Genomic DNA, 54,825 nt, shown 5'->3' with positions numbered 1-54,825 from the left:
TAGTTGAGGGGCGCAAGCCCCAAGGCTAACTATGTATTCTCATTATATCAAAAGGTGGCAGAAGATGAAAGATAAAACTTATCAATTTTTGTTTTGGTCTATTATTGCCCTAACTATCTTAGCTATTATTATTACAATAGCTATCTGGTGAAAATGTTACGAGGAGTAAATCAATGAAGCAACTAAAAGTAAGTGTCAAACCAAAATTTGAGCCTGCAGATGGGCAAGCTCTACGCTCGGCAGGTTACAGTGTCAAAATCAATGATTGGGAGCTTGGTAGAGGAGTTACTGATTTTACATTGGAAATGCCAGCTGGTAAGAAACCAAAAGCCACCATTACCTTTAATCCAGATATTGTGGATATTGAGGTAACAGCGGCTAGTATTCAGACTTTAGTCTCTGAAAGCGAGGTATAACCCCGCATAATCATTTTGAATATTGGCGGTTATTTGACCGGATGAAATAAGTTTCTTAGCAGTATCTTTAAAATCATCTTCGTCAAAATCGTCAGCTCGAAAATCATGGGAGTTTCCAGCCGGGATGGTCGGCTCCAGTTTGTAAGCCTCAATCATCTTCTGAGCTAATTCTTGCTTGTAAGCCATAGTTTGTCTCCTTTCTCCTGTTGACAAGCGATTTTTATAAGTAGTCAAGAGGTCTTATGTAATCGTTATCATAACTATATTATAGTCAAATTTTATAGAAAAATCTATATTTTAGGAAAAAATCGGTCTTAAGCCCTATAAAACACAAGATATAGTATGGAGGTGCAAGATGTGGGATAAAATTCAAGTATTACTTGATGAGCGTGGCTGGTCAGTGGCTGAGCTTGCTAGACGGTCAGGTGTCAATTATACGATGTTAGCAGAACTGAAATCTGGTAAAAAGCGGGATATGTTGCTGGGGAACTGGAGTAAACTTGCTGACGCATTAGACGTCAGCCTAGACGAATTTATAAGGAGGTGAGGTCGTGTGCAAATCTATTTGTTACAAGCTAGAAAAGAAGCTGGCTTAACACAAGCTGAACTAGCGAACTTGCTAGGCATTTCTACTACTAGCTATGGTGATAAAGAGCGAGGTATCAAAGAGTTTACTCAAGATGAAATGTTCTTTTTGAGTAAATTCTTTAACAAAAACCTCCAAGAAATTTTTTTACCAAGAAAGTCACCAAAACGGGAACAATATTAAATAATTTGAAAGGAAAACAATATGCCAAAATATGGACGTCCTAGCACAGGACGAAAAGGAAACAATTGAAAATTGATGAATAGGAGCACAACATGAAAAGACTAAAAAAACTTCTTCTAAAAAACATTTTTACAGACAATCTAGACGGTTATGATGTGGCACTTGCCATTATCGGTGGTGTCATTGGGGTTGTCGGTGGTACGTTGATTTTCATGTTATTTTTTCAGTAAATAATACTCAATCATCAATGTAACAGTTGTACCGATGATTGACACAGCAAGAGGTACCCAGAAGCTAGTGAACCATTCTTGGCGGATAAAGGTTTTATATTGGCGGAGATAAATTAAGCCGTCATTAGTAATTCTAAAAATGCTTGATAATCTCCCTTGATAAGGTTGAGCTTCTGTAATTCTAGCATGGCAACGTTATCTTTCTCAAATAGCTTAGGATGATCGCCATGAATGATGTAATCTTGGTTATTTCTAACTTTCATCATAGCCTGTAATAGCCTTCTGGCTTGTTTTGAAACGATTTCCATAAGTTATACCTCTTTGCTTAATTTAACCCTATTATAGCAAAAAAGCCACTGAAAAATCAGTGATTTACCAAAATACTTAACTAAATTATACCACAAAAGGAGGCTGCTATGGGGAAGTTTTTAGAAAGTTTGTCTGAATGGATAAAGCAGACTGTAAAAGCAGCTATTAAGGAATTGCTGGATTTAGAGCGTGCTAAGGAGGGCAACGGTTTAATGAATATCAAGGAAACTTGTGAGTTTCTAGGGATTTCAACTAGTTGCTTTGAGGAGCACTATCGCTATAAAGCAGGCTTTCCAAAGGAGTTACCAGCCAAACGCTGGTCACGCTACGCCATTATTAAATGGCTCAAAAAACAATACTAATAACGACTTCTGGACAAGGTCGCATAGGAGTATGGTATGGATGAACTAACTACTGTACAACAACTACTGATCAGCAATTAGCAACGCAAATATTACCAGCTAAGTGACGTCTTAATCACTAGTCTGGTCGGTCTAACGGTTGCTGACACGCTTGCTATTCTGGCTATAGCTAGAAAGCAACGAGCATTAAATTTTAGATGGGAGGGGCGTGAATGACAGAAATGGATATGAATTTTATCTTTCAGGGATAACAACGATAATTACACAAAACTTAATAATGCCTATGCCCAAGATGAAACTTTGAGTAATGGAGCTGTTGGTTTGCTGACTAACTAATATAAATAACAATATAGTGCTGACGCACACCAACTAATAACAATCTTGAGCCTTACGGCACAAACTCATAATAAGGACTAATAATTAACAAACTAGTACTTATAGAATAATAAAGAGGGATAACAGAGTTATCCACAGTTTAGGAGGGAGATATGTCAGATTTAACATTTCCAGAGTTGCAACAAAAAATGCAGCTTGAAAAAGAGACAAAGAAAGGTGTTAAGTATCCTTTTCGTACAGCAGAGGATATTTACAACAAATTCAAAAAGCTAGATAGCGGTTGGAGTATTTCTTTTCCAGAGGATGATGTACTGGTTATCAAGGATAAGATTTATTACAAGGCAAAGGCTGTTGCTAAAAGAGAAAGTGATGGCTCTATTCAGACGGGTATTGGCTGGGCTCGAGAAGAAGATGTACCTGTTTTCAACACTCAAAAAGGAGCGGTGAAACAGATGCAAGATCCGCAATGGACAGGGGCTGTTTGCTCTTATGCTCGAAAATACGCTTTGCAGGGGTTATTTGCTATTGGTGGTGAGGATGTTGATGAGCATCCAGTAGATGAAAATCAAGCAGCAACGCCAAATAACCAGCAGCAGTCACAAGCGACTAATCAACAAGCCCAACAAAATCAAGTACAGCTTATCAGCAATGAGCAGTATAATCAGATTTTGAACGGCATCAAGCAGCTGGCTAACTTGGCGGGTAGACCGTTTGATGAGATTATCAATAATGTGGCTCAACATTATGGTATTCAAGATTTCCATCAAGTGCCTGTTGAGCATTTTCAAACGGTGATGAGCTATTTACAAGCCTCAATGGCTAAAGCTCAAGGCATGAATGATTTTAATAACTTATAGGAGTAAGACATGACAAAAGACGTAACAAACAGCACTTTGACAGAAATCAAAGTAGATTTTACACCAGCGACAATCAAGGTTGATTATGATGCTGTTGAAAAACAACTGAATGAGGTTGTATCTCGATATAAAGATTATGAGGTGACCGCTGAAACTTACAAGGCAGACTATGATGAGCGGACACGGCTAAATAAGCTAAAACAAGCTCTTGAGCAACGCCGCAAAGAAATCAATGCTGTCATCAGTGAGCCTTACAAAGAGTTTAAAAAGTGGTATGACCAGACTGTTAAACCGCTTGATGAGGTTATCAATCATATCACAGAGGGGCTGAATGCTATTGATGAACATGAGCGCTTGATGCGTGTGGATTTCATTCGTGCCACTTTTGAGGAAAAATGTGCCGTGGCTAGTCTTGAAAAATCCACTTTTGAGGACAAATACGATGAGTACAGTCTCAAGAAATACTTTAAAGCTGGCAAGATGGAGCTGAAAAAGGCGATACTTGAGGAAATGGATGCGCTGGTATTAGCTGAATTTGATGCTCTGGAGCAATACAAGGCTAACAAGCAGGCTATCTATGACCAAGCACAAGACTATGACCTGTTACCAGACGGCTATATCAGACATATAGAGGATGGTAAGAGCCTTGTGGATGTCTTGCAGCTTATGAAGTCAGACCGTGATCAAAAAGAGCTGCTCAAACAGCAACAAGAGGCACGAGAAAAAGCGGAGGCGGAGCGCCAAGCAGAGATTGAGCGCATGGCTCAAGAGGAAGCTAATGCAACTATCAAAGCATACAACGCCGAGACAGGCGAAATAATCGAAAATGAGCCACTTGAAAGTGATGAGGGTATAAATGTACCACCACAACCCGAAACGAGCCCAGAAGTGCCCAAATTTGAGCCTAGCGAGCCAGTGAGCTATGACTTACGTCTGACCTTTCCACTTGGCAACCCACAAGCAAAACTATTTAAAGAATGGCTAGAGGCTAACGGGGTCACTTTTGAAACGCTCTTACAAGGTAAAACAATGGCAGAACTCACAGGAGGTACAGCAAATGTCTTTTAATGAACTGATTGAAAATGTCAAGGCTTGGTCAGTGGCTAGAGAGCTTGACACAGCTAGCCCGATAAAACAAACCCAGAAACTTAACGAGGAATGGGGCGAGCTTAACGCTGGTAAAGCAAAAGCTGATCAAGACAAGCTCAAGGACAGCGTGGGTGATGTCTTGGTGGTGCTGACTATCATGGCTCAACAAATGCAATTTGATAAGATTGAGCGCTTGATTAACCCAGAGCTGACAGGTTTTGGTCACTATACCAAAAATGATGTATCAACAGATTTGCTGCTACTCTATGGCACTAAAGAAATTGGCTTGATTGCTAGTAAGTGGCTTGAGCTGATTTACAATCCAGGCGTTATCAATACTAGGACACAAATTCAATTTCATATCCGCAACCTAACAGGTATCTTGCACAAGCTGGCTATCAACGAGGGTACAGACATTGAGACGTGCTTTGAGCTGGCATGGAATGAAATCAAGAGCCGTCAAGGCAAAATGGTCAACGGTGTCTTTGTGAAACAGGAGGATTTGGAAGATGTCGGGAGATAAAAAATACTATGTATCGGCTGAACTTAATAATCTTGATATCGGTCTTACTGTTGAGGCACCCAATGAATATATGGCAGTTATTTATGGGCTTGAAGTTTTAACTGATGATTATGGCTTAGAGCGGTGTGACATAACTATTACAGATATTGAGGAGAAGCGATATGATTAACAATGTTGTTTTAGTTGGTCGTTTGACTCGTGATCCAGAGTTACGCTATACGCCACAAAATAAAGCTGTAGCGACATTCACTTTAGCAGTCAACCGCAACTTTAAAAATCAAAACGGTGAGCGTGAGGCAGATTTTATCAACTGTATTTTATGGCATCAGCCAGCTGAAAATCTTGCAAACTGGTCGCAAAAAGGGACGTTGATTGGTGTAACTGGTCGCATTCAGACTAGAAACTATGAAAATCAGCAAGGTCAGCGTGTCTATGTGACAGAGGTTATTGCAAACAATTTTCAAATTCTGGAAAGTCGCAACAGTCAACAGGGTGGTCAGCCTCAAAATCAAGGAAATTATGGTAATCAAGGTAATTTCCAAAACGGAAACAATCAAGGTTATCAATCACAGTATGACAATCAGCAACAAGCTCCAAACTTTGGTAGAGAGCCACAGCAAGGGTCATTTTTCCACGGACAAACCACGAACCCTGTGGATATTTCAGATGATGATCTTCCATTTTAGAACAGGAGCGACTAGATGAAAAAAGTCAAAGTAGATTTACAATGTCCCTTTTGTGGATTTTGCAAGATTTTAAAAACAGCGCCGCACAGAAAAGGTATCAAGTGCCCAGCATGCCGCCAAGTTATCTTTTTAAGATGGGCGACTGGTGTTGAGGGTTACGTTGATAAGTATGGTTATTATTTCCATGCTCATGAGCCTTTTGCACTAAACAAAATCAATCAAGAGTTTGAAGAGGCTTTTGAGGATGAGGACGATTTTAAACCAAGAGGGTTTACCATCAGACAAAGGCTAAAGGAGTGATAGAGTGCGTAAAATGATTGTCTGGGCGCTGTTTGATAGCGGTAATGGTTCGTACACCAAGGCTATCAACACGCTCAATAGTTCGGGGGGAGCGAAGATTGAGGTCTATCCCATAGGGCTTGACATTGAAAACAAGAACAATCACTTTATACCGCTCAATCTTGCTGATTACTCACGGATTTTTGGCGATAATAAGCTATTTGATACGCTTGACAAGCTACCACATCCAGACCTTGTAATAGCTAGTCCACCTTGTGAAAGTTGGTCTAATGCTAGTGCAATGGCAGATGGTAATGCTTGTTGGAAACAGGAAGATTTATCAGATAGCTTGTTTCAGCCACAGACACCGCCTAGTATGTTTACGATTAGGTCAAATAAGGACTATGAGTTAGCTTATCACAATTATCAGTATGACAGGCAATTTATGAAGCGTGTCAATGGTGAGCTTTGTGCTTTCAACACAATAGAAATCGTCAAGCGCTATCAGCCAAGCTATTGGATAATTGAAAATCCAGCATCTGGGAGGTTGTGGAAGTATATAGAGCAGATTATCGGTTTTCACTTGCCGCACAAGAACCCCACGCGATACAACAACTATGATTACCCCTTACAAAAACCTACTAAGTTTGCTAGTAACATCTTTCTCAATCTCAACAATGAGATTAAGCCAGCAGAAGTCGAGTGGGGGCGTTTCTCTAAGTTGTATAACGAGCGGTCAAATATCCCACAAAAGTTATTGTTAGATATTTTCCAGACCGTGCTGAAACAATTTGAAAAGGATATACAAGATGACAACACTTAACATTATTTTATTACTACTAGTTTGTCTTGCCGTTACATGGGCGGGCATCATTACAGTATGTGCTATCAATCAAGTCAAGAAAGCAAAAGCGAAGGTAGCATATTATCAAAGGCGTGATACTCAATACAGGATTGCTCAACACGTCATTGAAAACGACTGGTTTAAAAATGGCGGGGAGGTGTTTAGATGATGGATTTACAAGTTTTTGCTAATGCAGAGTTTGGAGAAATTAGAACGCTTGAAATTGATGGTCAGCCTTGGTTCGTTGGTAGAGATGTGGCGGAGGTGTTGGGGTATTCAAACACAAGCAAAGCATTAAAGGATCATGTTGACGACGAGGATAAGGGAGTAACGAAACGTTATACCCTTGGCGGAAAGCAAAATCTAACAATTATCAACGAGTCAGGTCTCTACTCTCTCATCCTGTCTAGTAAGTTGCCACAAGCCAAAGCATTTAAACACTGGGTGACTAATGACGTTTTACCAGCTATCAGAAATCATGGCAGCTATGTTGTGCCAAGCAACATGTCATTGACAACAGAGGACGCTTTTATTCAGCTCTTTCAAACGCAAAAAGAGATAAAGCAAGAACAGCAAGCTATGAAAAATGACTTAGTTTACTTAAAAGATGAGCAGCCTGTTAATCCCAACATCAACCATGACCTCACCAAAGAGCGCAATAAAACGATTATACGCTGTATGGGTGGTTATGATGCGCCTGCTTATCAAGATGACAAGTTACGCCGCAAAGTCTTTAGTCAAGCTATGCGAGAGTTTAAAGACTTATTCAAAGTGCCACGCTATGACTTACTCAAAAAGAAAGATGTAGAGCGTGCTTATGAATACTGGGGAAAATGGCAACCATCAACCAATCTAAGAATTGAGATTGAAAACGCCAATAACCAGACAACGCTTGAGCTGAACTGATGAGGTGGTTTATGAAATGTGAACTATACAATGACCACTTTGAGAATGCAAAGCGGTATAACATCCCCAGAGCACAGCTGATTATTGCTGACATCCCTTATAATCTCGGTAACAACGCCTATGCGAGTGACCCTCGCTGGTACAAAGACGGCGACAATAAAAATGGTGAGAGTAAGCTCGCGGGTAAGTCGTTCTTTGATACGGACAATGACTTTAAAATCAATAATTTCTTTGATTTCTGTAGTCGCTTGCTCAAGAAAGAACCTAAAGCCAAAGGACAAGCGCCAGCGATGATAGTTTTTCACGCTTGGCAGCAGCGGGACATGGTGATTGAATGTGGAAAAAGGCACGGATTTAACAACGCTTATCCGCTATATTTCACAAAGAAATCAAGCCCGCAAGTTTTAAAAGCTAACATGAAAATTGTGGGAGCGGTTGAGGAGGCGACGGTCTTATATCGTGATAAGTTGCCAAAATTCAACAACGGTGGGGCTATGGTGCTCAATCACGCACCTTGGGAAAAAGATAGCTCTTACCCCACAATCCACCCCACACAAAAACCGATACCAGTTTTAAAACGGCTGATTGAAATTTTTACGGATGAGGGTGATGTTGTGATTGATCCAGTGGCAGGCTCTGGCTCAACGTTAAGAGCAGCTATTGAGATGAACAGAAATGCCTATGGCTTTGAAATTAAAAAGGACTTTTATCGTAAAGCGCAAGACCAGATGTTATCAACATTTCAAGTCAGTTTATTTTAAAAACAATGACTATCAAACAACAATATACGATTTTTTGGAGGACAAACATAATGACTAAAGGAAATAAACCAGTACCAGCAGTATTTGTAAAACAGAACTTAGAAGAGTTTACCATCGAGTTACACCACATGGCAAAGAATGAGATGCGCAAAAGTCTGATGAACAAAGATAAAGAAACTTTTGAGTTGGCAAATGTTATTCATAATGTTTCTCATGGCTTGATTGACATCTTAAAAGGAAAAACAGCAGAAGAGGCGCTTGAGCGTATCTTTGAAGATGAAGAGGCTGACGCTGTTGTTGGTGCAATCGCTTTAAACCTTAAAACAGGCGATTTCCAGGGTATCGAGAACATCGAAAAACCAGAACTGAAAAAGCAGCTTGCCTCTGCTTTGAACCAACTCACTAAAAAACTGGAGGATGAGTAGATGGGGTGGCTTGTGCAGATACAGAAATACTCTGAAAAAGGTCTATTGACCTATGAAAGCTACAAATTTGAGACCAAAGAAGAAGCGGAACGCTTTAGAAAAACCTTGCAAGTGCATTCTGAACTTTTGCATATCAATAAGTGAGGTGGTGACATGACTGATAAAAAGTTAGTCGGCTTAGTGCTGTCAGTCCTAGCTTTATCCCTATCAACATTCAACTTGGGGATGCTAGTATCAAAGCAGTATTATAAGCCGCAGGTTGTCGCTTTGCAAAAGCAAGTAAAGCACCTCAAAGCCAACAAGTCCACCATCATCTATCAGACTGATAATGTAGGTGGCTCTCTAGTCGGCAAAGTGACCGGTAAACAGGTCATTGATGGCTATTACACAGTGACCGCCGGCGCTTACGGAAAGTTTCTGGTCACAAAAGAACAGTATGACAGCATCAACGTTGGCGATGATGTACCAGAGTATTTGAAAGGTGGAGTTAATAGATGACAGAGAGTGCAAAATTAACCAAAGAAGATATTAGAAACATGAACCTTAAAGAGTTTAGTAGTTTGTCTAAAGCTGTTAATACAAGTCTTACAGGTATGGTTATGTCTATTACAGTTCTTGCTCTTCAAGATCCGCAATATAGCAAGGAAGAAGTAGAGAATTTTCGTAATTTAATTTCTGTATATGTTGATTTCTTGGAGGAAGAATATATTGATAGTAAATTTTGAGGAGGTAACTGAAAATGAATAAGCGTCAAAAGAAAAAGCACCTTTTAAAGGGCTTGAGCCGTGAAGAACGATATGAGCGGACACATTGCCCCGTGTGTAAGGGCAATATGGGCTTATTCGACAGTTATTTCAACAGCTATGGATTTTGCTGCGATACTTGCGGGTACGAGTATTACGGCATTTCAAGACCTTAGGAAAGGGGCAAACTAAAAAAGCCGTGATTACTCACGACAATGTTAAAGCATATCTTTCATATTATTATAACATGAAAGGGTAATCATGAGCAAAGCGTACGATATTTTAAACGAACTCAAAATGCTGACGCCGTATATTCAAAGTTTGGAAGATGAGCGTGAGCAGTTGAGAGCGTCACTCTTGACCAGTCCAAAAATCAGCGATATGAAAGTCGCAGGCGGTATTAAGCGCAACGTTGATGATTCATACATTAGTATGCTTGGCATTGATGAGGAACTTGAAGCAGCGCTCAAACGTAAACGAGAGCTGACTGGATTACTTAAGCAATTACCGCATGAAGAAGGGTTGGTCTTGAGAATGGCGTTTATTAACAGGTACAGTGAATATGAAATCCGAGACCGATTGCGTATTGGTCGCAATAGGTACTATCAACTGAAAAAAGGTGGTATCAAAATGCTAGACGAGATTTTACTAGGTGGTACAAATTAACACTAATTAACACTAATTAACACTAATCAACACATTGCAAAGTGTTATTATAGTATCATCAAAAAAAATGAAAGTAAGGCACATGGGCGTCTTACTTTTTTGTGTCAGAGGAGGTGGTCTAGTGAGTGGCTAAATTAACCCCAAAGCAAGAGTTGTTTGTCCAAGGGATAATCGCTGGACTATCTCAACGGCAAGCATACAGGAAAGCCTACAAAGCTGATAAGATGAAAGATGAGACTGTTGATAGCAATGCTTCACGTTTACTTCAAAACAGCAAGGTTTTAGCAAGGTATCGTGAGTTGCTCAAACAGTTCTCAAACATGTCTCTCTGGTCACGAGAGCAGGCTTTCAATGAGTATGAGTGGCTGAAAAACAAGGCAAAACAAGCGATTGAAAACGAAGGTGTTAAGCAGGCAAATGCTAACGCCTTTTTAGCTGCTGTGGATGGTATGAACAACATGGCGTTTAAAGAGCTTGAACTTGAGGATAAGAAGCTGGTGCGTGAGATTGAACTCTTACAGGCTAAGTTGGACGCTATCAAGGGTTCTAAACCAGATACAAGACTTATGGAAGCATTGCTCAATGCAGTGGAAGGAGATGACAAATAGCTATGAATATTGTTTTTTCAAGCAAACAGAAGGACATCATCAGACGTCCTTTTAATTATGAGCTGGAGGTCAATGAAGGCACTCCCCGAAGTGGAAAAACAACGGCTGGTCATTTTCGTTATACTAGGTACTTGATTGAGTCTGAGGACGAAAATCATCTGGTGTCAGCTTACAACCAAGAACAGGCTTATCGTCTTTTTATCGATGGTGATGGGACAGGTCTCATGCACATCTTTGATGGCAACTGTCAGATTAGGCATGATGAGCATGGCGATCATTTGCTGATTGAGACACCTAAAGGGACTAAGCGTGTTTACTACAAGGGTGGTGGCAAGGTCAATAGTGTCGGTGCTATCACAGGGATGTCGCTGGGTTCGGTTGTCTTTTGTGAGATCAATCTGCTCCACATGGATTTTATCCAAGAGTGCTTTAGACGGACATGGGCGGCAAAGCTACGTTATCACTTAGCAGACCTCAATCCGCCAGCGCCTCAACATCCAGTCATCAAAGAAGTCTTTGACGTGCAAAACACCCGCTGGACACATTGGACCATGGATGACAATCCTATCTTGACGGAAAAGCGTAAGCGTGACATCATCACGAGCTTAAAGAAGAACCCTTATCTCTACAAGCGTGATGTGCTGGGGCAGCGTGTCATGCCACAGGGGGTCATCTACGGCTTGTTTGATATGGAGCGCAACATCAAGGACAGTCTCCTTGGTGAGCCTATCGAGATGTATTTTACAGCGGATGGTGGGCAGTCAGACGCAACATCTATGAGCTGTAATATCGTCACAAGGATACGAGAGAATGGCAAGGTGACCTTCAGGCTCAATCGAGTGGCGCATTATTACCACAGTGGAGCAGAGACTGGGCAAATCAAAGCCATGTCAACCTACGCTCCTGAACTTAAGCAGTTCATGGACTGGTGCACCAAAAAGTATCAGCTGCGCTATACCGATGTCTGGGTCGACCCTGCCTGTAAATCGCTGCGTGAGGAATTGCATAAGATTGGTATCATGACCAGAAAAGCCATGAACAACGCTCATGATGTTAACAGCAAGTCCAAGGGTATCGAGGTGGGGATTGAGCGTGGGCAGAATATCATCTCTGACGGGCGCTTTGTTCTTGTCAATCACAGCGAAGAGGAGTATGACCACTATCATTTCTTGAAAGAAATTGGTCTCTATAGTCGTGATGATAAGGGCAAGCCCATAGATAAGGATAACCACGCTATGGATGAGTTTCGCTACAGTGTCAATGTCTTTGTGACTAGGTACATCAACTTTATTTAGGAGCTAGAGATGGGAGTTATCCAAACGATTAAGAATTTCTTTACAAGGAGTAAGTACGTCATGACTGCACAGCATTTATCGGTGATTACAGACCACCCTAAAATCGCTATCACGTCTGAAGAATATCACCGCATTTTGGAGAACCTGCGCTATTATCAGAGCAAATGGGATGATATTAAGTATCTGAACACGGAGGGCGAGACCAAGAAGCGCAAACGCAATCATTTGCCGATTGGGCGAACAGCTGCGAAAAAGATTGCTAGTCTGGTTTTTAACGAACAGGCTGAAATCAAGGTTGATGATGAGAAAGCTGACGCTATTATCCAAGAGCAGTTGCAAAACGACCGCTTCATCAAGAATTTTGAGCGCTACCTTGAGAGTTGTTTAGCTCTGGGTGGGCTTGCTATGCGTCCTTACGTTGACGGTGATAAAGTTCGTGTAGCTTTCATTCAAGCGCCAGTCTTTTTCCCTCTGCAGTCCAACACTCAGGACGTGTCTAGTGCGGCTATTGTGACTAAGACAGTCAAAAGCGAGGGCAACAAGAACAAATACTACACCCTCATCGAGTTTCACGAGTGGGACAAGGATGATAAGTACATCGTGACAAACGAGCTCTACAAGTCTAGTAGTCAGAATGTGGTGGGTGACAGAGTACCACTTGCTGAACTCTACGAGGACTTGGAAGAAGTGGCGGAGCTGACAGACATGAGTCGTCCTCTCTTCACCTATCTCAAGACCCCAGGCATGAACAACAAGGACATCAATAGCCCTTTAGGACTGTCTATCTTTGACAATGCGACGTCTACCATTGACTTTATCAATACAACTTATGACGAGTTTATGTGGGAGGTCAAGATGGGGCAGAGACGTGTTGCGGTGCCTGATAGCATGATACGGATGAGTGTGCAGGGCGAGGGTGGTGACGTCAAGTTCATCAAGCGCTTTGAGTCTGAGCAGAATGTCTATCAAATGCTTGGCGGTGAGGACAGCCATGTCACTATCACAGACCTAACAACCCCTATCCGCTCTGATGACTACATCACGGCTATCAATAAAGGGCTAAGTCTTTTTGAAATGCAGATTGGTGTGTCTGCTGGCATGTTTACCTTTGACGGTAAGAGCATGAAGACAGCGACCGAGATTGTCTCTGAAAACAGCGACACTTATCAAATGCGTAACAGCATTGTTAGTTTAGTCGAACAGTCACTAAAAGAGCTGGTTGTTTCTATGTGCGAGCTTGGTAAAGCCTACGGTCTCTACAAGGGCAATATTCCAGACATGAGTACTATTAGCATTAACCTTGATGATGGGGTCTTTACAGACCGAAACGCAGAGCTGGACTACTGGGTCAAGGTGGTAACGGCCGGTTTTGCGCCTGACGTGATGGCAATTGAAAAGGTGCTCAATGTGACACCAGAGGAAGCCAAAGAAATCAAGGCTCAAATCAGTGGTGATGTGCTTGACAGTAGCAACGATGAGCGTAGCGATGATGACGTAGAAGTGTATGGAGAGTAGCTAGATGGCTGATGACAAGAAGAAACCAATCAAGCTCAACGATGAGCAGCTTATGCTTGATGCTAGCCAAGTGGCAGACATCTATCATCAGCTGACGCTTGACTTATTTGACCAAGTCGTAGACCGCTTGAAAGAACGTGGCTCTGCTAGTCTTGACGATAACCCCTACATCTGGCAACTGGAGAAGATGAACGAAATGGGCTTGCTCAATGACGCTAATCTCAAGCTCATTGCGGAGCGTTCTGGGATAGCTGAAGAGCAGCTCAGATATGTCATCCAAAACGAGGGCTATAAGGTCTACACAGACACTAAGCAACAGCTTCTAGAAGCGACTAAAGGCGGAGAGTTTGTTCATAACTCCCTCATTCAGACCAATCTTGCTGCTTATGTCAATCAGACTATGGGAGATATAAATAACCTCATCAACACCACTCTGCCTAAGAGTGTGTTAGGAGCTTATCAGTCCATCATCGAGGAAGCTACAGCAAAGGTGATAACGGGGCTAGCAACGTCAGACAAGGCTATTTCTGATACGGTCATGAAATGGGCTAAAAAAGGCTTTTATGGCTTTACAGATAGCCAAGGCAAGCACTGGCGAGCAGATACCTACGCTAGGCAGGTCATCAAGTCCACGGCTTGGCGTGTCTATCGTGAGGTCAGAATGTCTGCAGCTGAAGAACTTGGTATAGATACCTTTTACTACTCTAAGAAAGCGACAGCTCGTGAGATGTGTGCGCCATTGCAGCATAGGATAGTCACTACAGGCGTTGCTAGGACGGAGCACGGCGAGCGTATTTATGCGCTATCTGATTACGGATACGGCACAGCTGGAGGTTGTCTAGGTATCAACTGCACGCATGAAGTCACGCCTTTTGTCGTTGGTGCAAACTATAAGCCTGATTTACCCGATGAACTAAAAAACTTAACACCTGAGCAGGCTATCGAAAATGCCAACGTACAGGCTAAGCAAAGAGCTCTAGAGCGGTCTATCAGACAGTCCAAGGAGTTTTTACATGTAGCTGAAAAACTGGGTGACACGGAGCTTATCGACAAGTACAAGCACAAGGTCAGAATACAGCAGGGCGCTATGCGAGACTACCTCAAACAGCACCCGTTTCTCCACCGTGATTATGCGAGGGAGAAGTATTATACCGACCCTTATAATCAAGCTAAGAAAGAGGTTGAGCTTAGGGTACGTCAGGAAAAAGTGACCAAGGAATATGAGCGAGCCAAGGAACTTTTAGGGGAAAAAGCACCAAAATCATTGTCAGAATTTAAGAAAATGGGATATAATAACACTAGAGGGTACAGGCAAGTATTGCTCAAGTCTGACTTGCAGGAACAAATCAACAACGGCGAGCTATCTTTGGTTATCAATCAGGACAAGCAAAATAGACACGCCAAGAACCACAAGGCCTATGCTGATTATGTCTCAAGCAATAAGAGCAAAAATAAGCCGATACCTGGTTATATCACAGTAGACAATGATACTGTCCAGAAGATTATCAATGACAATTACCTGGACGGTACCATAGTCAAGCGTCAGAAAGGGCAGTATAGCTCTATTATCAAGATTGACACTAAGAGTGGTGTTGCATATAGTCGCTCAGACCTAGCTGGAGCTTATCCAACAGAGACAGATGAGTTTACTATTCACATTTCCAAAGCTACTACTCACCTAGTGCCAAAAATGCCAAGCGACAACAAAGAGGGAGGTACTCAATGAAATTATGGGAATATGTAAATAAAACAGTCCGCCTAGTATTAGTTGATGGCACCTCTGTCATTGGAAAGGTGCTTGATTGGTATGATGGAGTTGATTTAGATGGTGATGATGAAATCGTCATAGAAGACTACTCATATCCAGAAAGTAGTATTAAGCAAATTGAAGTTATCAGCACTTAGTATAGACTAGGTGCTTTTCTTAATTCAAAAATCATCAAAATTTATATTAAGCATTCGAGTTATCGAGTGCTTTTTCTTTGCCCTGGATATGGCGTAAAAGTGTCTGTATTTCAGTCCCTCGTGACGTAAAACAAAGGAGTTAAGGCATGAGTCTTAAACGTGAGATGTTGGTTGACGCTGGTATCACAGATAATACTGTGCTGGATAATATCATGCAAGCGTACGGTGCAGGTATTGAAAATGCTAAGTCACAGGCTAAGTCTGAGCTACAGGCAGAAAACAACAGCTTAAAAGAACAGCTTGAGCAACAAACACAGACTATCAAGGACTTGCAGGACAAGGAGGGGGTCAGTGCTGAACTGAAGCAGCAGCTAGAGGACATCAAGACCCAATTTGACACCTACAAGACAGATAGTGAGTCTAAGCTTGCTCAAGTGCAAAAAACAAACGCTGTGGCGCTTGCTTTGAAAGATGTAGGGGCGCACAACTCAGAGGACTTGATGAAGTTTATCGACCTAGACAAGATTGAGCTAGGCGAAGATGGCAAGCCCATGCTTGACGAGACCATCAATAGTCTCAAGGAGTCTAGTCCTTACTTATTCCAATCGCAAGATGAGCCGCAGCCCAACCCTAAAATTTCTGTAGGAGGTAACCCAGCCGCTGATAGCGGAGATAACCTCAGTGCAGAAGATAAAGCCTTATTTGCAGGCTTTGATAGTGTGTAATTCAAAATAAAGAAAAGAGGTAACTCACATGGTCGTAAACTATGCAGCTAAATTTGATACTAAAGTAGATGAGCGCTTTACCAAAGAAGCCCTCTCAACTGGTATTATTAACCAATACTTTGACTTTACTGGCGTTGATACAGTAAAAGTGTACTCTGTGCCAACGACAGGCATGAATGACTACCAACTTAGTGGTCAAAATCGCTATGGTACTGCAGAAGAGCTGGGTAACACCGTTCAAACAATGGTGCTAAAAAAGGACCGTTCTTTCACATTCACTATTGATAAACGCTCTCAACAAGATACAAATGGTGTCATGGAAGCTGGTAAAGCTCTTGCTCGCCAATTGTCTGAGGTCGTTATTCCTGAAATTGATACTTACCGTTTCGCTACGGTGGTGGCAGGCGCAGCTCCTGAACACATCAAGACTGAAGCGATCACAAAAGAAAATGCTTATGAAGCTATCTTGGATGGTCAAGTAGCTTTGACAGACGCTCTTGTTCCTGTCGCTGGTCGTGTACTGCATGTATCGCCTACTTTTTACAAGCTCATTAAACTTGACCCAACATTTGTCAAAAATTCTGACCTTGGTCAAGACATCACTATCAATGGTCAAGTGGGTATGATTGACGGTTTGCCAGTGGTGCTAACGCCGTCATCACGTTTGCCAAAAGGTGTAGAGTTCTTGATTGCTCATCCAGCAGCTACCACATCACCTGTTAAACTCGAGGACTACAAAGTGCACGATAACCCACCAGGTATTAACGGTCAACTCGTTGAAGGTCGTATTCGCTACGATGCTTTTGTTCTTGACAATAAGAAAAAAGCTATCTATGTGCATAAGTCTGCTTAGGAGGTAAACAATGCCTAGAAAAAAATCTGAAGAAGTGGTAGAGTCCGTCGCTGTTCGGAACTCTGTCACGCTTTCTAAAAATGGGGTGACATTTGAATTGTCTAACCCCATCATGATTTCGGCTTTTAAAAATCAAGGCTATGAAGTGGAGGAGTAGGCAATGGCAAAATACAGAGCAAGGTCAAATGTTGTCTTTATTATTGACGGTAAAGAAACAGCATTTGACGAAAATGTTGAGTACGATATGGAAGTTAAGATGGCTGATAAACTGAACGCCAAAGGGAAAGTGACGCACCCTGAACTCAGCCCTTTCCTTGTTCGTACTGACAAAGATGAAAAGAAAACCAAGGCGGATGAATAACACCGCCTTTTTGATTGGAGGTGGTTGTTATCGTCTATTTAACCAAAGATGAGTTTTTAGACTTGGGCTTTGATGAGGTTGAGGATTTTGACAAACTGGAAAAACGAGCTGAGATTGCCATCAATCTCTTTTTAAATGGTTTTTACGACTTTGTAGACTTTGAGAAAGAGATTGAGCACAGAAAGAAAGCTGTAAAGCTAGCGACTGCTTTTCAAGTGGCTTATCTGGATGTTAGTGGCATCATGACAGCGGACGATAAACAGTCGCTGTCTAGTGTGTCTCTAGGGCGAACGTCTGTCAGCTATCAAAACAGCGCTCACAGCGATTTGGAGAGTGCTCGGTATAATCTATCGCTGGACGCCCTAAACGCTCTTAGAAGCGCTGGATTTGGCTACAAGGGGGTCAGCTATGATAGATAAGCGAACACTCATCGACACAGTGACTATCCAAAAGCCATCAGACCAGAAAGACAGCTGGGGTAAGGTCGTTTTAGCAGACAAAATCACACTTAGCCCTGTCCGCTTTGACAGGCAGTTCAGTGTCCAAGGTACGCAAAATAACCGTAAGGAATCGAAACCTAGTGTCTTGTTTGTCTATCCCAAATACTGCCCTGTGGTACTAGATGATAGTTTTGAGAATGCCATTGTCAACGATGGCAAACGTGACTACAAAGTGACCTCTATCATTCCTGTCAGTTACCCACACAAGCAGAAAATCTTTTGTTATGAAGTGGAGTGTGTCTAATGGGAACGACTGTATCGGTTAAAATTGACCTCAAAGGAATTGAGAAAAAAGTCAGTCCGCAAGCTTTTGCAAAAGGACAGCTTGCTATTGCTAGTCAAATGAAGATGGATATGCAGCCTTTTATTCCACGAAAAAGCGGAGAGTTGAGCGGTAGCGGTCAGGTCAGTCGTGATGGCGTCAAGTATCCTGGTCCCTATGCTAGAGCACAGTTTTACGGCTCTAGCTATAATAAAAAGCGGAGCTTTGTCTTTAAGAAGTACACCACGCCTGGAACTGGCAAGCGGTGGGATTTGAAGGCCAGCGCTAAACACTTGAAAGACTGGGAGCGGGTCGGTCTAAAAGCTATGGGAGTAAAATAATGAAAAACATTGACTTTATAGAGCGTCTTAGAGATAAGATAAATGCTCTTGACTTAGCCATTGAAGCAAGACTAGATTATCTTGATGAAAAAGAAGGATTAGTGATTTATGCTCTTCCTGGGGGAAAAGTTGAGGACGAGGACTTAGCTGGTACTCAAACAGTCAGCTTGCCTTATGAGATAGCTATTAAATCACAAGACCAAGCCTTAAATAATGTCATCTTATGGCAAATCAACGCAGCACTATCCAGCTTTGACTTAAACCTTGATAGCTCCAATGGTTCATACACTTTTTTGAATTTGACGGTGGAGGCACCATCGCTAAATGACTTGGATGAACAGGGTTTCTATGTCTATCTGCTTGATGTGACTGCACGTTTAGAAATTGAAAGGAAATAACATATGTCTAAAAAGAAAAATGCACTACGCAAACACTACATTGCACCATATGATCCAGAACATCCAGATACTGTGCCAGAAGAAAGTGCTTATCTTTGGCTTGCTAAAGGTCTGAAAGAATCTGCGCCAGAAATTGATGAAGATACAGATGACGCTGCTTACTTTGATGGAGATGGTACATCTGAAGAAATCGTCGTTAGTAAACGCCGCGGGCGCTCTTTTGAAGGTCATCGAGACTACAGTGACGCAGCTCAAAATTATGTGGCTGATTTGGAAGATGCAATCGGTGATGAACTGCTCTGCTGGTACAAGGAAGTTCAAGCTGATGGCAAACAACTTAAAGAAGGTCCAGCTCGTCTCTCTGAAATTGAAATCGGTGATGGTGAGGCGTCTGAATTTGAAAGTATCAAATTTAAGATTACTTGGATTAAAAAACCAACGAAAAAAGCAGTTGTATCTGCAACCTAATAAGCAAGCTGGCTAAATGCCAGCTTTTATTTTTGTAAAGAAGAGGTATGAAAATATGGTAGTCATTAAAAAACGTAGCAATATTATTCCGATTGATTTTGGAGAGTTTCAACTTGAGTACAATGTCAATGATAAAGGTGTTAATAACCTTGAAAAGTACACAGAGAACCTCAAAAAAGAATGGGACAATATCCAAAAATTACCAGATAAAGAAGCACAAAAAGCGGGTTATGACCTTGTCAAGAAAAATTGGGTTGATTTGTTTGGTGAAGAAGCATTTGCAAAAGTTTATGCCTTGGCCGGTGATGACAGTGTCATTACTCTTGATTATCTCATGCAGACGTTGATTGGTATCCCTAAAGAATATGAGTCCCGCAACTCTGCAGATGTTATTAAGAAATATTTGGAAGATTAGCCTATGTTAGATTTATCAAGGAAATTAGTTGATGAGCTAGTCCTTGATGATGTGACCTATCCTCTTAATTTGTCTTTTAACAAAGTGCTGCGTATGTTTGACATGTGGGAGGATGATGAGGTGCCAGATTATGTCAAACCTCATTTTGCTTTGAGGATATTGACGGGTGAAAAGTTTGAACAATTGACAGCTCAAGAGGCTATGGATGTGTTTGAACAAGTCTTTGATGAGCATATTCAGATTAAGAAAGCGATTGAAGAAGTGCCTGAGTATGATTTGGCAGGTAATGTCATGAAACCTGTTAAAGCTGGGACTAGCACTAAAAAGAAGCGTGTTTATAGTCTCAAATATGACGGCGAGTACATCTATGCGTCTTTTATGCAGGCTTATAAGATAGATTTATTTGAGCAGCAAAATAAACTGCACTGGAAGAAGTTCAATGCTTTGTTAGCAGGTTTACCAGAAGGGACTAAGCTTATCGAGGTCATCAAAATTCGCTCTTATGAGCCACAAAAAGGGGATACGCAGCGCCACATTGATGAAATGAAGGAACTGCAAGAAGAGTACCGCTTGCCAGATGATTAGAAGGAGGTGGAGAAATGGCAGATGGTTCTGTTACCATCAAAGTTGATTTAGATGGTTCTGACGCTCAATCAGGTGTCAGTAGATTAAAGCATTCGTTAAATGGACTAGAAGGAGCAGGCTCAAAGGTTGGGTCTGTTTTTAAGTCTGTCCTTGGAGCCAACTTGATTTCTTCAGCTCTGACGACTGGCGTTAGTACAGTTACAAATGGCGTACGTGACATGATGAGCGAGCTGAATAGCTCGCAAAAGGCTTGGAAAACCTTTGAGGGCAACTTACAAGCTTTCGGTCGGTCTGCCGATGAAATCAATGCGGCAAAGACGGAGATGCAGGATTTTGCGACTAAGACTATTTACTCTGCCTCTGATATGGCGAGTACTTACTCACAGTTGGATGCTGTGGGTACTAAAAATGTGGGTAGTCTTGTCAAAGCCTTTGGTGGTCTTGCTGCTTCTGCTGAAAATCCAGCACAGGCGATGAAATCTCTATCAACCCAAGCAACACAAATGGCAAGTAAGCCAAAAATCGCTTGGATGGACTTTAAAATCATGATGGAACAAGCACCAGCTGGTATGGCGGCAGTTGCTAAAGAAATGGGCATGTCAACGGCTGAGTTGGTGTCAGCGGTACAGGATGGTAAGGTCAACACCGAAGATTTTTTCGATGCTATGAACCGTGCAGGGAACTCTGACGCTTTTCAAAAGATGGCGACAGAGTTTAAGACGGTTGACCAAGCTATTGATGGTGCTAAGGAAAGTCTATCTAATAGCTTGATGCCTGCCTTTGAACAGCTCAATAAATTTGGCATCAAAGCGGTTGTAGCGATTAGTGATGCTTTGGAAAAGATTAACTTTGACAAGTTGGCGTCTAATCTAGGCGATTTTCTAGGCAAGATAGATGTTGCAAAAGGAATTGAAAACATCCAACAAGCCTTCAAAACGGTCTTTAATCCACTGTTGTTAGTGAAATTTCAGTCTGCTCTAGATAGTGTTAAGGGAGCTATTGGCTCTATCGGTGATGCTCTACAATCGGCAGGTGGTAGTACAGCTATCTTTTTGACAATTTCTAATGTGATAGGAGCAGTTTTAAATACTATTTCTGCAGGTAATCAGATTTTCCAAAAATTCTTGACTTCATTCACGCAGACAGGAGCAGTTAAGGCGTTGAAAGCAGCTTTTGATAGCTTAGTTTACGCTTATACCAACGTCATCAACAGTATCACGCAGTCATCTGCTTGGTCTATGCTCGGGACAGTCATTGGAACGGTTGTAACATGGATTTCTAAGGCAGTTACTGCCTTTGGGAACTTTGTAGCTAGTCTGCCATCTGGCGTTATTTCCACACTGACCACTGGCTTAGTTGGTTTAGTAGCAGGCTTTAAGGCTTTCAATTTCTTGAAGTCGTTTAACCCGTTTAGTCTTTTCAAAAAGAATGCAACGAGTGGTGTCAGTGGTGCTAGCTCAGCTGTTAAGTCAGCAGGTAGTGGCATGGTCTCTATTGTTAAAAGTTTGGGGAAAAGCGTTGCAACTGCTGCTAAGGGCATAGGTTCAGGTCTTGCCTCCGCTTTTCGTGGTATTGGTCAAGGTCTCGCTATGGTCAATCCTGTTACAATTGCAGCTTTAGCGGCTCCTATTTTGGCACTTGGAGCAGCCTTCGCACTTATGGGCATGCAAGGACAAGGCATAGCCACAATTCTGCAAGGTGTAGGTAGTGTAGTAATCAGTGTTGGTACAGCTATCGGAACTATCTTGAACATGGCTATACAAGGTTTAGCCAACGCTTTGGTAATTGTGGCACCAGTTTTACCTATAATAGCGCAGTCTTTTGCTATGCTGTCGCCCTTAGTGATGGCAGCTGGTGTGGCTATTAGCATGATTATCAGCTCCTTTAGTAGTTTAGCACCTGTTATCACAGCGCTGGGTACAGCACTAAGTCAAGTTATTACAGCTATTAGCTCGGGTGTGGCTCAGATTGTAACGGCGGTGACGCCGATTATCCAAATTATCGCCAATGCTTTTGTGGCGGTTGTGCCTGTCGTGGCAGGGGCTATTGTGCAAATTGTGCAAGCCCTAGCGCCTTTCATTCCAGCGGTGACACAGATGGTGCAGGCGACAGCTCCAGTCTTGACTGGTATCGTGGACGCCTTTAACAATCTCATCAGTCAAATTTCGCCGATTATTGACAGTATCTCTAATCTCTTCAAGACGCTTGGTGAGCAGATAAGCTCTATTCTAGATAGTGCTCGTGGTGTGATTGAAAGCTTTGGAGGCGCTATTCGCAATGTCCTTGATGGTGTGGCTGGTATCTTTGATAGTATCGGAAATGCTGCTAAAAATGCAGGTCAAGGGGTTAAGCTCATGGCGCAAGGGGTGAAAATCCTTGTGGATTTAAACTTAGGTGACTTGATTGGAACATTAGCAGCAGTCGCAGGTGGTCTTGGTGCTATTGCTGCTTCTGGTATCGTTAGTGCGGGACCTGGTTTACAGCAGGCTGGTCAAGGTCTACGTCTGATAGCGCAGTCTGCCCAGCAGGCTAGTCTAGCTATGATGACCTTGCCAACGGCTCTCACGGTGTTTAGTGCATCGCTTACCACTATACCAGCTCAGCTTTCAACTATCACAAATAGCTTCACAACTTTTGGCGCTTCACTAGCCTTGGCATTTGCTACCATCCCAGCCACGCTTACCACAGTGACAGCTAGCTTCATGGTCTTTTCAAGCTCTGTGACAAGCTCGCTGGCAGGCTTTAGCATGCTGACGTCTGTGTCTGGTGTCTTTCAAGCTAGTCTAGGCGTTATCTCTGGCTCGCTTGGTGTGGCTACGGCAAGCATGTCTGCTTTTGGTGGTGAGGTCAGAGTTGTTGTGTCTAGCATGTCCTCTCTGGGAGCTAGTGCCAGTGCAGCCGCTAGCGCAATGGCTGGCATGAGCGCTGGTATCAGTGGCTCTCTGTCAGCTGTGGTTACGACAGTAACCTCTGCAGGGAATAGGATGGTGACGGTCATGCAAGCCAGCATGAACCGCATTGTGACTGTGGTGCGTAATGGTATGACAAACGCTTCTAGTGCTGTTCGAAATGGTGCTAGTCAGATGGTGTCAGCTCTACGCTCTGCTGGGGCACAAATGGTTACAACGGCGCAATCTATGGTTAATCAAACAGTCAGTGCTGTTCGTAACGGACGCAGTGCTATGCAGTCCGCTGGTCAGTACATGGCGCAAGGTCTCGCTGTCGGTATGCGCTCTGCTCTTAGTGAGGTCACTCGAGCAGCTAATGAGCTTGTCGCTCAAGCAGAAAAAGCAGCCAAAGCAAAAGCTAAAATCAACTCGCCATCTCATCTGTTTCGTGATGAGGTCGGCTTTTGGATTGGTGCTGGTATCGCTAAAGGTATTGATAACAGATCCAAAGAGGTCAATGCTAGTCTTGATTTCATTCGTGAGCAGGTCAATGGCTTTAATTTACGCATCAATGACGTTTTGGGTGCTTCAACGGCGCAACTCTCTAGCCAAATCAAGCTAGAAGCTGTCCGCACCAAAATCCCACAAGCTGCTCAAAACAAAACGCAAAACACCTTTAACGCTCAAAATATCGGCTTATTACAGGACATGCTGGATAAGTTTGACAGACTGCAAGAGGCGGTAGAAGCTGGTCAAGTCATTATGATGGATACTGGAGCGCTAGTAGGCGCAACGTCCGCTGATATGGATGTGGCGTTAGGACAACGTTTAGACATGGAAAGGAGACGCTCATTGTGATAACACCAATCAAAGAGTACATCGAGTTTGGTCACTTTAACACAAAAGACTATGGGCTTTATCTGGAGAGTCGTAATGCGCCAACACCTGAAGAAAAAGAGATTATTGAGGACATCCCTTTATTACAGGGCGTCCTTGACTTCTCTATGATTTTGGGTGAGCGGATTTTTAAGACACGAGAGATTGAGTATGAGTTCAAGCTACCAAACACTGCTTACGAAGAGAGGAAAGTGGTGGAGCGCCGTATTAAGCAGTTACTCATGTCGTTTGGTGAGCAGAAGCTCTATGATACGCATGATAATGGCTATTTTTGGCTAGGAAAGTGCAAGTCTGTCTCTGTCAAACACGATCCGGGCAAGCGCAACTTTATCGCCACTATCATATTCACAGTCTATCCTTTCATGTTTACCTTGAGTAATTACTTTGATGATGTGTGGGATAGTTTTGACTTTGACGACGGTATCGCAGGTTTTACCAAGTACACTATCAACGGCTCAAAGGAGCTGACTCTTATCAATACCAGTGACAACACTGTAGCCCCAGAAGTTGCAGTGTCTAGTGCTATGACGCTGGAACTTGATGGGTCTAGCTATGACTTCTTAAAAGGCACAGCGACACACTTTGTCATGGGACTAAAGCCTGGTATCAATAAAATCAAAGTGACCGGTAACGGCACTGTGTCTATTCGATGGAATGCGGAGGTGATGGGATGAGAACTGTTAGAGCAGGTTATCGTGTGCGCTATTGGGATAGCGTTGATGACAGGACGCCCAAAATATTACATGAGCCCTTGACAAGTAAATCCGATAAGCTGTCCAGTGGTAAAATCAGTCATGCGCAAAATGCAGCGGATACTTTTACCTTTAAAATCTCCACGCAAAACAGCTATTATCAAAAGTTGCAAGTCATTGTTGGCATTATCGAGGTGGAGAATATCTTTGATGGCTCTATTGAGTTTAGAGGACGTATCTTAGAGATTTCGGGCGAGATGTCAAGCGCTGGACTCTTTTATCAAGAGGTGACTTGTGAGAGCGATTTGGGCTATTTAAACGATATGACTCTTGCTTTCGAGAAAAGGGTTAATAATGGACCAGGGGAGTATCTCAGGCACATCATCTCTTTTCATAATAGCCGTGTTCCGCAACACAAAAAGTTTCACATTGGTACTGTGACGATGAACAAGGAGGATGGGTCAGACGCTCCTTACCTCTATACAACCTATGAGAGCACATGGGAGGCTATTAAGAACCGCTTGATTGATAAGTATGGTGGTTATATTGTGCTAAGACAGACCGAACGTGGGAATTATATTGACTATCTTAAAGAAGTCGGTGAGCACAAGACCTCACCTATCCAACTTGGTAAAAACATTAAGTCCGCTACTCGGAACATTTCCCTAGCAGATATGATGACCCAAATTGTGCCAATTGGAGGTGACTTAGATACGCAGCAGGAGGAAGAAAGCTCGTCCACAGACATTATTAGACCGCAGGTCAACATTGGTCCAGTTAATGGTGGGGCAATGAGCTTGTCAGACAATGACTTGATAGCTCAATTTGGCATTATTCGCAAGGTCGTTGTTTGGTCGGGTATCACAGACCCTGCTATCTTAAAATCTCGTGGCGAGCAGTACCTCAAAACGCAAAAAGTAGCGCTAGCCAACTGGAAAGTATCAGTGGTTGATAGGTCTTTGATTGACAAACGCTACGAAAAGTTTGAACTCAATAATTACCACCCCATCATCAATGCGCCACTGTCTGGTATCGAAGAGTTGCAGATTATCGAAAAAGAGATTGATATTCTCAATCCTCAAAGTGTCGAGCTGACCATAGGCGCTGACAAGCTTACTATGTCTAGCTTTAACTTGCAACAGCAAGCTGCTAAAAAGTCGATGGAAGCCCTCTTACAGAATCAGTTGGCTGAGCGTAAACAAGCAGAACAAAAGCTGGCAGAAGCGCAAAAAGAGCTGGGAAAGCAAATGGTAGAGGTCAGCAAAGCAACGACAAGGACTGCTTTAGAGGCTAGTCTGAGCCAAACTAAAACCTTGCTGTCTGCTGAAGAACAAAACCATCAGACGCTTACATCAGAACTGGAACGCTATCAGTCGATGGAGGGGAATTATGAGTCTAGCATTGCTCTCTTGCAAGTACAGCTAACGACATCACAGACACGCATTGATAATTACAAGGTGGTCATCAATGAGATCAATACTAAATTAGGTAAATTGGAGGGGAACAATTGACAAAATACGATTTTAAAGATTTAAAGGCACTTGTAGGAGAAGAAGCCCAAAATAATGATAATTATTATCGTGACCCTAACCATGTAACGACTATTGAAGATGAGATTGCAAACGGAAAACGTGATTCATTGTCGACAAAGTTGGCTCAATGGGTACGCCAAAAGAAATATGGTATTGATGTGCGGGAAGCAATAGCACGATTCATTGAATGGATTTCTGTACAAGTAACAGGCATGAAAGTTGAATACGAAAGTATTGTCGAGAGTCAAAAGAATTTCGTTAATCGGTATGAGGCACAGATTGCAGGTAATACGGATTTGAATGAAATTATTGATGCTCGGGGAAATTTTAATTTACTAGGAGAACGTATGAATGCAATTGATTTTACTAATAATCGGAAGATTGAAGCCTATGTAAAGGATAATAGTACTGAAGTTGGAGGAATATTTCCAGACTACGCAGAGAGTGCTCTTAAAGGCTTAGCTGGAGATTTAAGGTCATCTACGGTAAATATTGGTTTTATTACCGATAATCACCATCAACTAACAAGTTACGCTCCAAATTCGTTAAGACATTATAGCTATATCGCTAAATTGTCACGTTTGGGTAAATTAGATGCTATTGTAGCTGGAGGCGATAATATCAATGGTTACTATGATAGAAATCAGATTTTAATAGAAATGCGACAAGTCACAAGCACACTTTTTAATCGTGCTGCAGCTCAAACTGATGTTTTCTTCGCAATGGGGAATCATGATACTGGAATTGGTCAAAATGGGAAAAATAAACCAGGTACAGCTTTATCAGTAGCTGAAGTTAAGAATTTTTATCAAACGAGTTCTCTCATCTATGACGAGGTTCGCCAAGGAGACAGCCTTTATTGTTACAAAGATTATGCTAAACAAAAGCTGCGTATGATTATTCTTGATTCTTTTGACTTGCCAGAAACTTTGAATAATGATGGTACTTACAAGTATAATTTTTTGGAACAATCTGGTTTTAGTGGGAAACAGTTGAAATGGCTAGCTGAGGAAGCTTTAATCCTGCCAGATAATTCTTGGCATGTCATTATTTTTACGCATGCTTGTATCTCGGGTGGTTTAGACACTATCATGCAGTATAATACAGCAGAACTACTGAAAATTTTAAATTCATTCCAAAAAGGTGAGATGCTGACGTTGAGTGCTAGCAATAATGAACTACCAGTTAGTTTATCCGTTGATTACTCTAGTCAAGGACCTGGTGTTATTGTAGGTGTTGTCAGCGGACATCATCATAACGATAATATTATTGATTTTGCTGGTTTTAAGAATATCGAAACAGCAGCAAGTCTCTGTCATGGTATTGGACGGACTAAAGATACTAGCAGTGAGGACGCTTGGGATGTATTTATGATTGATACAACTCGAAGAAGTGTATCTATTCGTCGGTTTGGCTATGGGAGCAATCGTCAGTTTACATATTAGAAAAGGAGAAATTTATGGCAAATGTACTAAAAGGAACAAAATTAGCAGAAGCTGTTTCTAAGACAATCGGTCAAATCAACGAACATGTAGGATCTAACGGCACAGGAATTCACCTACCCGCCACAACAGAGCGTGATGGCTTTTTATCCTCGACAGATAAGAAGCATCTAGATTGGAAAGGACGATATGCTAAAACGGTTGAGAATGGTACTGACATTTTGGGTTTAGATATGGGAGTTTATGTTGGCCGTAGTCTTGTCAATGCGCCATCTTCTGTTGATGGTAGTTTAGTATTAGTGAAAATAACAGGGGCAGGAGGGGGTCAATTTAAACAAATTGAGTTCACATGGCTATCTGCTAACAAAACCTATATACGCACCATTTATTCAACTATTGACACAGGGTGGAAAGAAGGAGGTTGGCAAAATATTAACCTCAATGCAGGTTGGTCCGGAACGGCTAGAGCACGAGTTGTTAATACTGGTGTCTTAAATTTGGTTGAGGTCAATCTTGATATTTCAAAATCAGGTACAGTCACAGGAGAATTCGGAACTTTGCCAGAAGGCTGTCTCAATACGTCTGGTAAACAAATGATTTTTCAAGTGGCTGGATTTAGAGGGAATTCACTATACACCCCCTTAGCTTGTCGTGTGGATACAGCACACAAATTAACCCTATTTTCACAAGGAAATACAGAGGCCTATGCCAAAGCTACAGGAAATTTTATGTTTTTTAATTAAGAAAGTGAGGAAAAGATGGAACATATTCCAACAACAATTGACATAATGCGTTTCTTTTACATTTACCAGTCTGACATTTGGATTTGGGTGGCGATTGGGATGGTTTTTTTGGATATTGCCACAGGTCTGATTAAGGCGTGGGTCACTAAGGTTATCAACTCAAGTATAGGTATCAAAGGTTTAGGCAAGCACTTTACAGTGATTTTGTTCAGCATTTTTGTTTATCCAATTATGGTGTACCTGACCTTTGAAGAGGCAGCGTGGGCAATGCTGGCACTGATTGCGGTGACTTATGCTATCTCTATCATCGAGAACTGTGTTGTACTAGGAATGCCAATTCCTAAATTTGTCGTGAAACGTTTGGAAAAGGTGAAAGAAACTATTGATCCAGAAGAATAGGAGAAAGATATATGAATATTGACACACTTATTAACTGGTTTGTTGCTCGTCGTGGCAAACTCACTTACTCTATGTACGGTAGTCGTAACGGTAACGATGGCACGGCGGATTGTTCTGGCTCAATCTCGCAAGCTCTCAAAGAAGCTGGCATCCCTATCCAAGGCTTGCCGTCCACAGTGACACTTGGCAGTCAATTGGCTAAGAACGGCTTTTATCGTGTATCTGCCAATCAGGACTGGGACGCTAAGCGTGGCGACATTGTCCTCATGAGCTGGGGCGCTGATATGTCAACATCTGGCGGTGCTGGCGGTCACGTTGGCGTGATGATGAACGGCGAGGACTTTATCAGTGTGGACTACTCCACTGGCGGACAAGCTGGAACGGCTGTCTCTACGCACAAGTGGAACAACTACTACGCAAGAAATACCCCTCGCTATATCGAGGTATGGCGCTATAATGGTGCAGTGACAAATGCGAGTGCGCCACAGCCTGCGGTGCGCAAGCCAGACGGAAAAGCCTACTACCTCGCAAATGAAGTGAAGTTCATCCACGGTATCCACCAAATCAAGTGTGATTATCTTGCGCCGATTGGCTTTGATTGGCTTGAGAACGGTATCCCCGTGGCGATGGTTAACTGGGTAGACGAGAATGGCAATAACGTCAAGGACGGTGCTGATAAGGATTTCAAGGCTGGTATGTATTTCAGTTTTGAAATTGACGAGAACAACATCCGAGATACTGGAGAGGGTGGCTACTACGGCGGTTACTACTGGCGTAAGTTTGAGTTTGGACAATATGGTCCAGTATGGCTCAGCGCTTGGGATAAAGACGATTTAGTCAACTACTATAAGCCTTAATGTGGTATAATAAAATTTGGTACACAACGTAAGCTACGCCAAAAATAAACAGAATCGAGGAACCTCCTTTTGCCCACCTATCGTCAGTGGCTAAAGACGAAGTAGCGAACGCAGTAAAGCCCCTTTGGTTGAGACCAGAGGGGCTTTTTGTGTGTCTTTGGAGAAGTTTAAATAGTGAAATAGTGAAATAGCTAAATAGCGAAATAGGTAATTGACAAAAAAACAAAAATATAATACACTTATTTTAGTGTTAACAGAAAATCTGTTCAAAACAGACCATCTGTTAGAAACAAGTGCATATAAGTTGGTAATATAATTTTAAAAATAGCACAGGTGACAGATGTGACACTGTGTTTTTTTGTGTAAGTTAGGGAGGAAAGACTAATGACAATGAGAGAGTTTGCAGACCACATACTGGCTAGAGCGCAAGAAACAAAACATCCCGTCACTAATTTATCCTTGCAAAAAATTATGTACTTTGTTTTACGCAACTCATCACAGATATTGACTCGAGACGAGCAAGAAGAGATATATTCTGAACCATTTTTAGTATGGCGGTATGGTCCAGTAGTTGAATCGGAATATAATCGCTTCAATATCTTTGGGTCCTCTGAGATAGTAGGGGAGTATCAAGCTAATCAACGTTATGAAAAACTAAATCCTTTAATAGATAAATTTCTAGATGTTGCACCATTTAGAATGGTTAGCGCAAGCCATACTCACCACTTTTGGAAAAATAACCAAGAAGCTATTGTCTATGGCCGTAGCGATATAAGTTATCCACTTGATGAGGTATTAAGAGATGGAACAACAAACTGATTATTTAGGGGCTTTTTTACAAATTCTTGATAAGGAAAGCAATAATAGTTATAGTTCTGCAAGCCAGTCTAATATTGTAGATGAACTAGATTCTGTAACTCCTCCTGCTGACACTGTTGATTCTGCAGAGTTAGAAGATGATATAAAAGCTTTACTAGATAAAATTCCGACAACTGATACAGTGATTATTGATTATCAGTTTGTAGCAAGAAAAGTTTATACTAGTCAGTATGCTGAATTTACAAGTTTTTTCCAAAAAGTAAAAATTGTATTACAAGACTTGGAAGAAAATTACGATGAAAAGCCTGTTGTCACACTAAAAAAGATGTTAAACCAAGCAGAGTTATCTCAAGTTCAAAAAAGTGAGCTTTATAATTCTTTGCAGAGTGAATTACATAACACTTATATGTCGTTAGAACAAGAAAATCAACGATTAACGCGAGAGATCAATGCGTCTTATGAAAGGTTAGCAGGCTTACAAAATGAACTGAACGAAAATATACCTGAAAAAATCAATAATATGTACGGAGAAATTATTGGTATTCTTGGGGTGTTCTCAGCTTTTGTTTTTGTTATGTTTGGAGGCTTCTCTAGTTTATCAGAGATTTTAGATAATTTAGGTGCTAAAGAAGTGTCTTTAGGTAGGACTTTAATGATAGCTAGTATCCTTATTGGTTTCATTTTTACCATCGTATATGCTTTGTTGTTGTGGACTTCAAAAGTATCTGGAAAATCTATAGTGGACAAAAGTTGTGATTGTCTTGGGCGTTGCAATAATATTTTTCATATCTACGGAAGACATCGATTTTATTTGAGTGTTGTTTTGTTTAGTTTGTTGTGCTCAGCGGTATTAGCGATTCTTATACAGCATTATAATTGGTAAAAGTTTGTTGCCTTGTGACAACATAGAATAGGGTTTAATTGAATCAACATGACATAAATGTCATGTTGGTATTTTTTGTTTTGTGATAGACTAGTGTTGAAAGGTGGTAAATATGAATAATACATTATACAATTTTATTGAAGCGATTGCACTTGGACAATTGGACTATCAAGGAACAGCGAAAGTCGTTCGCAAAGACGGCAAAATTTATGACTTTGTCCTTGACGGCGAAGAGATACAACCACACGAAACTGTGAGCGTTGAAAAGCTAGAAAGTGTGATAGCGGAGATTACTAGCTACTAAATTAAAAATTTAGATATATCGGTAAAACCAAAAAAGACCTTGTCCATAGGTCGTAGTTTTGTCGTGGATGAACTTTTCTAAAGATTGATATAACAATGTTTGGAAAATTCTGTTATAATAGAAAAAAACGATTGGAGATAACCTTATGACAGCACAGAAAATGTCGGCACAAGAGATTATTGCCTTTATTGCAAATAGTCCGAAAAAAACACCAGTCAAGGTGACTTTTGAGGGGGAATTGGCTGGTAGCGTTCCAGAGAGCGTGACCAAGCTTGGCAATGTCCTCTTTGGAGATTGGAAAGATGTTGAGCTTTTGCTGGCTAACTTGACGGAAAATAAAGACTACGTCGTTGAGCAGGATGGGCGCAACTCTGCTGTTCCTCTGCTTGATACACGCAACATCAACGCTAGAATCGAGCCAGGTGCGATTATCCGTGACCAAGTCACTATCGAAGATAACGCTGTTGTGATGATGGGCGCTGTGATCAATATCGGCGCTGAAATCGGCAGCGGTACTATGATTGATATGGGGGCTGTCCTTGGTGGGCGTGCTATTGTCGGGAAAAATAGCCACATCGGAGCAGGTGCGGTGCTTGCCGGTGTGATTGAGCCGGCGTCAGCTGAGCCCGTCCGTATCGGAGACAATGTCCTTGTCGGAGCCAACGCCGTTGTTATCGAGGGTGTTCAAGTGGGCGATAATGCTGTCATCGCAGCGGGAGCTATCGTGACTCAGGATGTCCCTGAAAATGTGGTTGTCGCAGGTGTGCCAGCTCGTGTCATCAAGACTATTGATGAAAAGACGCAGCAAAAAACAGCCCTTGAAGAAGCACTGCGCCAACTCTAATGCTAATGGGTCTAAAACAAGTGTTTTAGACCTTTTGACTAGATGTGACAAGGAGGAGAAGATGACACTAGATTTGATTCAGATACGCAGAAGCTTGCACCAGATTCCTGAGATTGGCTTAGAGGAGTTTGAGACGCAGGCTTACTTGCTAGACCAGATTGAGACGCTAATCAAGGACAAGCCTTTTATCCAGTACCGCACTTGGCGGACAGGGATTCTGGTCTTTATCAAAGGAACTGCGCCAGAAAAAACCATTGGCTGGCGCACAGACATTGACGGATTGCCAGTCGTAGAGCAGACAGGTCTGCCTTTTTCAAGTCAGCACGAGGGGCGCATGCACGCTTGTGGGCATGACATTCACATGACCGTGGCGCTTGGTTTGCTAGAAAAAATGACAGCAAGACAGCCTAAGAACAACCTACTCTTTTTATTTCAACCAGCGGAGGAAAACGAAGCTGGTGGTATGCTCATGTACCAAGACGGCGCTTTTGGTGATTGGTTGCCAGATATTTTTTATGGCTTACACGTGCGACCAGACTTTCCTGTAGGGACTATTGCAACCAACACAGGCACTTTATTTGCAGGGACTTGTGAGGTCTTCATCACCTTTACAGGAAAGGGCGGACACGCTGCCTTCCCACACGAGGCAAATGACGCCTTGGTTGCTGCCTCTTACTTTGTCACACAGGCTCAGACTATTGTCAGTCGCAATGTCGACCCGATCGAGGGTGGGGTGGTGACTTTTGGCTCTATGCACGCAGGGACGACCAACAACGTCATCGCAGAGACAGCGACCCTTCACGGCACCGTGCGCACGCTGACGCAGGAGATGAGTCTCCTCATCCAGCAGCGACTCCGTGACCTTTCTGACGGCATTGCCAAGTCCTTTGGACTCAGTGTTGAGATTAACCTCAAGCAAGGTGGCTATCTCCCTGTGGAAAATAATCCTGAGTTAGCAGCTGAATTGATGGCTTTCTTTGATAAGGATGAGGAGGTCACACTGGTGGATTGCTTGCCATCCATGACCGGCGAGGACTTTGGCTATCTCTTACACCAAGTGCCAGGTGTCATGTTTTGGCTAGGCGTTGATAGCCCATATGCTCTACACCACCCTAAAATGTCACCAGATGAGAAGGCTATAAGCTTTGGTGTCAATGCCATCAGCCGTTTTTTGAACGATAAAGCTAATTAGACAAAAAGGAAAAGGCGCCTTGGGAGGGGCGCCTTTTTAGGAGATTTATCCTAACAATCTGACAAAAGCTAGGATTATGAAAAAGGAAAATAATTTAGGAGAGAGTATTCTCCAAAACGGTTGTACAACCGCTTTAATTAGGATGTTTTAATTATATGTGAGTAAGCTTAAAGATTTCTTAAAAACCTTAATAAAAGCATAAAAAGCTATTTTTTGATATGATAGGACTATGGAAAAAAAAGAGATACGAAAAATGATAATTGCCAAAATGGCAGAGCAGGATAGGCAGCTAAAAGAGCAGCGTGATAAACAGCTGCTTTTGGATGTGCTAAAGAATCCTGCTTACAAGGACGCTCAGGTCATTGCTACTTATATGGCTTTTGGGCATGAGTTTGCGACGTTGCCTTTGATTGAGCAGGCGATTTTAGATGGTAAGACGGTGCTGATTCCAAAGACCTATTCCAAAGGACGCATGATTTTTGGTGAGTACAAAAAAGAAGAGCTGATGAGAACAACCTTTGGGCTTTTAGAGCCAAAAAGCGAGCTCGCTTTTCCTAAGGATAAGATTGACCTCATCCATGTGCCAGGGGTCGCCTTTAATGACAAAGGCTTTCGTGTTGGCTATGGTGCCGGTTATTATGACCGTTATTTGGCTGATTTTTCGGGAGCTACAGTGAGTACGATTTATGATTTTCAGCGCTATAGTTTTGAGGAGGAAAGTCATGATGTGGCTGTGAGAGAGGTTTTTGTGCGATGAGAGAGTTCAAAAAATACCCTGTTACCATGCTTATCTTGGTACTGACGACGCTTATTTTTCTTGCTATGCAGCTGACTTATGGCAGCTATGCGGAGACCAGTATAGCAGGTATCCAGTTTGGGGCTATGTACGGTGAGTTGGTCAAGGCAAGTCCCATTCAGCTCTGGCGCTTGGTTACGCCTATCTTTGTCCACTTTGGCTGGGAGCATTTTCTCATCAATATGCTGACTGTTTACTTTTTAGGGCAGATGGCTGAGACCATTTGGGGCTCACGCCGATTCTTGCTCCTTTACGTCTTGTCAGGTATCATGGGAAATGCTGTGACCTTGTTTTTTACACCAAATGTCGTGGCTGCTGGAGCGTCAACTTCTATCTTTGGTCTCTTTGCAGCGGTGATTTTGGTTGGCTACTATGGTCATAATGTCCAGCTCAAGCAACTGGGGCGTTCTTATCAAGCCTTGATTGCTATTAACTTGATTTTTAATCTCTTTACACCGGGGATTAGTCTCGCTGGACACCTTGGTGGGCTTCTTGGCGGTGCCTTGATGGCTGTTTCCTTGCCAACACTCTTTGAGCCACATCTTTTTAGCCGAAAATACCGAGCCTTAGCCGCTGGTCTTTATGTGCTGATTGTAGTGATTTTGGTTTTTCTTGCTTTAGCTTAAATTAAAAAAAGAAGAGAACAGCGTTCTCTTCTTTTAATTTTTAGTCTTTGCTTTTTGGTTCAGCTTGTTCCAGCTCTTTACCAAGAGTGATGAGATAGTCTTTCATCTCATTTTTGACTTGTGGGTGCTGTAGGGCATAGTCAATGGTTGTCTTTAAGAAACCAAACTTATCGCCCACATCATAGCGGTCACCTGTGAACTGACGGGCAAAGACACGTTGTGTTTTATTGAGCGTGTCAATAGCGTCTGTCAGCTGGATTTCATTGCCTGCGCCTGGCTCTTGAGTCTCAAGGATAGCAAAAATCTCAGGTGTCAAGAGATAGCGTCCGATAATGGCAAGGTCACTAGGTGCGTCTTCTGGTGCAGGCTTTTCAACGAAGGTTTCCACACTGTAAAGCCCGTGCTCGCCTTCACCTTGAGGTGCAATCACGCCGTAGCTAGACACATCCTCATGAGGGACTTCCATGACAGCGATGGTTGAAGCATGCGTTTTCTCATAGTCATTGATGAGCTGTTTGGTGAGCGGCGTTGCCTTTGGATTGGTAATATCCATGAGGTCATCACCAAGCATAACAACAAACGGTTCATTGCCCACAAAGGCTTTGGCTTGTAAAACAGCGTCGCCAAGTCCACGTGGGTGACTCTGACGGATGAAATGCAAACGAATCCCTGTTGTTTCATCAACCAGTTTTAAGAGGTCGTGTTTGCCCTTTTCTTTGAGGTTGTATTCCAACTCAAAGTTTGAGTCAAAATGGTCCTCGATAGAGCGTTTTGACTTCCCTGTAACGACAAGGATATCCTCGATACCAGATTTTAGAGCTTCTTCAACGATGAATTGGATGGTTGGTTTGTCAACGATAGGCAACATTTCTTTAGCGAGTGCCTTGGTAGCTGGCAAGAAACGTGTCCCAAGTCCTGCCGCTGGGATAACTGCTTTTCTTACTTTAGTCATAACTTTTCCCTTCTATATGTAAGCGTATTTACTACATTTTATCATATTGGAAAGCAAAAGGCTAGACCTATCGCCATTCGTTTTCAGCGCGAAGTTCATTGGTCATCATGCTAAGGATACTCTCACGAATGTCAGCACCTTTGTAGATACCACGGTAGATAGCTGTCGTGATTGGCATGTAAACATCGAGGTCTTGAGCCAGCTCATAGGCAACCTTGGTCGTTGAGATACCCTCGATGACCATGCCCATATTTTTCTCAACGTCCTCTAGCTTTTCACCACGTCCAAGAGCGTCCCCAGCACGCCAATTGCGGGAGTGAACAGATGTCCCTGTGACAATCAAGTCACCAACACCAGACAGTCCGCTATAAGTCAATGGGTCAGCCCCTAGCTTGACACCGAGGCGGGTGATTTCAGCCAGTCCACGTGTGATGATGGCAGCTTTGGCATTGTCACCGTAGCCAAGACCGTGAAGCGCACCAGCACCAACAGCGATGATGTTTTTGAGCGCCCCAGCTGTCTCGACTCCGATAACGTCTGTATTGGTGTAGAGGCGGAAGTAGTTGTTGCTAAAGAGCTTTTGAGCGTACTTGGCAGCTTCGGTATCTTTTGACGCAGCTGTGATGAGAGTGATGTCACGCACAATGGTTTCCTCAGCGTGGCTTGGTCCTGAGACCACGACAATCTCACTACGCAAGTCCTCAGGAATTTCCTCTTCAAGGATAGTAGACAAGCGCTCATGTGTGCCAGGCTCTAAGCCTTTTGAGGCGTGCATGACCGTGACTTTGTGGTCAAGGACTTCAGCTACTTGTTTTGCGACAAGGCGTGTCACTTTTGTCGGAACGACAAATAAAACAGCGTCCACGCCGTCAAGCGCAGCCTTTAAATCGGTATAAGCCTTGATGTCGCTTGAGAGGACAACGTCTTTAAAGTAGCGGGTATTGGTGTGTTGGTTATTGATTTCGTCGATTTGTTCTGGAATATTGCCCCAAAGACGCACGTCGTGTCCGTTGTCGTTTAGGACTTGAGCTAGAGCAGTTCCCCAAGACCCTGGTCCTAGGACTGCAACAGTTTGCTTAGCCATTTTCTTCCTCTTTCCTTTGCTAAATTTAGTCTAGTATCTTGTTCATTATACCATAGTCACAAGTCGCTTGTCTGACTTGAGCCGATAATATCTTAGAATTTTGCTTTTCGTAAACGAATAGATTATAATAAAGAAATAATATCTTGGAGGAAAAATGTGATGAAAATCCGTGGTTTTGAGTTGGTGTCAAGCTATACTGACGAGACTTTGCTGCCAAAGCGTGAAACAGCGCATGCGGCTGGTTATGATTTGAAAGTGGCTGAGCGTGTGGTGATTGAGCCAGGTGAGATTGTCCTTGTGCCAACAGGCGTCAAGGCTTATATGCAGGCTGGTGAGGTGCTCTATCTCTACGACCGTTCGTCAAATCCGAGAAAAAAAGGCTTGGTTCTGATTAACTCGGTAGGTGTCATTGATGGGGATTACTATGGCAATCCCGCAAATGAAGGGCATATCTTTGCTCAAATGCAAAATATCACCGACCAGCCCGTCACGCTTGAAGTGGGTGAGCGCATTGTCCAAGGTGTCTTTGCACCTTTCTTGGTTGCTGACGGCGACGAGGCAACAGGGGTGCGTACAGGTGGTTTTGGAAGTACAGGAAACTAAGTGACCTTTGCGAATGGACTAGGAGATTTTTATGAGAGTCATTTTTGTTCGCCATTCTGAGCCAGACTATTCCATGTTAGATGGATGTGAGCATCCTGAAAACTATAGTGGTTTTGGACGTGATTTGGCACCTTTGAGCGAACATGGTCGCTATTTGGCACGAAAGCTTGCTAAAAAAGAAAGCTTTCAATCGGCTGACGTCATCATCTCATCCTCGATAACGCGAGCGCTTGAGACGGCAACCTATATCGCCTGTGAGACTGGTCTTGCGCTTTTAGTTGAGCCTTTCTTTCATGAGTGGCGACCTGACTTAGATAATTTAAATTATACAGGAGAAGCGGTTGCGAAAGCTTATCAGACTTTTTGGGAAAATGATGGCAAGTTACCAGAAAATCCGTCTCATCGGTATGAAACGGCAGAACAGGTTAAACAACGTTTTTTAGCCGCCTCGGAAAAGTACCGTGGCTATGACACGGTTATTATCGTGACACACAGCATGCTCATGCGCCAATTTGTCTCTCAGAAAGAAATAGCCTATGGTGAGACGATAACAGTAGATTTATAAGTGGGAGGTTTATCATCGCTAAAACGAAAAAGACATTTGTTTGTCAAGAATGTGGTTACCATTCTTCAAAATATCTAGGGCGTTGTCCCAGTTGCTCGTCTTGGACCTCTTTTGTGGAGGAAGTGGACGTCACCGAGGTTAAAAATGCCAGAGTCAGCCTAACTGGTGAGAAGACTCGTCCTGTCAAGCTGAGCGAAGTTAGCTCCATCAACGTCAATCGCACACAGACCGACATGGAGGAGTTTAACCGTGTCCTAGGTGGTGGCGTTGTTCCAGGCAGTCTTGTTCTCATTGGAGGAGACCCTGGGATCGGGAAGTCGACGCTGCTCCTGCAGGTCTCTACTCAGCTGGCAAATAAGGGAACGGTACTTTATGTGTCGGGTGAGGAGTCTGCTGAGCAGATTAAGCTGCGTAGCGAGCGCCTTGGCGATATTGACAATGCGTTTTATCTCTATGCTGAGACCAATATGCAGAGCATACGAGCGGAGATAGAGAAATTGCAGCCTGATTTTCTGATTATTGACTCCATTCAGACCATTATGAGCCCAGAGATTTCTAGTGTCCAAGGGTCGGTCAGTCAAGTGCGTGAGGTGACAGCAGAGCTCATGCAGCTGGCTAAGAGCAACAATATCGCCACCTTTATCGTGGGGCATGTGACCAAGGAAGGGACTTTGGCAGGACCACGGATGCTAGAGCACATGGTGGACACGGTGCTCTACTTTGAGGGCGAGCGCCATCACACCTTTAGGATTTTACGAGCGGTGAAAAACCGTTTTGGCTCTACCAACGAAATCGGTATCTTTGAGATGCAGTCAGCTGGCTTGGTTGAGGTGACCAATCCTAGCGAAGTTTTCCTAGAGGAGCGCTTGGATGGGGCGACAGGCTCTGCTATTGTCGTGACCATGGAGGGGACACGTCCTATCCTAGCTGAGGTGCAGGCGCTAGTAACGCCTAGCGTCTTTGGCAATGCCAAGCGGACAACGACAGGGCTTGACTTTAACCGAGTCAGCCTTATCATGGCGGTTTTAGAAAAGCGTTGCGGACTATTATTACAAAATCAAGACGCCTACCTCAAGTCAGCGGGCGGTGTCAAGCTGGATGAGCCAGCCATTGACCTTGCCGTTGCTGTCGCTATCACCTCCAGCTACAAAGAACAGCCCACCAATCCGCAGGACGCCTTTATCGGCGAGATTGGCTTGACCGGTGAGATTAGACGGGTCAATCGTATCGAACAACGTATCAACGAAGCGGCAAAACTAGGCTTCAAAAAAATCTACGCCCCTAAAAATGCCCTCGCTGGGCTTTCTTTGCCAGACGGCATTGAGGTTATCGGCGTTTCAACCGTGAGTGATGTTTTAAAGAAAGTGTTTGCACATTAAGGAGAAGTTATGTCATATTTTGAGCAATTTATGAAAGCCAATCAGGCTTACGTTGACCTGCATGGGACAGCGCACTTGCCTATTCACCCAAAGACCCGTGTGGCGATTGTGACCTGCATGGACTCGAGGTTACACGTGGCGCAAGCCTTAGGCTTGGCGCTTGGGGATGCGCATATCCTGCGTAATGCTGGTGGGCGTGTGACAGATGATATGATTCGCTCGCTAGTTATCTCGCAGCAGCAGCTAGGTACTCGTGAGATTATCGTTATTCACCACACCGACTGCGGAGCCCAGACTTTTGAAAATGCTGCCTTTACACAACAGCTTGAGCGTGATTTGGGCGTTGATGTGCATGACAAGGACTTTCTGCCCTTTACAGATGTGGAGGAGAGTGTGCGTGAGGACATGGCGCTCTTGCGACAATCTCCGCTCATTCCAGACGATGTCGAGATTTCTGGAGCAGTCTATGACGTTGACACAGGGCGTATGAGTGAGGTCAAAGCTTAATAAAGCAGCGATTATCCTTGAAAAGGCTTGCAAACTTCTTTGCTAAATGCTATAATTGTATCAAAACAGCGATACAAAAAAGGAGAATAAGAAATGGCTTTTTCAATTGACAGTAGTATGCAATTTCCGCTAGTTGAGGTGACGCTTGAGCGTGGTGAGCATGTTTATATCCAGCGTGGTAGTATGGTTTACCACACGCCTAGCGTCAGCCTAAACACCAAGCTCAACGGTCGTGGGAGCGGTCTAGGTAAGCTCATGGGAGCCATTGGACGCTCGATGACTTCAGGCGAGTCCATGTTGATTACCCAAGCCGTGTCTAACGCTGACAATGGCAAGCTCGCCCTAGCACCAAATACACCTGGTCAAGTTGTAGCTCTTGAGCTAGGTAGTAAGCAATACCGCCTCAACGATGGTGCCTTTCTAGCTTTGGACGGCTCTGCTCAATACCGCATGGAGCGTCAGTCTGTTGGGCGTGCGCTTTTTGGCGGACAAGGTGGCTTCTTTGTCATGACAACTGAAGGCGTCGGCACGCTTCTAGCTAACGCCTTTGGCTCTATCAAAAAAATCGAGCTTCAGGGTGATGAGATGACGATTGACAATGCCCATGTTGTCGCATGGAGCACCGAGCTTGACTACAACATTCACTTGGAAAATGGCTTTGTCCAATCCATCGGAACAGGCGAAGGTGTGGTCAATACCTTCCGTGGCACAGGTGAGGTTTATGTACAGAGCCTTAATCTCGAAACCTTTGCCCACAGCCTAGAGAGCTTTTTACCTCTGTCAGATGGCTAATTGCTGCTCTGATTTTTGGTAAACCCAAGAAAAAACAAATAAGGTCTAGGGAATTTTGTCCCTGCCTTATTTTTGTGCTATAATAGGAACGATTGAAAATTGTATAGGAGAATGCTATGTCTAAGCAAATTCGTGTGCGTTACGCACCAAGTCCAACAGGACTACTACATATCGGAAATGCCCGTACGGCACTGTTTAACTATCTCTATGCCCGTCATTATGGTGGTACTTTTGTCATTCGTATCGAAGATACAGACCGCAAGCGTCATGTGGAGGACGGGGAGCGTTCACAGCTTGAAAACTTGCGTTGGCTAGGGATTGACTGGGATGAAAGCCCAGAAACGCATGACAAGTATCGTCAGTCTGAGCGCTTAGAGCTTTACCAAGGCTACATCGACCAGCTTTTGGCAGAAGGCAAAGCCTACAAGTCTTATGTGACTGAGGAAGAGTTGGCTGCGGAGCGTGAACGTCAAGAGGCAGCAGGTGAGACACCTCGCTACATCAACGAATACCTCGGCATGAGCGAGGACGAAAAGGCAGCCTATATCGCTGAGCGTGAGGCAGCTGGCATTACCCCAACGGTGCGTTTAGCGGTCAATGAAGCGGGTATCTACAAGTGGAACGACATGGTCAAAGGCGACATCGAGTTTGAAGGTGGCAATATCGGTGGCGACTGGGTTATCCAAAAGCGTGACGGCTATCCAACTTATAACTTTGCCGTGGTTGTGGACGACCACCTCATGGAAATTTCTCACGTTATCCGTGGAGACGACCACATCGCAAACACTCCAAAACAGCTCATGGTCTATGAAGCACTAGGCTGGGAAGCGCCAGAGTTTGGGCACATGACCCTTATCATCAACTCTGAAACAGGTAAAAAACTTTCAAAACGTGACACCAACACGCTGCAATTCATCGAGGACTACCGCAAGAAAGGCTATCTGCCAGAAGCCGTCTTTAACTTCATCGCTCTTCTTGGTTGGAATCCAGGTGGTGAGGACGAGATTTTCTCTCGTGAAGAGCTCATCAAGCTCTTTGATGAAAAACGCCTCAGCAAGTCACCAGCAGCTTTTGACCAGAAAAAATTGGACTGGATGAGCAATGACTACATCAAGCATGCGGACTTTGAGACGATTTTTGCTCTTTGTGAGCCATTCTTAGCAGAAGCTGGACGCTTAGAGGACAAGGAAAAAGCAGAGAAATTGGTCAAACTCTACCAACCTCAAATGAAGTCAGCTGACGAGATTGTGCCATTGACAGACCTCTTCTTCTCCGACTACCCAGTCTTGAGCAAAGATGCTATCGAGGTGCTAAAAGGGGAAACCGTGCCGACAGTGCTTGCTGCCTTCAAGGAAAAACTGGAAAATCTCTCTGATGAGGACTTTGTGGTGGACAATATCTTCCCACAAATCAAGGCAGTCCAAAAAGAAACAGGTATTAAAGGCAAAAACCTCTTTATGCCAATTCGTGTTGCCGTCTCAGGCGAAATGCACGGACCAGAACTGCCAGATACCATCTATCTGCTTGGACGTGAGAAGTCTATCCAACACCTCTCAAACGTGCTTGAATTGATTAGCTAATCACAATCTGATAACCTTTTGGGGTTATCAGATTTTTTGTATATACGAATATTTTTAAAATAATCGCATTTTTTTGCAAAAAAGTCTTGACAGGGAGAATAAGTAGTCGTATAATTATGCGTACAAACCGTAAATGGTGGTAATATTTATAAAGAAAAGAGAACCTGCGATGACAAAAGAAAAAGTAATTTTAGCCTATTCCGGTGGACTGGATACCTCTGTTGCCATTACTTGGCTCAAAAAAGATTATGATGTGATAGCGGTCTGCATGGACGTTGGTGAGGGCAAGGATTTGGATTTCATTCATGACAAGGCGCTAAAGGTGGGTGCGCTTGAATCTTATGTCCTTGACGTTAAGGACGAGTTTGCTGAAAACTACGTTCTTCCTGCTCTGCAAGCCCATGCCATGTATGAGCAAAAGTACCCACTCGTTTCTGCGCTTAGCCGTCCTATTATCTCTAAAAAGTTGGTTGAGATTGCCCATAAGACTGGTGCCACAACCATTGCCCACGGCTGTACGGGTAAGGGAAACGACCAAGTGCGTTTTGAGGTGGCAATCGCTGCGCTTGACCCAAGCCTAAAAGTCATCGCTCCTGTGCGTGAGTGGAAATGGTCACGTGAAGAGGAAATCACCTATGCCAAGGAAAACGGTGTGCCTGTTCCAGCGGATCTTGACAATCCATACTCTGTTGACCAAAACCTCTGGGGACGTGCCAATGAATGTGGTATCCTCGAAAATCCGTGGAATCAAGCGCCTGAGGATGCCTTTGGTATTACAAATGCAGCAGAGGACGCTCCTGATACCCCAGAGTATGTGGACATCACCTTTAAAGAGGGTGTGCCTGTTGCGCTAGATGGCAAGGAGATGAAGCTAGCAGACCTCATCCAAGCACTCAATGCCCAAGCAGGAAAGCACGGTGTGGGACGTATTGACCACGTTGAAAACCGTCTTGTCGGTATCAAATCACGTGAGATTTACGAGTGCCCTGGTGCTGTGACTTTGCTGGCTGCTCACAAGGAGATTGAGGATATTACGCTGGTGCGTGAGGTGTCTCACTTCAAGCCTATTTTAGAAAACGAGCTCTCAAATCTCATCTACAACGCTCTCTGGTTTAGCCCAGCGACCAAGGCGATTATTGCCTACATCAAAGAAACGCAAAAGGTGGTCAATGGTACGGCTAAGGTCAAACTCTACAAAGGCTCAGCTGTAGTGGTTGCTCGTCAATCAGACAATTCCCTCTACGATGAAAATCTAGCCACTTACACAGCAGCAGATAGCTTTGACCAAGAAGCAGCTGTAGGCTTTATCAAACTCTGGGGATTACCAACACAGGTCAACAGCCAAGTCAATCCCCCTGAACTGGATGACTAAGCTCTTGGCTACGCAAACGACAAAGAGGAGAGATTATGACAGAAAATCATAAATTATGGGGTGGACGCTTTGAAGCCAGCCTTGAGAAATGGGTCGAGGAGTTTGGAGCCTCCATCTCCTTTGACCAGAAAATGGCACAGTACGACATCGAAGGCTCCATCGCTCACGTCACTATGCTGGGTGAGACAGGTATCATCTCAAAAGACGAAGCCAATATGATTAAGGCAGGGCTTGAGACTTTGCTTAGAAAGTACAAGGTAGGAGAGCTGACTTTTGATGTCACCAACGAAGATATTCACATGAATATCGAGCAGTTGTTGACAGACGAGATTGGCAGTGTTGCAGGAAAACTGCATACCGCCCGCTCACGTAACGACCAAGTGGCAACAGATATGCACTTGTATTTAAAGGCGAAGCTTGCTGAGGTCATAGAAAAGCTCGAAAACCTACGCCGTGTTATCGTCAAGCTTGCTGAGGATAACATCGAGACCATCATGCCAGGTTACACGCACTTACAGCACGCACAGCCCATCTCTTTTGGACATCATCTCATGGCTTACTATAGTATGTTTACACGAGACAGTGAGCGCTTTAACTTTAACGTCAAGCACGCTGACCTCTCGCCTCTTGGGGCTGCGGCTCTAGCTGGAACGACTTTTCCCATTGACAGGAGCTTAACAGCTGACTTGATGAGCTTTTCTACGCCTTATCGCAATTCCCTTGACGCCGTGTCAGACCGTGATTTTATCTTGGAATTTCTCTCCAATGCTAGTATCCTCATGATGCACATGAGTCGTTTTTGTGAGGAAATCATCAACTGGTGTAGCCACGAGTATCAGTTTGTCACCTTGTCTGATACCTTCTCGACAGGCTCATCCATCATGCCACAAAAGAAAAACCCTGACATGGCAGAGCTCATTCGTGGCAAGTCTGGGCGGGTCTATGGCAACCTCATCGGTTTACTGACAGTTATGAAGTCCCTTCCTCTGGCTTACAATAAAGATTTACAAGAAGATAAAGAAGGCATGTTTGACACCGCAGAAACCACCACGATAGCGATTGACATCCTTGCTGGTATGCTTGATAGCATGACGGTCAATAAAGAACGCATGAAGTCATCCACGCAAAAGGATTTCTCAAATGCCACAGAGCTTGCGGATTATCTAGCTAGTAAGGGTGTGCCTTTTAGAAAAGCGCATGAAATCGTTGGAAAGTTAGTACTTGAGTGCGGCAAGAAAGGCATTTACTTGCAGGATGTCAGCTTAGAGAGCTACCAAGAACTCTCTGATGTCATTGACAATGATATCTACACCGTCTTAGACCCTTACAATGCTGTCAAGCGCCGTCATTCGCTTGGCGGAACAGGCTTTGACCAAGTCAAATGGCAGATCGAAGCAGCAAAAAAGGACTTGGCACAATAAAAGGATAGGTCTAACTGCTGATGATATGCTATAATAGGTTGAAGTATATAGGTATGTGGAGGGTATATGAAAGCAGCAGAGCGTAGACAGTTGATATTAGAGAGACTCGATCAGACCCAGAAGCCTCTATCAGCCAGTTACCTAGCCAAGGAACTAGGGGTTAGTCGGCAGGCGATTGTTGGAGATGTGGCACTATTACGAGCAAATCACCATGGCATTTTATCGACGCACAGAGGTTATCTCTTAGAGAAAAATCTCTCCTCCCAAGCGCAGTACATCGGCAAGATTGCCTGCCAGCACGGCGCAGACGCTGTTGAAAAAGAGCTGGCGCTGGTCATTGAGCTGGGTGGTAAGGTTATGACTGTTGAGGTTGACCATCCTATCTACGGCACACTATCAGCCCCTTTACAAATTGGGACACAGGATGATGTCCAGCATTTTATGACCAGCCTAGAAAGTTATGAGGACGCTCTTTTGAGCTCACTCACGCAAGGTATCCATGTCCATACCATTGCCTGTGAGACAAAAGATCAGTTTGATAACATCCGCACAGCATTAGAAGAAGCTAACATCGCACTGTGAATAGCAGCAAGAGAGAACCAGTCTGGTTCTCTTTTTTTGATGACAATTGTTTTTAGTTTGCTATTAGCGGTTTATTTTTTTGTATTTCTTAAAAATTCTAAAAATAAGCGTCAAAATATATGTACATGTGTCATGACATATGATAAAATAAAGAAAATCATTTTTAAGGAGTTATTATGAACGTTACGTCTTCACAGCGAGTTGCTAAAGTGTTGTCGCTGTCTGCTATCCTCACTGCGCTAGGGATTTTGATTCCGCTTGTTATGCCTGCTAAGATTGTCATTGGACCTGCCTCCTATACCTTAGCTAGCCATGTTCCCATTCTACTAGCCATGTTTATCTCTCCCTTTTCTGCCTTGATGGTGACCTTGGGAACGACGCTGGGCTTTTTAATCGCAGGTTTTCCGATTGTCATTGTTTTACGTGCGCTCAGTCATGTCATTTTTGCGGTGGTAGGTGCTTACTGGTTGCAGAAAAAGCCTGCTCTATGGGATAGTTTAACAGCTATGCTAGGTTTTGCCCTTGTGCTCAATGTCCTACATGCTATTGGTGAGGTCGTCGTGGTTTATATGATGACAGCAGGGACTGGAGCTACAGCCAATTATTGGTTTATGCTCAATGTCCTCATTGGTATTGGTACGATTATCCATGGTATGGTAGACTTTGCCATTGCTTATTGGCTATGGAAACAGTTAGGACTAAAAGCACTGGTGACAGATTAGTTCTCTGCTTTATGAGTTGGGCAGAAAAATAAAAGAGGCTTGATGATTGCCCTGTTTCGAAGTATTAGATTGTCGTCTAACCTTGGAACAGCTCAATTGTCAGCCTCATTTTTCTATGTATGAAAAGCCTCTTGGGCAGCAATGATTTTACCTGCGATACGCTCAATATCACTAGATGTGCCACGCAATTCAAACTCATCTAGGACAGGAAAGCCAAAGCGCTTAGCGTATTGCTTAGCAGTTAGGCAAAATTGATGGTTGAAGTTGCGATTGCCAGAGCCTACGATACCATAGCAGTACTTGTAGTTGCCATGAGCAGCGATAAAGTCACCAAGAGGTGTCGTCAAAATCTCGACATCGCCGTTATCAACACCATTTCCCCCCTCGAGATAAGTCGGCAGCATAGCGACAAAAGGCTCTGTCACAGGAAAGGTCGTGTGGTCAAGTTCTTTGATATTGATGAGCTTGGTGTCTATTTGATGCCAGGTTTTGAGATAGCTTGACAGACGCTTGACAAAACTCTCGGTATTGCCGCTCAGGCTAATATAGATAATCGTAATAGTCATGATTCCTCCTAGTCGTATAGTAGTGTAACAAAATGTCATCCGCCTTGCAAGAAATCGGCAAGAAGAGCTTTACAAGGTCTAGGGCTTTTTCTTTTTGCCCTAAAAGTGGTACAATAGGAAAAAGACAATTCGGACGAGGAAATGTATGGCAAAAATTGTAAATTTAACGGGGGATGAGGTCGTAGCACTCACCCAAAAGTATATGAATGACTCTGATGTGGCTTATGTCAAAAAAGCGCTTGATTATGCGACAGAAGCGCACATCACACAAGTGAGAAAGTCAGGAGAGCCTTATATTATTCACCCTATCCAAGTGGCTGGGATTTTAGCAGACCTGCAGCTGGATGCGGTGACAGTAGCGTGTGGTTTTTTACACGATGTGGTGGAGGATACTGATCGGACGCTTGACGATATTGAGGAAAATTTTGGCAAGGATGCGCGTGATATTGTTGATGGCGTGACAAAGCTGGGTAAAGTGGAGTACAAGAGCCACGAGGAACAGCTGGCTGAAAATCACCGCAAAATGCTCATGGCAATGTCAAAAGACATCCGTGTGATTTTGGTCAAGTTAGCTGACCGCCTGCACAATATGCGTACCCTCAAGCACCTACGAAAAGACAAGCAAGAGCGTATCTCACGTGAAACCATGGAGATTTACGCACCGCTAGCGCACCGTTTGGGGATTAGTCGTATCAAGTGGGAGCTAGAGGATTTATCGTTTCGCTATCTCAATGAAGTCGAGTTTTACAAGATTTCACACATGATGAGTGAGAAGCGCCGTGAGCGAGAAGCCTTGGTGGATGAGATTGTCAAAAAAATCAAGGACTACACCGAAGAGCAAGGGCTCTACGGTGATGTTTACGGACGTCCTAAGCACATCTACTCGATTTATCGCAAAATGCGGGACAAGAAAAAACGCTTTGATCAGATTTACGACTTGATTGCCATTCGCTGTATCATGGAGAGTCCAAGTGATGTCTACGCTATGGTCGGCTACATCCATGAGCTCTGGCGTCCAATGCCAGGGCGTTTCAAGGACTACATTGCAGCGCCAAAGGCAAATGGCTACCAGTCTATCCACACGACGGTCTACGGTCCTAAAGGTCCTATCGAGATTCAAATCCGTACCAAGGAAATGCACGAAGTCGCTGAATACGGGGTCGCTGCGCACTGGGCTTATAAAAAAGGTATCAAAGGTAAGGTCAACTCGCAAGAGCAAGCGCTCGGCATGAACTGGATAAAAGAGCTGGTTGAGCTGCAAGCAGACTCAGGTGGCGACGCCAAGGAATTTGTCGACTCTGTCAAGGAAGACATCTTTACAGAGCGTATCTATGTCTTTACACCGACTGGTGCCGTGCAGGAGTTGCCAAAGGACTCAGGACCGATTGATTTTGCCTACGCCATTCACACACAGGTCGGTGAAAAAGCGACCGGCGCTCGTGTCAATGGACGCATGGTGCCTTTGACCGCTAAGTTAAAGACTGGTGATGTCGTTGAAATCATCACCAATCCCAATTCTTTTGGACCAAGCAGAGATTGGATTAAGATTGTCAAGACCAATAAAGCTCGCAACAAAATCCGTCAATTCTTTAAAAATCAAGACAAGGAGCTCTCTGTCAGCAAAGGACGCGACATGCTGGTGTCTTATTTCCAAGAGCAGGGCTATGTTGCCAACAAATATCTGGATAAAAAGCATATTGATGCCATTTTGCCACGGCTAAGCGTGCGCAGTGAGGAAGCTCTCTATGCAGCAGTTGGTTTTGGTGATTTGAGTCCTGTGACGGTCTTTAACCGCTTGACCGAAAAAGAACGCCGTGAGGAAGAGCGTGCTAAAGCCAAGGCAGAAGCAGAAGAGCTCATGAACGGCGGCGAGGTTAAAAAAGAGAAAAAAGAAGTTCTCAAAGTCCGCAGCGAAAATGGCGTTATCATCCAAGGAGCGTCTGGGCTTCTCATGCGTATCGCTAAATGCTGTAATCCTGTCCCAGGAGACGCCATCGAAGGTTACATCACCAAGGGACGTGGGGTAGCCATTCACCGTGCGGATTGCCACAATCTGAAAAGCCAAGAAAACTATGAGCAGCGTTTGGTTGATGTTGAGTGGGATACGACCACAAACGACAGCAAAGAATATATGGCAGAGATTGACATTTACGGACTCAATCGCAGCGGCTTGCTAAATGATGTGCTTCAGACGCTGAGCAACGCTACAAAGAGTATCTCTACGGTCAATGCTCAGCCAACTAAGGACATGAAATTTGCCAATATCCATGTCAGCTTTGGTATTCCAAACCTGTCTCACCTGACCACAGTTGTTGACAAGATAAAAATCATCCCCGACGTTTACTCTGTTAAACGCACAAACGGCTAAGGAGACAGCATGCGAGTTATTATTCAACGAGTAAAGACAGCACAAGTTGCTGTAGCAGATGAGGTCATTGCAGAGATTAGTGATGGGCTCTTGCTTCTAGTCGGTGTAGCGCCTGATGACACGCAAGAAGATTTGGACTATGCTTGTCGTAAGATTGTCAACATGCGTATCTTCTCAGACGAGGCAGGAAAGATGAACATGTCTATCAAGGACATCAAAGGGAGCATTCTGTCCGTGTCACAGTTTACTCTCTTTGCTGAGACGAAAAAGGGCAATCGCCCCGCCTTTACAGGTGCAGCCAACCCCACTCTTGCTAAAGACTATTATGAGCAGTTTAATGACAAGCTAGCACAAAGTGTGCCGGTAGAAACGGGTATCTTCGGAGCAGATATGCAGGTCACACTTGAAAATGATGGACCCGTTACCATCATCCTTGATACAAAGCAACGCTAGAATCTGTATCGCAAAAAAGAACGAAAAATCCATTGACGAAAAAAGTGAAACATGTTACTATAGTAGACGGTACTTTTTACTTTTGGTCTCTCAAAAGTGTACAGAGACGTGCTGACAATAGTTGCAAAGTACACACAGATGATAGCTGTCACCAAGTGTATCATCAACCAAAACTAAAAAAACAGGAGAATGTAGATGCCTACAATTAACCAGTTGGTTCGTAAACCACGTAAATCTAAAGTAGAAAAATCTAAATCACCAGCGCTTAACGTTGGTTACAACAGTCACAAAAAAGTTCCAACAAATATCTCATCACCTCAAAAACGTGGTGTTGCGACTCGTGTTGGTACTATGACACCTAAAAAGCCTAACTCTGCCCTTCGTAAATTTGCTCGTGTACGTTTGAGTAACCTTATCGAAGTAACAGCTTACATCCCAGGTATCGGACACAACCTTCAAGAACACAGTGTTGTGCTTATCCGTGGTGGACGTGTAAAAGACCTTCCAGGGGTACGTTACCATATCGTTCGTGGTGCACTTGATACTGCAGGTGTTGCTGACCGTAAACAAAGCCGTTCTAAATACGGTGCAAAACGCCCTAAAGGGTAAGAAAATAGGAGGGTAAGAGAAAATGAGTCGTAAAAACCAAGCGCCAAAACGCGAAGTATTACCAGATCCATTATACAATTCAAAAATCGTAACACGTCTTATCAACCGTGTTATGCTTGATGGTAAACGTGGTACAGCTGCTACTATCGTTTACGATGCTTTTGAGCAAATCAAAGAAACTACAGGAAACGACGCTCTTGAAGTGTTTGAAACAGCTATGGAAAACATCATGCCTGTACTTGAAGTACGTGCACGCCGTGTCGGTGGTTCTAACTACCAAGTCCCAGTTGAAGTGCGTCCAGAACGTCGTACAACACTTGGACTTCGCTGGTTGGTAAATGCTTCACGTGCTCGTGGTGAACACACTATGAAAGACCGTCTTGCAAAAGAAATCATGGATGCAGCAAACAACACAGGTGCATCTGTTAAGAAACGTGAAGACACTCACCGTATGGCTGAAGCTAACCGTGCATTCGCACACTTCCGCTGGTAAGATAGGATGTGAAGCCGTTAAGAAAGTTCAAGGAAAAATAGGAAATCTTTGCAGAACGTTGAGACGTTCAAAAAAGATTTATCTTTTTTCTCGAACTTTTAGGCTGAACTCTACTACATAAGATACGAGGGCGTATAAAGTATCTAGCAAAAATAGGAAATGCGACGAAGAGTCTTTTGACTCTAGGAGAATTTATCTTTTTTGCCAGACACTTAGCCCGAGTTCAGTTAAAATATGCAGACATTTGTAGGCTGAACTTTATTTCATAGGATGTAACTATTTACAAAAAGATTAGTTCACATTTTATAAATGATGAGAAAAACGGGTAGGTCCTGCCTATCCGTTTTTTACAAATAATGGTATAATAGAAAAGTAAACTAAAAATTTATAGGAGAAAACAATGGCACGCGAATTTTCACTTGAAAAAACTCGTAATATCGGTATCATGGCTCACGTTGATGCTGGTAAAACTACTACAACAGAGCGTATCCTTTACTACACTGGTAAAATCCACAAAATCGGTGAAACTCACGAAGGTGCGTCTCAAATGGACTGGATGGAGCAAGAGCAAGAACGTGGTATCACTATCACATCTGCTGCGACAACAGCGCAATGGAAAGACACACGTGTAAACATTATCGACACACCAGGACACGTGGACTTCACTATCGAAGTACAACGTTCTCTTCGTGTTCTTGACGGTGCGGTAACTGTTCTTGATGCACAATCAGGTGTTGAACCTCAAACAGAAACTGTATGGCGTCAAGCAACTGAGTACGGTGTTCCTCGTATTGTATTTGCTAACAAAATGGACAAAATCGGTGCAGATTTCCTTTACTCAGTATCTACACTTCACGACCGTCTTCAAGCAAATGCTCACCCAATCCAATTGCCAATCGGTTCAGAAGATGATTTCCGTGGTATCATCGACCTTATCAAGATGAAAGCTGAAATCTACACAAACGACCTTGGTACAGATATTCTTGAAGAAGATATTCCTGCAGAATACCTTGATCAAGCACAAGAATACCGTGAAAAATTGGTTGAAGCAGTTGCAGAAACTGACGAAGACCTTATGATGAAATACCTTGAAGGTGAAGAAATCACAAACGAAGAGTTGAAAGCTGCTATCCGTAAAGCAACTATCAATGTTGAATTCTACCCAGTTCTTTGTGGTTCAGCCTTCAAAAACAAAGGTGTTCAATTGATGCTTGACGCAGTTCTTGACTACCTTCCAAGCCCACTTGATATCCCTGCTATCAAAGGTATCAACCCAGATACAGACGAAGAAGAAACTCGTCCAGCTTCTGATGATGAGCCATTTGCAGCGCTTGCCTTCAAGATCATGACAGACCCATTCGTAGGTCGTTTGACTTTCTTCCGTGTTTACTCAGGTGTCTTGAACTCAGGTTCTTACGTGCTTAACACAACTAAAGGTAAACGTGAACGTATCGGACGTATCCTTCAAATGCACGCCAACACTCGTAAAGAGATCGAAACAGTTTACTCTGGTGACATCGCCGCTGCTGTTGGTTTGAAAGATACAACAACTGGTGACTCATTGACTGATGAAAAAGCTAAAGTTATCCTTGAGTCAATCGAAGTTCCAGAACCAGTTATCCAATTGATGGTTGAGCCAAAATCTAAAGCTGACCAAGATAAGATGGGTATCGCCCTTCAAAAACTTGCTGAAGAAGACCCAACATTCCGTGTTGAAACAAACGTTGAAACTGGTGAAACAGTTATCTCTGGTATGGGTGAGCTTCACTTGGACGTCCTTGTTGACCGTATGAAACGTGAATTCAAGGTTGAAGCAAACGTAGGTGCTCCTCAAGTATCTTACCGTGAAACATTCCGTGCTGCTACACAAGCACGTGGATTCTTCAAACGTCAATCAGGTGGTAAAGGTCAATTTGGTGATGTTTGGATTGAATTCACTCCAAACGAAGAAGGTAAAGGATTCGAGTTTGAAAATGCTATCGTCGGTGGTGTGGTTCCACGTGAATTCATCCCAGCGGTTGAAAAAGGTTTGGAAGAATCTATGGCGAACGGTGTCCTTGCTGGTTACCCAATGGTTGACATCAAAGCTAAACTTTATGATGGTTCATACCACGATGTCGACTCATCTGAAACTGCCTTCAAGATTGCTGCATCTCTTGCCCTTAAAGAAGCTGCTAAGACTGCACAACCAGTTATTCTTGAGCCAATGATGCTTGTAACCATCACAGCACCAGAAGAAAACCTTGGTGACGTTATGGGTCACGTAACAGCTCGTCGTGGACGTGTTGACGGTATGGAAGCTCGTGGTAACACTCAAGTCGTTCGTGCTTACGTACCACTTGCAGAAATGTTTGGTTACGCAACTGTTCTTCGTTCAGCTACTCAAGGACGTGGTACTTTCATGATGGTATTTGACCACTACGAAGATGTTCCTAAGTCTGTTCAAGAAGAAATCATTAAGAAAAACAACGGTGAATAATCACAAGTGGAATAAGAAGCACGAGAGTGCTTCTTATTTTTTATCTCATAAATTTCAAATCAAAAATAGCAAGACTTACTTTTTTCACTTATATCAGCAAAAAGATTGCAATTTCAGCGAAATAAGTATATAATATGAATTGTTGAAAGGACTTGCATAACCAGTCAAGTTAATCTTTTCACATTGTCTGAGAGTTCATCTCTCTTAAAAATATTATTTAATTGATTTTCATAAGGAGGAAATCACTAATGGTAGTTAAAGTTGGTATTAACGGTTTCGGTCGTATCGGTCGTCTTGCTTTCCGTCGTATCCAAAACGTTGAAGGTGTTGAAGTAACTCGTATCAACGACCTTACAGATCCAGCAATGCTTGCACACTTGTTGAAATACGATACAACTCAAGGTCGTTTCGACGGTACTGTTGAAGTTAAAGAAGGTGGATTCGAAGTTAACGGTAAATTCGTTAAAGTTTCTGCTGAACGTGATCCAGAACAAATCGACTGGGCAACTGACGGTGTAGAAATCGTTCTTGAAGCTACAGGTTTCTTTGCTTCTAAAGAAAAAGCTGAAAAACACTTGCACGCAAACGGTGCTAAAAAAGTTGTTATTACAGCGCCAGGTGGTAACGATGTTAAAACTATCGTTTTCAACACTAACCACGACATCCTTGATGGTACTGAAACAGTAATCTCAGGTGCTTCATGTACTACAAACTGTCTTGCACCAATGGCTAAAGCTTTGAACGATGCATTTGGTATCAAACAAGGTTTGATGACTACTATCCACGCTTACACTGGTGACCAAATGACTCTTGACGGTCCACACCGTGGTGGTGACCTTCGTCGTGCACGTGCTGCTGCAGAAAACATCGTACCTAACTCAACAGGTGCTGCTAAAGCTATCGGTCTTGTTATCCCAGAATTGAACGGTAAACTTGACGGTGCTGCACAACG

The 54,825-nt window shown here is 43.3% G+C and carries 71 protein-coding genes (1 of these 71 running past the window's edge); 66 read left to right on the top strand and 5 right to left on the bottom strand.

Annotated features, from left to right (window positions below):
• Nucleotides 1-173 precede the first annotated feature (173 nt).
• The gene (locus G5B60_RS10015; RefSeq protein ID WP_164683861.1) at nt 174-416 is read left to right on the top strand and encodes a hypothetical protein; all 243 of its coding nucleotides are present in this window, start codon (nt 174-176) and stop codon (nt 414-416) included.
• On the opposite strand, the gene G5B60_RS10010 is transcribed toward G5B60_RS10015, so the two are convergent.
• Nucleotides 393-602 carry a hypothetical protein gene (locus tag G5B60_RS10010; RefSeq protein ID WP_164683860.1) on the bottom strand — a complete coding sequence of 70 codons (210 nt, stop codon included), beginning with the start codon at nt 600-602 and terminating at the stop codon, nt 393-395. The two genes, G5B60_RS10015 and G5B60_RS10010, sit on opposite strands and share 24 nt — an antisense overlap.
• A gap of 169 nt (nt 603-771) precedes the next feature.
• Between G5B60_RS10010 and G5B60_RS10005 the strand changes: the two genes are divergently transcribed.
• The 3 genes from G5B60_RS10005 (at nt 772) to G5B60_RS09995 (ending at nt 1,415) form a co-directional block, all read left to right on the top strand.
• Nucleotides 772-963, top strand: coding sequence for a helix-turn-helix domain-containing protein (locus G5B60_RS10005; protein ID WP_164683859.1), 192 nt, complete (start codon nt 772-774; stop codon nt 961-963).
• Nucleotides 964-969: 6 nt separating this feature from the next.
• Nucleotides 970-1,185 carry a helix-turn-helix transcriptional regulator gene (locus G5B60_RS10000; RefSeq protein WP_164683858.1) on the top strand — a complete coding sequence of 72 codons (216 nt, stop codon included), beginning with the start codon at nt 970-972 and terminating at the stop codon, nt 1,183-1,185.
• 92 nt (nt 1,186-1,277) lie between these two features.
• A complete protein-coding gene (locus tag G5B60_RS09995; RefSeq protein ID WP_164683857.1) occupies nt 1,278-1,415 on the top strand; it encodes a hypothetical protein in 138 nt (45 codons plus the stop codon).
• Between the two features lie 113 nt (nt 1,416-1,528).
• Here G5B60_RS09995 and G5B60_RS09990 read toward each other — a convergent pair whose 3' ends face one another.
• Nucleotides 1,529-1,723, bottom strand: a complete 195-nt coding sequence (locus G5B60_RS09990) for a hypothetical protein (protein WP_164683856.1) — start codon at nt 1,721-1,723, stop codon at nt 1,529-1,531.
• Nucleotides 1,724-1,831: 108 nt separating this feature from the next.
• Between G5B60_RS09990 and G5B60_RS09985 the strand changes: the two genes are divergently transcribed.
• From G5B60_RS09985 to G5B60_RS09760, 46 genes are all read left to right on the top strand, one after another.
• Entirely contained in the window at nt 1,832-2,086 is a 255-nt protein-coding gene (locus tag G5B60_RS09985; RefSeq protein ID WP_164683855.1) for a DNA-binding protein, read from the top strand.
• A 488-nt stretch (nt 2,087-2,574) separates the two neighbouring features.
• Entirely contained in the window at nt 2,575-3,279 is a 705-nt protein-coding gene (locus G5B60_RS09980) for an ERF family protein (protein WP_164683854.1), read from the top strand.
• A 9-nt stretch (nt 3,280-3,288) separates the two neighbouring features.
• Nucleotides 3,289-4,347: a DUF1351 domain-containing protein gene (locus G5B60_RS09975; protein WP_164683853.1), complete on the top strand. Its 1,059-nt coding sequence runs from the start codon at nt 3,289-3,291 to the stop codon at nt 4,345-4,347.
• On the top strand, nt 4,337-4,891 hold the full coding sequence (locus G5B60_RS09970; RefSeq protein ID WP_164683852.1) for a MazG-like family protein: 555 nt from the start codon (nt 4,337-4,339) through the stop codon (nt 4,889-4,891). The genes G5B60_RS09975 and G5B60_RS09970 overlap by 11 nt, the downstream gene beginning before the upstream one ends.
• The gene (locus G5B60_RS09965; RefSeq protein ID WP_164683851.1) at nt 4,878-5,060 is read left to right on the top strand and encodes a hypothetical protein; all 183 of its coding nucleotides are present in this window, start codon (nt 4,878-4,880) and stop codon (nt 5,058-5,060) included. The genes G5B60_RS09970 and G5B60_RS09965 overlap by 14 nt, the downstream gene beginning before the upstream one ends.
• Nucleotides 5,053-5,577, top strand: coding sequence for a single-stranded DNA-binding protein (gene ssb, locus G5B60_RS09960; protein ID WP_164683850.1), 525 nt, complete (start codon nt 5,053-5,055; stop codon nt 5,575-5,577). Before G5B60_RS09965 ends, ssb begins: the two co-directional genes overlap by 8 nt.
• A gap of 15 nt (nt 5,578-5,592) precedes the next feature.
• Complete coding sequence (locus G5B60_RS09955) at nt 5,593-5,877, top strand: hypothetical protein (RefSeq protein WP_164683849.1); 285 nt, start codon at nt 5,593-5,595, stop codon at nt 5,875-5,877.
• 13 nt (nt 5,878-5,890) lie between these two features.
• On the top strand, nt 5,891-6,679 hold the full coding sequence (locus tag G5B60_RS09950; protein ID WP_164684282.1) for a DNA methyltransferase: 789 nt from the start codon (nt 5,891-5,893) through the stop codon (nt 6,677-6,679).
• On the top strand, nt 6,666-6,869 hold the full coding sequence (locus G5B60_RS09945) for a hypothetical protein (protein ID WP_164683848.1): 204 nt from the start codon (nt 6,666-6,668) through the stop codon (nt 6,867-6,869). Before G5B60_RS09950 ends, G5B60_RS09945 begins: the two co-directional genes overlap by 14 nt.
• Nucleotides 6,866-7,606, top strand: a complete 741-nt coding sequence (locus G5B60_RS09940; protein ID WP_241154532.1) for an ORF6C domain-containing protein — start codon at nt 6,866-6,868, stop codon at nt 7,604-7,606. Before G5B60_RS09945 ends, G5B60_RS09940 begins: the two co-directional genes overlap by 4 nt.
• An 11-nt stretch (nt 7,607-7,617) precedes the next feature.
• The gene (locus G5B60_RS09935; protein WP_164683847.1) at nt 7,618-8,367 is read left to right on the top strand and encodes a DNA-methyltransferase; all 750 of its coding nucleotides are present in this window, start codon (nt 7,618-7,620) and stop codon (nt 8,365-8,367) included.
• Nucleotides 8,368-8,417: 50 nt separating this feature from the next.
• Complete coding sequence (locus tag G5B60_RS09930; protein ID WP_164683846.1) at nt 8,418-8,792, top strand: hypothetical protein; 375 nt, start codon at nt 8,418-8,420, stop codon at nt 8,790-8,792.
• The gene (locus G5B60_RS09925) at nt 8,793-8,936 is read left to right on the top strand and encodes a hypothetical protein (RefSeq protein ID WP_164683845.1); all 144 of its coding nucleotides are present in this window, start codon (nt 8,793-8,795) and stop codon (nt 8,934-8,936) included.
• Between the two features lie 9 nt (nt 8,937-8,945).
• Nucleotides 8,946-9,290: a DUF1372 family protein gene (locus G5B60_RS09920; protein ID WP_164683844.1), complete on the top strand. Its 345-nt coding sequence runs from the start codon at nt 8,946-8,948 to the stop codon at nt 9,288-9,290.
• On the top strand, nt 9,287-9,517 hold the full coding sequence (locus G5B60_RS09915; RefSeq protein ID WP_164683843.1) for a hypothetical protein: 231 nt from the start codon (nt 9,287-9,289) through the stop codon (nt 9,515-9,517). The genes G5B60_RS09920 and G5B60_RS09915 overlap by 4 nt, the downstream gene beginning before the upstream one ends.
• Before the next feature lie 279 nt (nt 9,518-9,796).
• Nucleotides 9,797-10,201, top strand: coding sequence for a DUF1492 domain-containing protein (locus G5B60_RS09910; RefSeq protein WP_164683842.1), 405 nt, complete (start codon nt 9,797-9,799; stop codon nt 10,199-10,201).
• Nucleotides 10,202-10,326: 125 nt separating this feature from the next.
• Nucleotides 10,327-10,809: a terminase small subunit gene (locus G5B60_RS09905; protein ID WP_164683841.1), complete on the top strand. Its 483-nt coding sequence runs from the start codon at nt 10,327-10,329 to the stop codon at nt 10,807-10,809.
• Nucleotides 10,810-10,811: 2 nt separating this feature from the next.
• Nucleotides 10,812-12,104: a PBSX family phage terminase large subunit gene (locus G5B60_RS09900; RefSeq protein WP_206225096.1), complete on the top strand. Its 1,293-nt coding sequence runs from the start codon at nt 10,812-10,814 to the stop codon at nt 12,102-12,104.
• Between the two features lie 9 nt (nt 12,105-12,113).
• Nucleotides 12,114-13,619, top strand: a complete 1,506-nt coding sequence (locus G5B60_RS09895; RefSeq protein WP_346773329.1) for a phage portal protein — start codon at nt 12,114-12,116, stop codon at nt 13,617-13,619.
• 4 nt (nt 13,620-13,623) lie between these two features.
• Nucleotides 13,624-15,345 carry a phage minor capsid protein gene (locus G5B60_RS09890; protein ID WP_164683840.1) on the top strand — a complete coding sequence of 574 codons (1,722 nt, stop codon included), beginning with the start codon at nt 13,624-13,626 and terminating at the stop codon, nt 15,343-15,345.
• On the top strand, nt 15,342-15,524 hold the full coding sequence (locus G5B60_RS09885; RefSeq protein WP_164683839.1) for a 4-hydroxy-3-methylbut-2-enyl diphosphate reductase: 183 nt from the start codon (nt 15,342-15,344) through the stop codon (nt 15,522-15,524). Before G5B60_RS09890 ends, G5B60_RS09885 begins: the two co-directional genes overlap by 4 nt.
• 146 nt (nt 15,525-15,670) lie before the next feature.
• On the top strand, nt 15,671-16,249 hold the full coding sequence (locus G5B60_RS09880) for a phage scaffolding protein (RefSeq protein WP_164683838.1): 579 nt from the start codon (nt 15,671-15,673) through the stop codon (nt 16,247-16,249).
• 28 nt (nt 16,250-16,277) lie between these two features.
• Nucleotides 16,278-17,102 (top strand): N4-gp56 family major capsid protein, encoded by an 825-nt coding sequence (locus G5B60_RS09875; protein WP_164683837.1) that lies wholly within the window; start codon nt 16,278-16,280, stop codon nt 17,100-17,102.
• 10 nt (nt 17,103-17,112) lie between these two features.
• A complete protein-coding gene (locus tag G5B60_RS09870) occupies nt 17,113-17,259 on the top strand; it encodes a hypothetical protein (RefSeq protein WP_164682035.1) in 147 nt (48 codons plus the stop codon).
• 3 nt (nt 17,260-17,262) lie between these two features.
• A complete protein-coding gene (locus tag G5B60_RS09865) occupies nt 17,263-17,463 on the top strand; it encodes a hypothetical protein (RefSeq protein ID WP_164683836.1) in 201 nt (66 codons plus the stop codon).
• A gap of 14 nt (nt 17,464-17,477) precedes the next feature.
• Nucleotides 17,478-17,882: a hypothetical protein gene (locus G5B60_RS09860; protein ID WP_164683835.1), complete on the top strand. Its 405-nt coding sequence runs from the start codon at nt 17,478-17,480 to the stop codon at nt 17,880-17,882.
• The gene (locus tag G5B60_RS09855; RefSeq protein ID WP_164683834.1) at nt 17,872-18,207 is read left to right on the top strand and encodes a putative minor capsid protein; all 336 of its coding nucleotides are present in this window, start codon (nt 17,872-17,874) and stop codon (nt 18,205-18,207) included. The genes G5B60_RS09860 and G5B60_RS09855 overlap by 11 nt, the downstream gene beginning before the upstream one ends.
• Nucleotides 18,207-18,566: a minor capsid protein gene (locus tag G5B60_RS09850; protein ID WP_164683833.1), complete on the top strand. Its 360-nt coding sequence runs from the start codon at nt 18,207-18,209 to the stop codon at nt 18,564-18,566. The genes G5B60_RS09855 and G5B60_RS09850 overlap by 1 nt, the downstream gene beginning before the upstream one ends.
• Nucleotides 18,566-18,964: a minor capsid protein gene (locus G5B60_RS09845; protein WP_164683832.1), complete on the top strand. Its 399-nt coding sequence runs from the start codon at nt 18,566-18,568 to the stop codon at nt 18,962-18,964. Before G5B60_RS09850 ends, G5B60_RS09845 begins: the two co-directional genes overlap by 1 nt.
• A 3-nt stretch (nt 18,965-18,967) precedes the next feature.
• Nucleotides 18,968-19,432 carry a phage tail tube protein gene (locus G5B60_RS09840; RefSeq protein ID WP_164683831.1) on the top strand — a complete coding sequence of 155 codons (465 nt, stop codon included), beginning with the start codon at nt 18,968-18,970 and terminating at the stop codon, nt 19,430-19,432.
• 55 nt (nt 19,433-19,487) lie between these two features.
• Entirely contained in the window at nt 19,488-19,847 is a 360-nt protein-coding gene (locus G5B60_RS09835) for a hypothetical protein (RefSeq protein ID WP_164683830.1), read from the top strand.
• Between the two features lie 3 nt (nt 19,848-19,850).
• The gene (locus G5B60_RS09830; protein WP_164683829.1) at nt 19,851-20,432 is read left to right on the top strand and encodes a Gp15 family bacteriophage protein; all 582 of its coding nucleotides are present in this window, start codon (nt 19,851-19,853) and stop codon (nt 20,430-20,432) included.
• Between the two features lie 14 nt (nt 20,433-20,446).
• Nucleotides 20,447-24,178 carry a tape measure protein gene (locus G5B60_RS09825; protein ID WP_164683828.1) on the top strand — a complete coding sequence of 1,244 codons (3,732 nt, stop codon included), beginning with the start codon at nt 20,447-20,449 and terminating at the stop codon, nt 24,176-24,178.
• Nucleotides 24,175-24,891, top strand: a complete 717-nt coding sequence (locus G5B60_RS09820) for a hypothetical protein (RefSeq protein ID WP_164683827.1) — start codon at nt 24,175-24,177, stop codon at nt 24,889-24,891. The genes G5B60_RS09825 and G5B60_RS09820 overlap by 4 nt, the downstream gene beginning before the upstream one ends.
• Nucleotides 24,888-26,420, top strand: coding sequence for a phage tail protein (locus G5B60_RS09815; RefSeq protein WP_164683826.1), 1,533 nt, complete (start codon nt 24,888-24,890; stop codon nt 26,418-26,420). Before G5B60_RS09820 ends, G5B60_RS09815 begins: the two co-directional genes overlap by 4 nt.
• Nucleotides 26,417-27,886, top strand: a complete 1,470-nt coding sequence (locus G5B60_RS09810; protein WP_164683825.1) for a metallophosphoesterase family protein — start codon at nt 26,417-26,419, stop codon at nt 27,884-27,886. The genes G5B60_RS09815 and G5B60_RS09810 overlap by 4 nt, the downstream gene beginning before the upstream one ends.
• A gap of 14 nt (nt 27,887-27,900) precedes the next feature.
• Complete coding sequence (locus tag G5B60_RS09805) at nt 27,901-28,626, top strand: hypothetical protein (RefSeq protein ID WP_164683824.1); 726 nt, start codon at nt 27,901-27,903, stop codon at nt 28,624-28,626.
• Nucleotides 28,627-28,641: 15 nt separating this feature from the next.
• Nucleotides 28,642-29,025 (top strand): phage holin family protein, encoded by a 384-nt coding sequence (locus tag G5B60_RS09800; protein ID WP_164683823.1) that lies wholly within the window; start codon nt 28,642-28,644, stop codon nt 29,023-29,025.
• A gap of 11 nt (nt 29,026-29,036) precedes the next feature.
• Nucleotides 29,037-29,882, top strand: coding sequence for a lytic exoenzyme target recognition domain-containing protein (locus tag G5B60_RS09795; RefSeq protein WP_164683822.1), 846 nt, complete (start codon nt 29,037-29,039; stop codon nt 29,880-29,882).
• A gap of 390 nt (nt 29,883-30,272) precedes the next feature.
• Nucleotides 30,273-30,701 carry a Panacea domain-containing protein gene (locus tag G5B60_RS09790; RefSeq protein ID WP_241154531.1) on the top strand — a complete coding sequence of 143 codons (429 nt, stop codon included), beginning with the start codon at nt 30,273-30,275 and terminating at the stop codon, nt 30,699-30,701.
• Nucleotides 30,685-31,584 carry a hypothetical protein gene (locus tag G5B60_RS09785; RefSeq protein ID WP_164682187.1) on the top strand — a complete coding sequence of 300 codons (900 nt, stop codon included), beginning with the start codon at nt 30,685-30,687 and terminating at the stop codon, nt 31,582-31,584. Before G5B60_RS09790 ends, G5B60_RS09785 begins: the two co-directional genes overlap by 17 nt.
• 112 nt (nt 31,585-31,696) lie before the next feature.
• Nucleotides 31,697-31,888: a hypothetical protein gene (locus G5B60_RS09780; protein WP_164682033.1), complete on the top strand. Its 192-nt coding sequence runs from the start codon at nt 31,697-31,699 to the stop codon at nt 31,886-31,888.
• 145 nt (nt 31,889-32,033) lie between these two features.
• Entirely contained in the window at nt 32,034-32,732 is a 699-nt protein-coding gene (gene dapD, locus G5B60_RS09775) for a 2,3,4,5-tetrahydropyridine-2,6-dicarboxylate N-acetyltransferase (RefSeq protein ID WP_164683820.1), read from the top strand.
• A gap of 61 nt (nt 32,733-32,793) precedes the next feature.
• A complete protein-coding gene (locus G5B60_RS09770; protein ID WP_164683819.1) occupies nt 32,794-33,924 on the top strand; it encodes an N-acetyldiaminopimelate deacetylase in 1,131 nt (376 codons plus the stop codon).
• A 229-nt stretch (nt 33,925-34,153) separates the two neighbouring features.
• Entirely contained in the window at nt 34,154-34,681 is a 528-nt protein-coding gene (locus G5B60_RS09765) for a 5-formyltetrahydrofolate cyclo-ligase (protein WP_164683818.1), read from the top strand.
• Nucleotides 34,678-35,346, top strand: a complete 669-nt coding sequence (locus G5B60_RS09760) for a rhomboid family intramembrane serine protease (RefSeq protein ID WP_164683817.1) — start codon at nt 34,678-34,680, stop codon at nt 35,344-35,346. Before G5B60_RS09765 ends, G5B60_RS09760 begins: the two co-directional genes overlap by 4 nt.
• Nucleotides 35,347-35,386: 40 nt before the next feature.
• Here G5B60_RS09760 and galU read toward each other — a convergent pair whose 3' ends face one another.
• Nucleotides 35,387-36,298 (bottom strand): UTP--glucose-1-phosphate uridylyltransferase GalU, encoded by a 912-nt coding sequence (gene galU / locus G5B60_RS09755; RefSeq protein WP_164683816.1) that lies wholly within the window; start codon nt 36,296-36,298, stop codon nt 35,387-35,389.
• A 67-nt stretch (nt 36,299-36,365) separates the two neighbouring features.
• Nucleotides 36,366-37,382, bottom strand: a complete 1,017-nt coding sequence (locus G5B60_RS09750) for an NAD(P)H-dependent glycerol-3-phosphate dehydrogenase (RefSeq protein WP_164683815.1) — start codon at nt 37,380-37,382, stop codon at nt 36,366-36,368.
• A gap of 159 nt (nt 37,383-37,541) precedes the next feature.
• Between G5B60_RS09750 and G5B60_RS09745 the strand changes: the two genes are divergently transcribed.
• The 10 genes from G5B60_RS09745 to G5B60_RS09700 all read left to right on the top strand — a co-directional run bounded on the left by G5B60_RS09745 (nt 37,542) and on the right by G5B60_RS09700 (nt 46,905).
• Nucleotides 37,542-37,985, top strand: coding sequence for a dUTP diphosphatase (locus G5B60_RS09745; RefSeq protein WP_164684278.1), 444 nt, complete (start codon nt 37,542-37,544; stop codon nt 37,983-37,985).
• 31 nt (nt 37,986-38,016) lie between these two features.
• Nucleotides 38,017-38,550 carry a histidine phosphatase family protein gene (locus G5B60_RS09740; RefSeq protein ID WP_164683814.1) on the top strand — a complete coding sequence of 178 codons (534 nt, stop codon included), beginning with the start codon at nt 38,017-38,019 and terminating at the stop codon, nt 38,548-38,550.
• 14 nt (nt 38,551-38,564) lie between these two features.
• Nucleotides 38,565-39,929 carry a DNA repair protein RadA gene (gene radA / locus G5B60_RS09735; RefSeq protein ID WP_164684277.1) on the top strand — a complete coding sequence of 455 codons (1,365 nt, stop codon included), beginning with the start codon at nt 38,565-38,567 and terminating at the stop codon, nt 39,927-39,929.
• Nucleotides 39,930-39,938: 9 nt separating this feature from the next.
• A complete protein-coding gene (locus G5B60_RS09730; RefSeq protein WP_164683813.1) occupies nt 39,939-40,436 on the top strand; it encodes a beta-class carbonic anhydrase in 498 nt (165 codons plus the stop codon).
• A 93-nt stretch (nt 40,437-40,529) separates the two neighbouring features.
• Nucleotides 40,530-41,228, top strand: coding sequence for a TIGR00266 family protein (locus tag G5B60_RS09725; protein WP_164683812.1), 699 nt, complete (start codon nt 40,530-40,532; stop codon nt 41,226-41,228).
• A gap of 116 nt (nt 41,229-41,344) precedes the next feature.
• Complete coding sequence (gene gltX / locus G5B60_RS09720) at nt 41,345-42,808, top strand: glutamate--tRNA ligase (protein WP_164683811.1); 1,464 nt, start codon at nt 41,345-41,347, stop codon at nt 42,806-42,808.
• A 169-nt stretch (nt 42,809-42,977) separates the two neighbouring features.
• The gene (locus G5B60_RS09715) at nt 42,978-44,180 is read left to right on the top strand and encodes an argininosuccinate synthase (RefSeq protein ID WP_164683810.1); all 1,203 of its coding nucleotides are present in this window, start codon (nt 42,978-42,980) and stop codon (nt 44,178-44,180) included.
• A gap of 32 nt (nt 44,181-44,212) precedes the next feature.
• Nucleotides 44,213-45,601: an argininosuccinate lyase gene (argH, locus tag G5B60_RS09710; protein ID WP_164684276.1), complete on the top strand. Its 1,389-nt coding sequence runs from the start codon at nt 44,213-44,215 to the stop codon at nt 45,599-45,601.
• 66 nt (nt 45,602-45,667) lie between these two features.
• A complete protein-coding gene (locus tag G5B60_RS09705; protein WP_164683809.1) occupies nt 45,668-46,183 on the top strand; it encodes a transcription repressor NadR in 516 nt (171 codons plus the stop codon).
• Between the two features lie 176 nt (nt 46,184-46,359).
• Nucleotides 46,360-46,905, top strand: coding sequence for a hypothetical protein (locus tag G5B60_RS09700; protein ID WP_164683808.1), 546 nt, complete (start codon nt 46,360-46,362; stop codon nt 46,903-46,905).
• Between the two features lie 113 nt (nt 46,906-47,018).
• Here G5B60_RS09700 and nrdI read toward each other — a convergent pair whose 3' ends face one another.
• Nucleotides 47,019-47,471, bottom strand: a complete 453-nt coding sequence (gene nrdI / locus G5B60_RS09695) for a class Ib ribonucleoside-diphosphate reductase assembly flavoprotein NrdI (protein WP_164683807.1) — start codon at nt 47,469-47,471, stop codon at nt 47,019-47,021.
• Nucleotides 47,472-47,616: 145 nt separating this feature from the next.
• Here nrdI and G5B60_RS09690 point away from each other — a divergent pair, with 145 nt between their 5' ends.
• From G5B60_RS09690 to gap, 6 genes are all read left to right on the top strand, one after another.
• A complete protein-coding gene (locus tag G5B60_RS09690; protein WP_115271092.1) occupies nt 47,617-49,839 on the top strand; it encodes a RelA/SpoT family protein in 2,223 nt (740 codons plus the stop codon).
• A gap of 9 nt (nt 49,840-49,848) precedes the next feature.
• Entirely contained in the window at nt 49,849-50,292 is a 444-nt protein-coding gene (gene dtd, locus G5B60_RS09685; protein ID WP_164683806.1) for a D-aminoacyl-tRNA deacylase, read from the top strand.
• A gap of 195 nt (nt 50,293-50,487) precedes the next feature.
• Entirely contained in the window at nt 50,488-50,901 is a 414-nt protein-coding gene (gene rpsL, locus G5B60_RS09680; protein ID WP_115271088.1) for a 30S ribosomal protein S12, read from the top strand.
• 22 nt (nt 50,902-50,923) lie between these two features.
• The gene (gene rpsG / locus G5B60_RS09675) at nt 50,924-51,394 is read left to right on the top strand and encodes a 30S ribosomal protein S7 (protein ID WP_164683805.1); all 471 of its coding nucleotides are present in this window, start codon (nt 50,924-50,926) and stop codon (nt 51,392-51,394) included.
• Nucleotides 51,395-51,794: 400 nt separating this feature from the next.
• Nucleotides 51,795-53,873, top strand: a complete 2,079-nt coding sequence (fusA, locus tag G5B60_RS09670; protein ID WP_164683804.1) for an elongation factor G — start codon at nt 51,795-51,797, stop codon at nt 53,871-53,873.
• A 248-nt stretch (nt 53,874-54,121) separates the two neighbouring features.
• On the top strand, nt 54,122-54,825 hold the 5' portion of the coding sequence (gene gap, locus G5B60_RS09665; RefSeq protein WP_115271082.1) for a type I glyceraldehyde-3-phosphate dehydrogenase. It continues 307 nt past the right edge of the window; only the first 704 of its 1,011 coding nucleotides appear in the window; the start codon lies at nt 54,122-54,124; the stop codon falls past the right edge of the window.

The sequence above is a fragment of the Streptococcus hyointestinalis genome (assembly GCF_011039275.1).
In the GTDB taxonomy this organism is placed as follows: Bacteria; Bacillota; Bacilli; order Lactobacillales; family Streptococcaceae; genus Streptococcus; species Streptococcus hyointestinalis_A.
This window is presented reverse-complemented; position numbering and strand designations above follow the sequence as displayed.

Excerpts from the sequence above, each read along its gene's own strand:
- G5B60_RS09835 (WP_164683830.1), top strand. The coding sequence starts at position 19,488 with ATGGTAGTCATTAAAAAACGTAGCAATATTATTCCGATTGATTTTGGA.
- G5B60_RS09885 (WP_164683839.1), top strand. The coding sequence starts at position 15,342 with ATGAAATTATGGGAATATGTAAATAAAACAGTCCGCCTAGTATTAGTT.
- G5B60_RS09750 (WP_164683815.1), bottom strand. The coding sequence starts at position 37,382 with ATGGCTAAGCAAACTGTTGCAGTCCTAGGACCAGGGTCTTGGGGAACT.
- G5B60_RS09985 (WP_164683855.1), top strand. The coding sequence starts at position 1,832 with ATGGGGAAGTTTTTAGAAAGTTTGTCTGAATGGATAAAGCAGACTGTA.
- G5B60_RS09935 (WP_164683847.1), top strand. The coding sequence starts at position 7,618 with ATGAAATGTGAACTATACAATGACCACTTTGAGAATGCAAAGCGGTAT.
- G5B60_RS09890 (WP_164683840.1), top strand. The coding sequence starts at position 13,624 with ATGGCTGATGACAAGAAGAAACCAATCAAGCTCAACGATGAGCAGCTT.
- G5B60_RS10015 (WP_164683861.1), top strand. The coding sequence starts at position 174 with ATGAAGCAACTAAAAGTAAGTGTCAAACCAAAATTTGAGCCTGCAGAT.
- G5B60_RS09915 (WP_164683843.1), top strand. The coding sequence starts at position 9,287 with ATGACAGAGAGTGCAAAATTAACCAAAGAAGATATTAGAAACATGAAC.
- G5B60_RS09850 (WP_164683833.1), top strand. The coding sequence starts at position 18,207 with ATGGGAACGACTGTATCGGTTAAAATTGACCTCAAAGGAATTGAGAAA.
- G5B60_RS09780 (WP_164682033.1), top strand. The coding sequence starts at position 31,697 with ATGAATAATACATTATACAATTTTATTGAAGCGATTGCACTTGGACAA.
- G5B60_RS09990 (WP_164683856.1), bottom strand. The coding sequence starts at position 1,723 with ATGGAAATCGTTTCAAAACAAGCCAGAAGGCTATTACAGGCTATGATG.
- G5B60_RS09745 (WP_164684278.1), top strand. The coding sequence starts at position 37,542 with ATGAAAATCCGTGGTTTTGAGTTGGTGTCAAGCTATACTGACGAGACT.
- G5B60_RS09840 (WP_164683831.1), top strand. The coding sequence starts at position 18,968 with ATGTCTAAAAAGAAAAATGCACTACGCAAACACTACATTGCACCATAT.
- G5B60_RS09725 (WP_164683812.1), top strand. The coding sequence starts at position 40,530 with ATGGCTTTTTCAATTGACAGTAGTATGCAATTTCCGCTAGTTGAGGTG.
- dtd (WP_164683806.1), top strand. The coding sequence starts at position 49,849 with ATGCGAGTTATTATTCAACGAGTAAAGACAGCACAAGTTGCTGTAGCA.
- G5B60_RS09740 (WP_164683814.1), top strand. The coding sequence starts at position 38,017 with ATGAGAGTCATTTTTGTTCGCCATTCTGAGCCAGACTATTCCATGTTA.
- G5B60_RS09770 (WP_164683819.1), top strand. The coding sequence starts at position 32,794 with ATGACACTAGATTTGATTCAGATACGCAGAAGCTTGCACCAGATTCCT.
- rpsL (WP_115271088.1), top strand. The coding sequence starts at position 50,488 with ATGCCTACAATTAACCAGTTGGTTCGTAAACCACGTAAATCTAAAGTA.
- G5B60_RS09880 (WP_164683838.1), top strand. The coding sequence starts at position 15,671 with ATGAGTCTTAAACGTGAGATGTTGGTTGACGCTGGTATCACAGATAAT.
- G5B60_RS09950 (WP_164684282.1), top strand. The coding sequence starts at position 5,891 with ATGATTGTCTGGGCGCTGTTTGATAGCGGTAATGGTTCGTACACCAAG.
- G5B60_RS09940 (WP_241154532.1), top strand. The coding sequence starts at position 6,866 with ATGATGGATTTACAAGTTTTTGCTAATGCAGAGTTTGGAGAAATTAGA.
- nrdI (WP_164683807.1), bottom strand. The coding sequence starts at position 47,471 with ATGACTATTACGATTATCTATATTAGCCTGAGCGGCAATACCGAGAGT.
- G5B60_RS09895 (WP_346773329.1), top strand. The coding sequence starts at position 12,114 with ATGGGAGTTATCCAAACGATTAAGAATTTCTTTACAAGGAGTAAGTAC.
- G5B60_RS09765 (WP_164683818.1), top strand. The coding sequence starts at position 34,154 with ATGGAAAAAAAAGAGATACGAAAAATGATAATTGCCAAAATGGCAGAG.
- G5B60_RS09865 (WP_164683836.1), top strand. The coding sequence starts at position 17,263 with ATGGCAAAATACAGAGCAAGGTCAAATGTTGTCTTTATTATTGACGGT.
- rpsG (WP_164683805.1), top strand. The coding sequence starts at position 50,924 with ATGAGTCGTAAAAACCAAGCGCCAAAACGCGAAGTATTACCAGATCCA.
- G5B60_RS09800 (WP_164683823.1), top strand. The coding sequence starts at position 28,642 with ATGGAACATATTCCAACAACAATTGACATAATGCGTTTCTTTTACATT.
- G5B60_RS09925 (WP_164683845.1), top strand. The coding sequence starts at position 8,793 with ATGGGGTGGCTTGTGCAGATACAGAAATACTCTGAAAAAGGTCTATTG.
- G5B60_RS09975 (WP_164683853.1), top strand. The coding sequence starts at position 3,289 with ATGACAAAAGACGTAACAAACAGCACTTTGACAGAAATCAAAGTAGAT.
- G5B60_RS09870 (WP_164682035.1), top strand. The coding sequence starts at position 17,113 with ATGCCTAGAAAAAAATCTGAAGAAGTGGTAGAGTCCGTCGCTGTTCGG.
- G5B60_RS09760 (WP_164683817.1), top strand. The coding sequence starts at position 34,678 with ATGAGAGAGTTCAAAAAATACCCTGTTACCATGCTTATCTTGGTACTG.
- gltX (WP_164683811.1), top strand. The coding sequence starts at position 41,345 with ATGTCTAAGCAAATTCGTGTGCGTTACGCACCAAGTCCAACAGGACTA.
- fusA (WP_164683804.1), top strand. The coding sequence starts at position 51,795 with ATGGCACGCGAATTTTCACTTGAAAAAACTCGTAATATCGGTATCATG.
- G5B60_RS09955 (WP_164683849.1), top strand. The coding sequence starts at position 5,593 with ATGAAAAAAGTCAAAGTAGATTTACAATGTCCCTTTTGTGGATTTTGC.
- G5B60_RS09830 (WP_164683829.1), top strand. The coding sequence starts at position 19,851 with ATGTTAGATTTATCAAGGAAATTAGTTGATGAGCTAGTCCTTGATGAT.
- dapD (WP_164683820.1), top strand. The coding sequence starts at position 32,034 with ATGACAGCACAGAAAATGTCGGCACAAGAGATTATTGCCTTTATTGCA.
- G5B60_RS09875 (WP_164683837.1), top strand. The coding sequence starts at position 16,278 with ATGGTCGTAAACTATGCAGCTAAATTTGATACTAAAGTAGATGAGCGC.
- G5B60_RS09825 (WP_164683828.1), top strand. The coding sequence starts at position 20,447 with ATGGCAGATGGTTCTGTTACCATCAAAGTTGATTTAGATGGTTCTGAC.
- G5B60_RS09980 (WP_164683854.1), top strand. The coding sequence starts at position 2,575 with ATGTCAGATTTAACATTTCCAGAGTTGCAACAAAAAATGCAGCTTGAA.
- G5B60_RS09920 (WP_164683844.1), top strand. The coding sequence starts at position 8,946 with ATGACTGATAAAAAGTTAGTCGGCTTAGTGCTGTCAGTCCTAGCTTTA.
- G5B60_RS09690 (WP_115271092.1), top strand. The coding sequence starts at position 47,617 with ATGGCAAAAATTGTAAATTTAACGGGGGATGAGGTCGTAGCACTCACC.
- G5B60_RS09970 (WP_164683852.1), top strand. The coding sequence starts at position 4,337 with ATGTCTTTTAATGAACTGATTGAAAATGTCAAGGCTTGGTCAGTGGCT.
- G5B60_RS10005 (WP_164683859.1), top strand. The coding sequence starts at position 772 with ATGTGGGATAAAATTCAAGTATTACTTGATGAGCGTGGCTGGTCAGTG.
- G5B60_RS09855 (WP_164683834.1), top strand. The coding sequence starts at position 17,872 with ATGATAGATAAGCGAACACTCATCGACACAGTGACTATCCAAAAGCCA.
- G5B60_RS09845 (WP_164683832.1), top strand. The coding sequence starts at position 18,566 with ATGAAAAACATTGACTTTATAGAGCGTCTTAGAGATAAGATAAATGCT.
- G5B60_RS09790 (WP_241154531.1), top strand. The coding sequence starts at position 30,273 with ATGAGAGAGTTTGCAGACCACATACTGGCTAGAGCGCAAGAAACAAAA.
- galU (WP_164683816.1), bottom strand. The coding sequence starts at position 36,298 with ATGACTAAAGTAAGAAAAGCAGTTATCCCAGCGGCAGGACTTGGGACA.
- G5B60_RS09700 (WP_164683808.1), top strand. The coding sequence starts at position 46,360 with ATGAACGTTACGTCTTCACAGCGAGTTGCTAAAGTGTTGTCGCTGTCT.
- G5B60_RS10010 (WP_164683860.1), bottom strand. The coding sequence starts at position 602 with ATGGCTTACAAGCAAGAATTAGCTCAGAAGATGATTGAGGCTTACAAA.
- G5B60_RS09995 (WP_164683857.1), top strand. The coding sequence starts at position 1,278 with ATGAAAAGACTAAAAAAACTTCTTCTAAAAAACATTTTTACAGACAAT.
- G5B60_RS09805 (WP_164683824.1), top strand. The coding sequence starts at position 27,901 with ATGGCAAATGTACTAAAAGGAACAAAATTAGCAGAAGCTGTTTCTAAG.
- G5B60_RS09795 (WP_164683822.1), top strand. The coding sequence starts at position 29,037 with ATGAATATTGACACACTTATTAACTGGTTTGTTGCTCGTCGTGGCAAA.
- G5B60_RS09815 (WP_164683826.1), top strand. The coding sequence starts at position 24,888 with ATGAGAACTGTTAGAGCAGGTTATCGTGTGCGCTATTGGGATAGCGTT.
- G5B60_RS09965 (WP_164683851.1), top strand. The coding sequence starts at position 4,878 with ATGTCGGGAGATAAAAAATACTATGTATCGGCTGAACTTAATAATCTT.
- ssb (WP_164683850.1), top strand. The coding sequence starts at position 5,053 with ATGATTAACAATGTTGTTTTAGTTGGTCGTTTGACTCGTGATCCAGAG.
- G5B60_RS09785 (WP_164682187.1), top strand. The coding sequence starts at position 30,685 with ATGGAACAACAAACTGATTATTTAGGGGCTTTTTTACAAATTCTTGAT.
- G5B60_RS09730 (WP_164683813.1), top strand. The coding sequence starts at position 39,939 with ATGTCATATTTTGAGCAATTTATGAAAGCCAATCAGGCTTACGTTGAC.
- G5B60_RS09715 (WP_164683810.1), top strand. The coding sequence starts at position 42,978 with ATGACAAAAGAAAAAGTAATTTTAGCCTATTCCGGTGGACTGGATACC.
- G5B60_RS09900 (WP_206225096.1), top strand. The coding sequence starts at position 10,812 with ATGAATATTGTTTTTTCAAGCAAACAGAAGGACATCATCAGACGTCCT.
- G5B60_RS09705 (WP_164683809.1), top strand. The coding sequence starts at position 45,668 with ATGAAAGCAGCAGAGCGTAGACAGTTGATATTAGAGAGACTCGATCAG.
- G5B60_RS09945 (WP_164683848.1), top strand. The coding sequence starts at position 6,666 with ATGACAACACTTAACATTATTTTATTACTACTAGTTTGTCTTGCCGTT.
- G5B60_RS09910 (WP_164683842.1), top strand. The coding sequence starts at position 9,797 with ATGAGCAAAGCGTACGATATTTTAAACGAACTCAAAATGCTGACGCCG.
- G5B60_RS09930 (WP_164683846.1), top strand. The coding sequence starts at position 8,418 with ATGACTAAAGGAAATAAACCAGTACCAGCAGTATTTGTAAAACAGAAC.